Here is a 55,690-nt window from a genome sequence, read left to right on the forward strand (position 1 = left end):
GCAGCTGGAAGGCAGCCAGCGCCTCCTCGTCGGTCGCCGAGAGATACTTCACGCGGCCGGTCTCGTGCAGCCAGGCGTGCTCCGGGCCGATGCCGGGATAGTCGAGGCCGGCCGAGATCGAATGCGCTTCCTCGATCTGGCCGTCGGCGTCCATCAAGAGATAGGTGCGGTTGCCATGCAGCACGCCAGGACGCCCGCCGGCGAGCGAGGCGGCATGCAGCTGCGTCAGCCCGTGACCGGCGGCCTCGACGCCGAAGATCTCGATCAAGGGATCGTCGAGGAACGGATGGAACAGGCCCATCGCATTGGAGCCGCCGCCGATGCAGGCGATCAGCGAATCCGGCAGGCGGCCCTCGGCCTCCTGCATCTGCTTGCGGGTCTCGTGGCCGATGATCGACTGAAAGTCGCGCACCATCATCGGATAGGGGTGCGGTCCCGCCACCGTGCCGATGCAATAGAAGGTGTCGTGCACGTTGGTGACCCAATCGCGCAGCGCGTCGTTCATCGCATCCTTCAGCGTGCGCGCGCCCGACTGCACCGGGACGACCTTGGCGCCCAGCATCTCCATGCGGATCACGTTCGGCTGCTGCCGCTCGACGTCGACCGCGCCCATATAGACCACGCATTCGAGCCCGAACCGCGCGCACAGCGTTGCCGTCGCCACGCCATGCTGGCCGGCGCCGGTCTCGGCGATGATGCGCTTCTTGCCCATGCGGCGCGCGACCATGATCTGGCCGAGCACATTGTTGACCTTGTGCGAGCCGGTGTGGTTGAGCTCCTCGCGCTTCAGATAGATCTTGGCGCCGCCGAGATGCTCGGTGAGCCGCTCGGCGAAATAGAGCGGCGAGGGCCGGCCGACATAGTCCTTCAGATAGACGTTCATCTCGGCCTGGAACGCCGGATCGGCCTTGGCGTCGGCATAGGCTTTTTCGAGATCGAGGATCAGCGGCATCAGCGTTTCCGCGACGAAGCGTCCGCCGAAAATGCCGAAATGCCCGCGCTCGTCGGGGCCGCTGCGGAAGGAATTGGGCAGGTTTGGATTCATCGAACCATCAGTTCTTGGGTTGCGCGCGCGGCGCGGATGAAGGCGCGGATCAATTCGGGATCCTTGACGCCGGGCGTGCCCTCGACGCCCGACGAGACATCGACGCCGCCGGCGCGCGTGACGCGGACAGCTTCAGCGACGTTGTCGGCATTGAGCCCGCCGGAGACCATGTAGGGCAGCGCGAGATCGAGATTTTCCAGCACGTGCCAATCGAACGGCGCGCCGAGGCCACCCGGCCGCGTGGCATCCTTCGGCGCGCGGGCATCGAACAGGATACGATCGGCGACGCCGGCATAACCCGGCAGCGGGGCGAGATCGGCTGCGGTCTCGACCGGCAGCGCCTTCATCAGCGGCAGGCCGAACTTCGCCTTGATGTCGCGCAGCCGCGCCGTGGTCTCCTTGCCGTGCAATTGCAGGATATCCGGCCGCAGCGTCTCGACGATGTTCTCAAGCGTCGCATCGTCGGCATCGACGGTCAGCGCGACCTTGACGGCGCGGCCCTTGGCGCGGCTGCCGAGCTCGCGCGCGGTCTCAAGGCTGATGTGACGCGGCGACGGCGGAAAGAACACGAACCCCACCATGTCGGCGCCGCCCTCAAGCGCGACGTCGAGCGTCTCGCGCGTGGACAGGCCGCAGATTTTGACAAGCAGGGGCATGGTCTCGAAGCGGGTCTCAAAACGGGTTTTCGGGCGGCCGGAACCGGGGTGGATCCCGGTCCGACGGGGCGGGTTCTACAACGTCGCGCCCTGCTTGTCTCGCCCGGCGGCCCCGTAAAAACCTGATAGGGCTGGGGCCGGACGGCGCTGCGCGTCGTCCCGGGAGGCGGCGGCCCTGAGGTCGGCGAGCTCGGCGCGGACATGGCGGGCGTCAGCCTCGTGCTGCCGGGCCGCGCGGCGCCAGCGCCCTTGCTTGAACCAGGTTCCGATGCCGCCCGCGATCACGCCCAGGATCGCGGAGGCGATAATGACGACGAACAGCGGCAGTGTGACCGCAACCGTGGGGGTCACCGAATTGAAGGGATCGAACGACACCGTCACCCAGTGACGGTTGGCGACTGCAAAAATGATGAAGATCAGTCCGAGCGGAATGACGACCACTGCCGTGAAAAACTTTCGCATGACCATCTCTCGCAGCGATGGAGCAAATGCGGGCGCATCGCCCGCAACACGGCAACGCCTGACGTCGCGCCTTAGGCGTCGACCTTAAGCATCAGCCTTGGGCGCATCGACCTTGGCGGCGCCCGCCTCGGTTACGTCGCGGTTGAGGCGCTCGCGCATTTCCTTGCCGGTCTTGAAGAACGGCACGCTCTTCTGGTCGACCGGCACATGCTCGCCGGTGCGTGGATTGCGGCCGGCGCGCGCCGGACGGTGCTTCACCGAGAATGCGCCAAAACCGCGCAGCTCGACACGGTCGCCACGAGCCAGCGCCGCGACGATTTCATCGAGAATCGCATTCACAATGTTCTCGACATCCCGCTGGTAGAGGTGCGGGTTGTGCTCGGCGATACGCTGAACAAGTTCGGATTTGATCATCGAAAGTGGGATCCGGGCTCTTGCGGAAACCCATTTCCGTGAAAATGCCGTGCACTGTCAAGACGCTAAATCGATTTAGAGCGTCGTGAAATCACGTGACAAATAGCCCAATTGGGGCATGCGGCGATTCCCGCAAAGCGGGAATAGCCTGACGAGCACGCCTTTGGCAGCCGATCAGTTGGTTCCAGCCGGGCTCCACAGCGCCAGCATGCCGTCAAGCCCGAACCGGTCGACTGCCTCGGCCACGCCGCCCTGCTCGATCCGCCGCGCGATCGCGCCAAGACCGAACGCATCGAGCGTCACGGACGCCGCGGTGCGCAGGAAGGTCAGGTCGCCGAACCGCGGATTGAGCTTGTAATTGCGCACCGGCAGGTCGCTTTTGACCTTCTTCTCCGCAACCAGCCAGGCGATCGCGGTCTTCTCGTCTCCCAGCTGATCAACCAGCTTGAGATCGACTGCCTGCCGGCCGGTGAAAACGCGACCGTCGGCGACCTTCTCCAGCAGGGCGTCGTCCATGCCGCGCCGTTGCTTCACCAATCCACGGAACCATGCATAGGAGTCCTTGACGAGACCGTCGATCGCGGCGCGGGCCTCCGGGCTGGTCGGCTCGAAGCCGTTGGGTGCCGCCTTGAGCGGGGAAGATTTGATCTCCTCCATTTTCACGCCGACAGTCTTGAGCAATTCCGAAACGTTCGGATACTGGAACAGCACGCCGATCGAGCCGACCAGCGAGGTCTGCTGGGCGACGATATGATCGGAGGCGATCGCCGTGATGTAGCCGCCCGAGGCGGCCAATCCCTCGACCACGACGACAAGCGGCTTCTTCGCCTTCAGCTGCATCAGCGAGTCGTAAAGCTGCTCGGAGCCCGCCGTGGTGCCGCCGGGCGAATTGATGTGCACGACAACAGCCGCATAGCTCGACTTGCCGAGCCGCTCCAGCGCCTCGACGCGATCCTGGTCGCTGCGGATCAGTCCGTCGATATTGACCCGCGCGATGGTGTTCGATGTCGAAAAGGTGCCGCGCCCGCCGGCGGCGACCACGCCCACGCCGACGATGGCCGCGATCGCAATGACCGCGGCGGCGACGCGCCAGAACGTCAGTTTGCGCCTGATGCGGCGGCGATCGACGATCACGTCTGAATCCAGCGACATCCGATCTCTCCAGAAATGGTCAGCGCGCAATCTGCGCGTTTTGCAGTCGCAGCGTCACTATCAGCTTAGCCAAATACATCAATTGCGACGCAATATGAAGAAAACAAGGCCCGGTCTTTGGAGGTACCTGTAGCCCGGATGCACGTGCGCTTCGTCCCGGCTGCGCCCTAACCTCCCCTTGAAAAGGGGAGGTCGCTTTGCTCGCGAGAGCAAAGCGGGTGGGGATCTGCTCTCTCCATGAGCAGCATCGCCTGCGGCTGACCCCCATCCCGACCTTCCCCCTTTCAGGGGGAAGGAGAAGATAAATCCGTAGCCCGGATGGAGCGAAGCGTAATGCGGGAGGCTTCAGCAGCACGGATAGAAAGTCCCGGATTTCGCTTCGCTCCATCCGGGCTACGGATACCTCCAAACAAAAAGGGCCCCGGCTTGCGCCGGGGCCCCGATTGTTCGCTCAAATCGTGCGAACGCTTACTTGTCGGTGCCGCGGTTCTTCAGCGCGGTGCCGAGGATGTCGCCAAGCGTCGCACCCGAGTCGGAGGAGCCGTACTGCGCGATGGCTTCCTTCTCTTCGGCGACTTCGAGCGCCTTGATCGAGACCTGCACCTTGCGGGCCTTCTTGTCGAACTGGATGACGCGGGCATCGACCTTCTCGCCGACGGCGAAGCGCTCGGCGCGCTGGTCGTTGCGGTCGCGGGCCAGCTCGGACCGCTTGATGAAGGTGGTGAACTCGGTGCCCGAAATCCGGACCTCGATGCCGCTCTCCTTCACTTCGAGCACTTCGCAAGTCACGACCGCGCCCTTCTTGACGTCGCCCGGCTCGGCGAAGGGGTCGCCTTCGAGCTGCTTGACGCCGAGCGAGATCCGCTCCTTCTCGACATCGACATCGAGCACCACGGCCTTGACCATGTCGCCCTTCTTGAAGTTGTCGATGACCTGCTCGCCCGGAAGCTTCCAGTCGAGATCGGAGAGGTGGACCATGCCGTCGACATCGCCCTCGAGACCCAGGAACAGACCGAACTCGGTCTTGTTCTTGACCTCGCCCTCGACCACCGAACCGACCGGGAACTTCTCGACGAAGACTTCCCAGGGATTGCGCATGGTCTGCTTGAGGCCGAGCGAGATGCGGCGCTTGACCGAATCCACTTCCAGCACCTGCACTTCGACTTCCTGCGAGGTCGAAACGATCTTGCCGGGGTGCATGTTCTTCTTGGTCCACGACATCTCGGAGACGTGGATCAGGCCTTCGATGCCCGGCTCGAGCTCGACGAACGCGCCGTAGTCGGTGATGTTGGTGACGCGGCCGGTGAAGCGGGCACCCAGCGGGTACTTGGCTTCGATGCCCTGCCACGGATCATCCAACAGCTGCTTCATGCCGAGCGAGATGCGGTGCGTCTCGTGGTTGATCTTGATGATCTTGACCTTCACCGTCTGGCCGATGGTCAGCACCTCGGTCGGGTGGTTGACGCGGCGCCAGGCGATATCGGTCACGTGCAGCAGGCCGTCGATGCCGCCGAGATCAACGAACGCACCGTAATCGGTGATGTTCTTGACCACGCCGTCGATCACCTGACCCTCTTCGAGGTTCTGCACCAGCTCCTGGCGCTGCTCGGCGCGGGTCTCTTCGAGAACCGTGCGGCGCGACACCACGATGTTGCCGCGGCGGCGGTCCATCTTGAGGATCTGGAACGGCTGCGAGTTGTTCATCAGCGGCGCAACGTCGCGGATCGGACGAATGTCGACCTGCGAGCGCGGCAGGAAGGCCACCGCACCGTCGAGGTCGACCGTGAAGCCGCCCTTGACCTGGTTGAAGATGACGCCGTTGACCTTTTCGTTGTTCTGGAACGCCTTCTCGAGCTTGCCCCAGCTTTCCTCGCGGCGCGCCTTGTCGCGCGACAGCACGGCTTCGCCGAGCGCATTCTCGATACGGTCGAGGAACACCTCGACTTCGTCACCGACCTTCAGATCGCTTTCACGGCCGGGGCCGGCGAATTCGCGCAGCGCAACGCGACCTTCGGTCTTCAGGCCGACGTCGATGACGGCCATGTCCTTCTCAATTGCAACCACCTTGCCCTTGATGACCGAGCTTTCCTGCAAATTGCCGCCGGCAAAGGACTCATCAAGCATCGCCGCGAAGTCGTCGCGGGTGGGAGTATAGGAAGACGCAGAATTCGAAACCATTTGTTCTCCAGATGCGGGATCTCGCCGGCCGTTCGGGTTGATGGGCGCACCGCGCGTGAAGTGTCAGGGTTCCGCAAACCCTGACGACCGCTCATTGCAGGAAGTGCAACAGCGGGCCGGCAGCAAGACTGCACGTTCGGTACGTTTGATAGATCCGGAGCCTGAAACGAAAATATCGACTGCAAGACCTGGGAGCGGGCGTTCCTCCAGATGCGGCGTTGGTTTCGTTTGAGGAATAGCTCAAACCCATCGCCGGCCCGCTCGGACACGGCCTCGACATGGTCGACGGTGCTCCGAACGGCGCTGATATAGCCCCGCAGGCTGCTTTCGGCAAGCAGGAAATGCCCAATTTTGCTGGGTTTTCGGGCCAAAACCGCCCGCCATGCCTGCTGTTCTAGCGCCTGGCGCGCGCTGCCTCGACGATGGCGATGGCGGCGCGGACGCCGGCCTCGATGTCGAGATTGGAATTGTCCAGCGTGTGGGCGTCCGGAGCCGGCCGCAAGGGTGCAATCGCCCGGTTCTTGTCCCGCTCGTCGCGCTTGAGGATGTCGGCGAGCACCGCCTCTTCGTCGGCGTCCTCGCCGCGGGCGCGCGCCTCCAGCGTGCGCCGCCGCGCCCGCACGCGGGGGTCGGCGACCACGAAGATCTTCACGTCGGCATCGGGGCAGATCACAGTGCCGATGTCGCGTCCATCCAGCACCGCACCGGGCGGATCGGCGGCGAACTGGCGCTGAAAGTTCACCAGCACCTCGCGAACCTGCGGAATGGCCGACACCACCGAGGCGGCATCGCCGACCTTCTGGGTCTTCAGGATCGGATTGCCGAACTTTTCGGGGTCGAGCTCGAGCGCCGCGGCCACCGCCAGCACCTCGTTGTTGAGCTCGGCACCGGCTTGCATCATCGCATAGGCCACCGCGCGGTAGATCACGCCGGTGTCGAGATGGCGGTAGCCGTAGTGGTGGGCGAGCCGCTTGCCGAGCGTGCCCTTGCCTGAGGCGGCGGGTCCGTCGATGGCGATGATCATGCGAAATCAGCTCCGAGCGCGCGCATCATCGGGATGAAATCCGGAAAACTGGTGGCGATGAAGCCGGTGTCGTCGATCTTCACCGGCCGATCGGAGGCGCAGCCCATCACCAGCGCCGACATCGCGATGCGGTGATCCATATGGGTGGCAACAAGACCGCCGCCGGGAACATGGCCGCGGCCCTCGACGATCAGATCGTCGCCGGACACCTCCACCTTGACGCCGTTGACCCGCAGCATGTCGGCGGTGGCTTCAAGGCGGTCGGATTCCTTGACGCGCAGCTCCTGCAGGCCGCGCATGATCGTGGTGCCCTCGGCGAACGCGGCCGCGACCGCCAGCACCAGATATTCATCGATCATCGACGGCGCGCGCTCCGGCGGCACCTCGACGCCCTTCAGCTGCGAGGCGCGCACGCGCAATTGCGCCATCGGCTCGCCGGCATCGCCGCGCACGTTGCTCTCCTCGATCGAGGCGCCCATCTCGCGCAGCGTGGTGAACAGGCCGGTGCGCAGCGGATTGGTCATCACGTCGGAGAACACGACATCGGAACCTTCGACGATCAGTGCGGCCACGATCGGGAACGACGCGGAGGACGGATCGGCGGGCACCACGACGTTGGCGCCGTGCAGCTCGGGCTCGCCGTTCAGCGAGATTCGCCTGCCGTGGCTGCCTTCCTTCTCGGAGGAGATCTCGGCGCCGAAATGCTTCAGCATCAGCTCGGTGTGGTCGCGGCTCGCCTCCTGCTCGATCACTGTGGTGATGCCGGGCGCGGAGAGCCCCGCCAGCAGCACCGCGGACTTGATCTGGGCCGAGGCGACCGGCGTCTTGTAGACGATCGGCACCGGATAGCGGGCGCCGTGCAGGGTGAGCGGCAGCCGGCCGCCCTCCCTTATGTCGCTGGTTCGGGCGCCCATCAGCTCCAGCGGGTCGAGGATGCGGCGCATCGGCCGCGAGCGCAGCGAGGCGTCGCCATCGAAAATGGCGGCGATCGGGCAGCCGGCCACCGCGCCCATCACCAGCCGGCAGCCGGTGCCGGAATTGCCGAAATCGAGCGGCGCGGCAGGCTGGGCGAAGCCGCCGACGCCGACACCTGCGACCGACCAGGTAAACGGCGCTGTCCGCTCCACCCTGGCGCCCAAGGCACGCATGGATTTGGCGGTATTGAGGACGTCCTCGCCCTCCAGGAGGCCGGAAATGCGGGTCTCGCCGACCGAAAGCGCCCCCAGGATCAGGGCACGGTGGGAAATCGATTTGTCGCCGGGAACGCGGACGGTGCCGGCCAGGGGGCCGCACGTGCGCGATTCCAGCGGGGTCGGGGTGTCAGATTGGGCCAAGATTGTGTCCTCTCGCGCCGCGGCAGGTATCACATAGGCAACACCACGTCACGCGCCCGTCACTTGCGCGCAAACCGCTATTGACAGCAGCCTCTCAACTAGCCAAGTGAAGCTCCGTTTTTCAGGAAAATTCTGGGATTACCACGTGGCCAAGTCCGAGCTCGGAACCAAGCGCATTTGCCCGACTACGGGCAAGAAGTTCTACGACCTCAACAAGAATCCGGTGATCTCGCCCTATACCGGCGAAGTCGTGCCGATCGCGCCGGTCGCCCCGCCGCGGGGCCGTGGCGCCACCGTCACTTCGCCTGCGACCGCAGCCGACATGCCGGAGCCGGCCGAGGCCGAAGAGATGGTCTCGCTCGAGGAGGCCGATGCCGAGGAGAACACCGGGAAGGTCAAGGCCCAGGTTCCCGAATCCGAGGACGATATCGAGGTCGATGAGACCATCGACGACGATGACGACGACGATTCGACCTTCATCGCCGACGAGGAAGAGGGCGATGAGGACGTGACCGACATTATTGGTGACGTCGGCGGCGACGAAGAGACTTGAGATCGGCGCCGATCTATGATCAACGGTGCTGCCGCGCGAGTCGTGTAGGCCGCGCGGGCCGGGATCGATCCCCCAGGATCATCCCTACTGGATAAGGGGCCATAGCTCAGCTGGGAGAGCGCTTGCATGGCATGCAAGAGGTCGGCGGTTCGATCCCGCCTGGCTCCACCACGCTTCGCCCTTCGGGCTACGCGTGGCGCAGCCACGAGTTGCCCGAAGGGCGAAGCGTGGTGTCCGGCGTAGCCCAAAGGGCGAAGACGGACGGTCAGCTGCTCTGGCTATCCGTGGATGCGAATGTGGTAGGTCTACATCATCCGCAGCATCAACTTCCCTGATCAGGAATACGTTGACGCCACCGAGGATCTGAAACGACGGATTCCCGAGCACAACGCCGGCAAGTCCACGCACACCTCAAAATTCATGCCTTGGCAGCTCGTCTGGTACTGCGCATTTCCAGACAAATATAAAGCCCTCGCATTCGAGAAATATCTCAAATCCCATAGCGGCCGCGCCTTCGCCAAGAAGCGCCTCTAACCGCCCCCTACTCCCCCAGCACCGCATTCAGCCGGTCGCGCAGCGCGACGATCTCGTCTTTCATCGCCATCAGTTCGCCGACGGTGCAGTCCGAGGCCGCGAGGATCGACTGCGGCACGGCCTTGGCCTTTTCGCGCAGCGCGTGGCCCTGCGGCGTCAGCGCGATCAGCACCACCCGCTCGTCCGCGGTGCTGCGGGTCCGCTTGATCAACTCCGCCGCCTCCAGCCGCTTCAAAAGCGGCGTCAGCGTGCCGGAATCCAGGAACAGGCGCTCGCCGAGGTCCTTCACCGCCACGTCGTCGCGCTCCCACAGCGCCAGCATCACGAGATACTGCGGATAGGTCAGTCCGAGCCGGTCGAGCAGCGGCTTGTAGACGCGGTTGAAGGCGTGCGCGGTCGAATAGACCGCAAAGCAGATCTGGTTGTCGAGCCGCAGCGCCTGATCCGCCGCCGTCGGTTTCCTGGCCATGATTCCCATCGAATCCATCTCGTTTCCGGGTCATTCTGGGCTCTCGGGACCGCGGATTCAATTGCGAACAATTAAATGTGAGGCCGCATATTTTATATTGTGCACAATCTATTTGCGTGCAATACATACGTCGTCGAATTCAAGTCCACACCCACCAAGGGAGACCACGATGTCTGTGAACGTGCTCTACAAGACCAGCGCCAAGGCAACCGGCGGCCGCGACGGCCATGCGGCAACGCTCGACGGCGCGCTCGACGTCAAGCTTACGACCCCGAAGGAGCTCGGTGGCGGCGGCGGTGCCGGCAACAATCCGGAGCAGCTGTTCGCGGCCGGCTATGCCGCTTGCTTCATCGGCGCGATGAAGTTCGTGGCCTCGCAGGGTGGCCCCAAGGTTCCCGCCGACGCCTCGGTGACCTCGACGGTCGGTATCGGCCCGCGCTCGGAAGGCGGCTTCGGCCTCGCCGTCGAGCTCGCGGTGTCGCTACCTGGCCTCGCCCGCGCCGACGCGGAAGCGCTGGTCGAGAAGGCCCACCATGTGTGCCCCTATTCCAACGCGACCCGCGGCAATGTCGACGTCAAGCTGAGCGTCGTCTAATTCCACATCACGCAATGGTCCGCCGCGACACGTGGCGGACCATTGCATTTCAACTACTGCATTTCAGATGCCAGTTCGCTTGGCGAACGCATGCGCCGCCTGCTGCATGGGCCTGCGCCGACGGAAGCATTGCTGCCCCGGCTGAAGACCGTTAGCTCTGGGACCCTCGTTTAATCCCAACTGAGCGAAGGTTGTTTCCATGAATACCCCAGCGGCTACGGGCGCGATGACCGGCCTGCGCGTGATCGATCTGACGCGCGTGCTCGGCGGTCCGTATTGCACCCAGATTCTCGCCGACCACGGCGCCGACGTGATCAAGGTCGAGCCGCCCGCCGGCGACGAGGTGCGCGACTGGGGTCCTCCCTTCCACGAAGAAGACGCGGCCTATTTCGTCGGCATCAACCGCAACAAGCGCTCGATCGGCCTCGACCTCGCTTCCGAGGGCGGACGCGCGGTGCTGATGAAGATGCTCGAAACCGCCGACGTGCTGATCGAGAATTTCAAGCCGGGCACGCTCGACAAATGGGGCATCGGCAACGACGTGCTGCGCGCGAAATTTCCGCGCCTCGTGCATTGCCGGATCTCCGGCTTCGGCGCCGACGGCCCGCGCGGCGGCAATCCGGGCTATGACGCGATCATCCAGGCGATGACCGGCATGATCGCTGCGACCGGCTCGCCGGAGAGCGGTCCGATGCGGATCGGCGTGCCGCTGGTCGACATCACCACCGGACTCTACGCCACGATCGGCATCCTGATGGCGCTGTCGGAGCGGCAGCGCTCGGGGCTCGGCCAGTTCATCGAGACCACGCTGTACGAGACCGGGCTCGCGATCATGCACCCGCACACCGCGAACTATTTCATGCACGGCAAGCCGCCGTCGCTGACCGGCAACGAGCATCCCAACCTCGTTCCGTACGCGATCTTCCCGACCAAGACCGACAACATCTTCATCGGCGTCGGCAATGACGGCACCTTCCGCAAGCTCGCCAAGGAGATCGGCAAGCCCGAGCTCGGCACCGATCCGCGCTTTGCCCGCAACAAGGACCGCATCGCCAACCGCGATGCGCTCCGCGTCGAGCTGGCAGCGGTGTTCAGCCAGCACGAGGCCGAGCCGCTGTGCAACCGGCTGCTCGCCGCCGGCCTGCCGGCCGGCCCGGTGCAGAAGATCGACCAGGCCCTGACCAACCCGCACACCATTCATCGCGGCGACGTCATCGAGAAGGATTGGTACAAGGGCGTCGCCTCGCCGATCCGCCTCGAACGCACCAAGCCGAACCTGCGCCGCACGCCGCCGAAGTTCAGCCAGCACGCCGCCGAAGTGCTCGGCGAGTTCGGCTACTCCAGGGATGAGATCAGCAGCCTGGTCGACAAGGGCGTGGTCTGCGGTCCCCAGCGCAAGCGCTGAAGGCGTCATGAGAGCAGTCGAATAGCGACCACAACGGTGGTCAGCTCCCTCGCCCCGTTCTTACGGGGTCGAGACAAGCGAAGCTTGCTCTTAGAGGGTTGGGGTGAGGGGCCGTCTCCGCGGATACGGTGATAGCTGTGATCGCGGAGAGTCCCCCTCACCCGGAACGCATCTAACGATGCGTCATAGCCGAAGCTCTGCTTCGGCGTTCTTGAGAACGGCCGCCGAAGACGGCCTGCGCCTCTCCCCGCACGCGGGGCGAGGTGATGCGCAGTCCGTTGCGCCGAGAAACTATCAGACCCTGCGGTGCAACGTCGCGTTTGGCGCTGCACCGCACGGAGCCGGCTGCGGTCTTCGCCTTTTTTACCGCTTCCCTTCGCTTCGGCTTCCCCCCTACCATGACTTTCGTTTATACGGTCATTTGAACGTCATCCGGCGCTGATAACGCGCGCAACGAAAGACGACGTTCCAATTGGGAGGGGTTTTGATGTTCTTTCGACGACTAGGCGCTGCTGCGGCAGCCGCTGCCGCGCTTGCATTCGCGTCGCCCGCGTTTGCGGTGACCGAGATCCAGTGGTGGCACGCGATGACCGGCGCCAACAACGACGTCATCGTCAAGCTGGCCAACGACTTCAACGCCTCGCAATCCGACTACAAGGTGATCCCGACCTACAAGGGCGGCTACGCCGACACCATGAATGCCGGCATCGCCGCGTTCCGCGCCGGCAACGCGCCGCATATCATGCAAGTGTTCGAGGTCGGCACCGCGACGATGATGGCCGCCACCGGCGCCGTCAAACCGGTCTACAAGCTGATGGCCGACGCCGGCGAGAAGTTCGATCCGAGCGTCTATCTGCCCGCGATCACCGGCTACTACTCGACCTCCAAGGGCGAGATGCTGTCGTTCCCCTTCAACTCGTCGTCGACGGTGATGTGGATCAATCTCGATGCGCTGAAGAAGGCCAACATCGCAGAGATTCCGAAGACCTGGCCGCAAGTGTTCGACGACGCCAAGAAGCTGAAGGCGGCCGGCTACGCCACCTGCGGCTTCTCCGGCTCGTGGGTCACCTGGGTCAATCTCGAACAGCTCTCGGCGTGGCACAATGTGCCGCTCGCCAGCAAGGCCAACGGCCTCGACGGCTTCGACACCGTGCTCGAGTTCAACGGCCCGCTGCAGGTCAAGCATCTCGAGAACCTCGTCGAGCTGCAGAAGGACAAGACCTACGACTATGCCGGCCGCACCAATACCGGCGAAGGCCGCTTCACCTCGGGCGAATGCCCGATCTACCTGACCTCGTCGGCCTTCTTCGGCAACGTCAAGGCGCAGGCCAAGTTCAACTTCACCGCGGCGCCGATGCCGTATTATCCCGACGCCAAGGGCGCGCCGCAGAACTCGATCATCGGCGGCGCCTCGCTCTGGGTGATGGGCGGCAAGTCGGCCGAGGAATACAAGGGCGTGGCCAAGTTCCTGACCTTCCTCTCGGACACCGACCGCCAAATCTGGATCCACAAGGCCTCGGGCTATCTGCCGATCACCAAGGCCGCCTATGCCAAGGCAAAGGAGGAGGGCTTCTACAAGGACCAGCCCTATCTCGAGACCCCGCTGCTCGAGCTCACCAACAAGGAGCCGACCGCGAATTCACGCGGTCTGCGCCTCGGCAACATGGTGCAGCTGCGCGACATGTGGTCGGAGGAGATCGAGCAGGCGCTGGCCGGCAAGAAGACCGCCAAGCAGGCGCTGGACGCCGCCGTCGAGCGCGGCAACCAGATGCTGCGGCAGTTTGAAAAGACCGCCGTCCGCTGACATGATGCCTTCGGGCATGATCCGGAAAAGCGCGAAGCGGCTTTCCGAAAAGATCATGCCCAGACGACAAGCTAAAGCGCGATGACGACCCGACCTCATCTCGTCGCGCTTTAGGGCCATCAACCGGCAGGCCGCACCCGCGGCCTGCCCTTCTTCCGAGCCCATGCAAAAGCAAGCGATTTTCCAGTCAAAGCTGTTGCCTTACGCGCTGGTTGCCCCGCAACTGGCGATCGTCCTGATCTTTTTCTACTGGCCGGCCGTTCAGGCGGTGATCCAATCCTTTCTGCTGCAGGACGCTTTCGGTCTCTCCACCAGCTTCGTCTGGTTCGAGAACTATCTCGATCTGTTCAAGGAGCCGGCCTATTTCGCGGCGATCGTCCGAACCTTCGTGTTCTCGTTCGCGATCGCGGTCTCCTCGCTGTCCTTCGCGCTGCTGCTCGCGGTCATGGCCGACAGGCCGCTACGCGGCTCGACGCTGTATCGCACGCTGCTGATCTGGCCCTATGCGGTGGCCCCGCCGGTGGTCGGCGTGCTCTGGGTGTTCATGCTGCACCCCTCGCTCGGCGTGCTGTCGCGCTATCTGCGCGGCATGGGCATCGACTGGAATCCGCTGCTCGACGGCAACCAGGCGGCAGCCCTGATCATCCTCGCCGCGGCCTGGAAGCAGATCTCCTACAATTTCCTGTTCTTCCTCGCCGGGCTGCAGAGCATCCCGAAAAGCGTGATCGAGGCCGCCGCGATCGACGGCGCCCGTCCGATGCGGCGGTTCTGGACCGTGATCTTCCCGCTGCTGTCGCCGACCATCTTCTTCCTCTTGGTCATCAACATCGTCTACGCCTTCTTCGACACTTTCGGCATCATCGACACCATGACCCGCGGCGGTCCCGGCAAGGCGACCGAGACGCTGGTCTACAAGGTCTATACGGACGGTCTGCTCGGCGGCAATCTCGGCTCGTCGGCGGCGCAGTCGGTCATCCTGATGGTCATCGTCGTCATGCTGACGGCGATCCAGTTCCGCTTCGTCGAACGCAAGGTGACCTACTGATGGTCGAGGAGGAGGGCTTCCAGCGCTATCTGGCTCACGCCATCCTGTGGATCGGGATCGCGATCGTCGCCTTCCCGGTCTATCTCGCGCTGGTCGCCTCGACCCAGGACAACGCCGTCATCGCCAACGGCCAGATGTCGCTGCTGCCCGGCGGCCATTTCCTCGAGACCTACTACCAGACGCTGTTTGTCGGCACGAGCGGCTCGACCCGCGAGCCGGTGCTCAACATGATGCTGAACTCGCTGATCATGGCGCTGCTGATCGCGGTCGGCAAAATCGCGATCTCGATCATCTCGGCCTATGCGATCGTGTATTTCCGCTTTCCGTTCCGGATGGCGATCTTCTGGATCATCTTCATCACCTTGATGCTGCCGGTCGAGGTGCGCATCTATCCGACCTACAAGATCGTCGCCGATCTGCATCTGCTCGACAGCTATGCCGGCCTCTCGCTGCCGCTGATTGCGTCAGCCACCGCGACGCTGCTGTTCCGCCAGTTCTTCATGACAGTGCCGGATGAATTGCTGGAGGCTTCGCGGATCGATGGCGCGGGCCCGTTCCGCTTCTTCTGGGATACGCTGTTGCCGCTGTCGCGCACCAACATGGCCGCGCTGTTCGTGATCCTCTTCATCCTCGGCTGGAATCAGTATCTCTGGCCGCTTCTGATCACGACGCGCGACGACATGCAGACCATCCAGGTCGGCATCCGCAAGATGATCACCACGACGGATGCGCTGACCGAATGGCCGATCGTGATGGCGACCGCGTTGCTCGCGATGCTGCCGCCGGTGTTCGTCGTCGTCGTGATGCAGAAACTGTTCGTGCGCGGATTGGTGGAGACGGAAAAGTAATGGCTAACGTCACGCTGCGCAGCGTCCGCAAGACCTATCCCGGCGGCTTCGAGGCCATCAAGGGCGTCGATGTCGACGTCGGCGACGGCCAGTTCTGCGTGCTGGTCGGCCCATCCGGCTGCGGCAAGTCCACGCTGCTGCGCATGGTCGCGGGGCTCGAGACCATCACCGGCGGCGAGATCGACATCGGCGGCCGCGTCGTCAACCAGGTCGAGCCCGCCGATCGCGACATCGCGATGGTGTTCCAGAACTACGCGCTCTATCCGCATATGAGCGTCTACAACAACATGGCCTACGGCCTGCGCAACCGCGGCATGGCCGAGGCCGAGATCAAGACCCGCGTCGAGGAAGCCGCGCGCGTCCTCGAGCTCTCGCCGATGCTGGAGCGCAAGCCGCGCCAGCTTTCCGGCGGCCAGCGCCAGCGCGTCGCGATGGGCCGCGCCATCGTGCGCCAGCCGAAAGTGTTCCTGTTCGACGAGCCGCTGTCGAACCTCGACGCCAAGTTGCGCATCGCGATGCGGGTCGAGATCCGCAAGCTGCAGCGCCGGCTCAACACCACGTCGATCTACGTCACCCACGACCAGCTCGAGGCGATGACGCTCGCCGACATCCTCGTCGTCATGAACGGCGGCCAGGTCGAGCAGGTCGGTAATCCGCTGGACATCTACCAGAAGCCGGCGACCACCTTCGTCGCCTCCTTCATCGGCGCCCCGCCAATGAACCTGATGCCGCTGCGCGCGGACGAGCTGCAGTCCCAGATCACGGGCGCCGACGGCGCCGGCATTGTCGGGATCCGGCCGGAGGATTTCGTGATCTCGAGCGAGACCGGATCCGGCGGCGTCGCGCTTGGCCTCACGGTCGAGGCGATCGAGCATGTCGGCGCCGAGACCTTCGTCTACGGCAGCCGCCAGCGCGAGGAGCAGGGCGTTGCCGCCAATCCGGGCGACCTGCCGCCCGGCGAGGTGATCGTCCGGGTTCCCGGCGTCTCGGGTCCTGCCATCGGCGAGCGGATCCGGGCCGTCGCCCCCCGCGACAAGCTGCATCTTTTTACCGCCGACGGCCGCAAGCGCGTCGGGGAGTAACCGATCGGGAAGAATTTACCCCCATGTTGCGGGCGTTTAGGCTGGTTTCGGGGCTGCTTGAACGCTATCCAGATCGCCCCCATATCCCTCACTGACCGGAGGCCAGACGGCCCGCCGGTTGCATGGGGCGCCGCAAGGGCCCCTCAAAGTCGCTTCGAGAGGACTTTGTAATGTCTCGTGTTCCATCGTTGTCCAGTCCGTTCCTTCTGGGATTCGACGAGATCGAGCGTGCGCTCGACCGCGTCGTGAAGGGCGCCGACGGCTATCCTCCGTACAACATCGAGCGGTGCGACCGTACCAACGGGCAGCCTGAACGGCTGCGCATCACGCTAGCGGTGGCGGGCTTCACCCGTGACCAACTCGATGTAACTATTGAGGAAAATCAGCTCGTCATCCGCGGCCGCCAGCAGGACGACAAGGCTCGGCAATACATCCATCGCGGCATCGCCGCGCGCCACTTCCAGCGCACCTTCGTGCTGGCGGAGGGGATGCAGGTGCTGGGCGCGGATCTGAAGAACGGGTTGTTGTCGATTGACCTGGCCAGGCCGGAACCTGAACGGGTCATTAAGACAATCGCTATCAGTGAGCACGAATAATAGAAACAACGAGCGGACTCGACCGCTTATCTGACTGAGGAGTCGAGACCATGAGTGAACTGAGTACCACCACCATCGAATCCGAGAGCGTCACGCCGGAAGCGCTGGCCCATCTGGGTGAAGGTCATATCGCCTATGTGAAGCAGGTCCGCTCCGAGGACGTGCCAGATCTCTTTCCGCAGGCGCCGAAGATCGCGCCGGGCCTCAAACTGTTCGCACTGCACGCCGCCGACGGCACGCCGATCATGCTGACCGACAGCCGCGAAGCCGCAGTCGCGAACGCATGGAGCAACGAGCTGCAGGCCGTCAGCGTCCACTGACGCAAATCTACGGCTGAATTCAGCATCCGCGAATTCAATGCGCGGGCCTGCCTCGTCACCGAGGCGGCCCGCGCATTTTTTATGGCGATGTGGTCGACGTGGCGAGCAGCGGGCCCATGCTGAGCTGCACCTCGCCGGGCACGTTGTAGTCGCGCATCAGCATGCGGTTGTTGCGCAGCCCGCAGGCCTCCCGCTGCACCACGAACATCCAGTGCGCATGGCCGGCCTCCCGCACCAGGAGGCGCCGTGCCTGTTGTGTGGGCGCCGGTGCTTCAGCGCGCGGATGGGCGGCATCGAACTCGCGCAGCTTGGCGAGCGCCTGTTCCAGCGCGCGACCCATGCGGCCGAGCGCACTCGCCCTCTCTTCGGCGAGCTCGTAAGCGAGAACGTCGACGGGAACGCGATCAAGGCGAAAATCGCGGGACATCAGCCATCCCTGGTTCGCTCGCGCAATGTTGCGCGCGTCCGTCATCTGGCGTCACCGGCTGGTTGTCAATACACGTTCGGGACAAAGCACTTTCGAGCGAAGTGGATCAGAACCGTTGCACCAGCCGCGCGCGGATGTCCGGCTTCAGCACCTTGCCGACCTTGGAACGCGGAAGATCGTCCCAGACCTCGATCTGCTTCGGCGTCTTGATGCTGCCGATCTGCTGCTTGACGAAGGCGGCGAGCGCTGACGCATCGACGGTGTGGCCGGCGCGCGGCTGCACCACGGCGACGATCCGCTCGCCCCATTTGTCGTCGGGCAATCCGATGACGGCGCAATCCTGCACCGCCGCGTGGGCACGCAACGCGTTCTCGACCTCGATCGAGTACACGTTGAAGCCGCCGGTGATGATCATGTCCTTGGCGCGATCGACGATGTACAGGTAGCCGTCGCCGTCGACGTAGCCGATATCGCCGGTGTGGTGCCAACCATGCGCCGAAGCCTCGCGCGTGGCCTCGGGGTTCTTGTAGTAACCTTCCATGACCAGCGAGCCGCGCACCACGATCTCGCCGCGCGATCCCGCCGGCAACAGCTTGCCGTCGCCATCCATGATGCCGGCCTGCACCAGCGGGCCGATCCGCCCTGCGCTGGAGAGACGTTCCATTGCGATCGTGCCGTCCGGATTGTAGTGATCGGCGGGCGGCATCATCGAGATCATCATCGGCGCCTCGGTCTGGCCGAACAGCTGCGCCATCGGGCCGATCCGCCGCAGGGCTTCCGCCAGCCGCGTCGCCGAGATCGGTGCCGCGCCGTACCAGAAACATTGCAGCGAGCTGCGATCGGCCGCATCGAGCCCGGGATGATCGAGCAGCATGTAGATCACGGTCGGCGGCAGGAAGGTGTGGGTGACGCGATAACGTTCGATCAGCGCCAGGAACTCACCGATGTCAGGGTGGTGCATGATCACGACGCGACCACCCAGCGTCATGATCGGAAAACAAAGCACGCCGGCGGCATGCGTCAGCGGCGCCAGCGCGAGATAAATCGGACGGCCTTTGAACGGGTAACCCATCAGGGTCAGCGCGGTCATCGCCTCGATGTTGCGTCCGGACAGCATCACGCCCTTCGGCTTGCCGGTGGTGCCGCCGGTGCCCGGGATCATCGCGAGATCGTCGATCGTCTCACGCTGATAGACATCATCAGTAAGGTCGTCGAGCCAGCGCTCGAACGACGGCGCGAACGGCAGCTCGGTGTCGAGACAGACCAGTGCGCGCAGCTTGGGCAGGTCCTGCCGGACGGCGTCGACCATCGGCGCAAAGCTCGAATGGAACAGCAGCAGGTTGCAATCGAACTGGTCGAGAATGAACTTGTTCTCGGCCGCCTCGTTGCGCGGATTGATCGGGCACCACACGGCGGCCGCGCGCGAGATGCCGAACACGCAGGCGAAAGCGAGCGGATCGTTGCCGGACAGGATCGCGACCTTCTCGCCGGGAGCGATGCCTGACCGCTCGAGGCCGCGTGCGATGCGATAGCTCAGCCGCTGCACCTCGCCGTAACTGAGGTCGCGCCCGTCCATGGTGAGACACGGCGCGTCGGCGCCGAGCGAGGCACCCTTGTCGAGATAATCGATGAAGCGCATGGCAGGTCTCGCGCAAGAGGCGGGTGACGCGCAACGCGTCACCCGCGGGAGGAGCGTTTTCGAGCAAAGCGAAAACGCTTCAGGGAGCGGAGTGTTGAGCCCCGATCCGAGCGGGGCTCAGGCTCAATCATGCACGGTCAGGACCGGCTTGCCGACCAGCCCAAAACTGCGCAATTGCCCGAGCAGCTCGCGATGGCCGAACGCCTGACAGCCGGAGGCGAAGCCTACGCGCTTGGGCGGCTGCTGCAGCAGGTGCGCGGCAGCATAGGCCTGCAGCATGCCGGTCTGCTTGTAGTTGCTGTTGCCGTAGATGACGCAGTGCGCGCGCCCCAGCGGGCCGGAGGCATACACCGAATCCAGCGACTTGTTGACGCGCGGATTCTCGCGCGGCGGCATGGTGTTCATCACGCCGGCAGCGGTCTGCGCCAGCGCGGCGTAGCGCTCGTCGGGCTTCATGTCCTTGGTCGCCTCCAGCGCGGCGGCGACGATCTGCGGCACGCCCAGCATGAGCGCACGATTGAACACGCCGCCCAGCACCTTCACGTTGGCGACGCGCGGATCTTGCTTGAACCACACCGGGTGCGAGGTGCCGCCCCACGGCAGCGCCAGCGCCAGCTCGTGCTGGCCGGGGATGGCGAGGTTGTAGAGGCCGGCATCGGGCTGATGCTCGACGTACTTGTTCTGCTCCAGGTAGTACGCCTTGGCCATCGCGGCGTTGACCAGAATGGTCTGCGTCGAGGCGATGGTCGGGCTCCCGCCCCAGAACACGGCGATATCGAGCGTGTCGAGGCCGGGCGTCTCAAGGCACAGCTGCGCGGCAATCTCGCCGGTGGTGTACATCTGCGCGATGCCCGGCGCCAGCAACAGGCCGGCATTGGCGAACCTCGTACCAAACTCCTGCTCGAGCGTGATCAGCCAGTCCTGCTCGCCGGTCGTGTCGGTGTAGTGACACCTGGAAGCCAGGCAGGCCTGCACCACCTCGCCGCCGAACTTGGCGAAGGGGCCCACGGTGTTGAGCACCACCGAGGCGCCCTTGAACAATTCAGTCAGCGCGGCAACGGTGTGCGGCACCGGCACCACCTCGTAGTCGGCGGTCTCGATGCCGGCCACGTTCGACTTCATCGCGGCGTTGAGCTTCTCGGCGCTGCGGCCGGCGGCGATGAAGGGAATGTTGTACTCGCGCAGATATTCGCAGACCAGCCGGCCGGTATAGCCGGACGCGCCATAGACGATGACGGGCTTCTTCTCGCTCATTGCGATCCTCCGAAATGCTTGTTGTCGGCGTTGTTGCTACATGCCCATGCCGCCATCGACCGGCAGGCCGATGCCGGTGATGAAGCGCGCATCGTTCGAGCACAGGAACACAGCGGCGTCGGCGATGTCGGAGACCTCCGCGAGCTTGCCGAGCGGCGTCTGCTCCACCACCGAACCGACCGCGGCGTTGACGTCGGGCGCGAGACCGATCTTCACGATGTCATTGGCGAGCTGCAGGCCCATGTCGGTCGGGATCAGGCCGGGATAGATGCAGTTGACGCGCACGCCGTAGCCGAGCTTGCCGGCTTCCATCGCGCCGACGCGCGTCATGCGGTCGACCGCGGATTTGGTGCCGGAATAGACCGCGATGCTCGGAAACGCGATCGTCGCCGCCACCGAAGCGATGTTGACGACCGCGCCGCCCTTGCCCGCGGCGCCGCCCGGCCGCATCGCGCAGAAGGCGTGCTTCATGCCGAGCACGGTGCCGACGATGTTGACGTCGCACATGCGGCGCGCGTCCTCGGCCTTGATGTCGGCAACCAGCGAGGTGATCTCGATGCCGGCATTGTTGATCAGGATGTCGAAGCCGCCGAGGGTTTCGACCGTCGCTGCGGCGGCCCGTTCCCATTGCCCATCGTCAGTGACGTCGAGCTTGACGAAGCCGGTCTTCACCCCGGCCTTGGCGATCTCGGCGGCGCTGGCCTTGCCGGTGTCGTCGAGAATATCGCCGATCATGACCGCGGCGCCGGACCGCGCCAATGCCTGCGCGATCGCCGCGCCAATCCCCCGGGCGCCGCCGGTGACCAGGGCTTTCCTGCCTTCAAGGCTCTTCCCACTCATCACTTAGTCCTCCCTTTGCTTGGTGATTTGATCGGCGTGCCGTTGGCCGCGGCAGCATGGGCCGGCGGTCTGCGCATTCTGGGTGCACTGGTGGTGGCGGCCGGCGTCAGCGGGGCGCAGCGTTGGCGCGCCCGGCGGTGCATCTCCTCCTGGTTTGGCGATTGGTCAGCCGTCTTGACGGTTGTCCAAATTATTGCGCCAACCCTCGTCCAGAAACTTGACACTTGTCAAGTCTGAATTTGACAAGTGTCAAAGAGGATGATTGTGAAGAGATGGAGCGCGCCGCGGTCGCCGCGGTATAGTTGCTCGAGGGAAGAAGTAGAGGGAAGGCACGGAATGGCGCGGCAAGCGACAGGGGCGGCCCAACGGGTGGCTGTAGCGGCCGAGGCGCTGCGCGACGAGAAGTTCAACGCGCGGCGCGTCGAGCTCGCGGAGGCCGCGCTGGAAACGCTTGGCGAGCTCGGCTTCGCGCGCACCAGCCTGCGCGAGATCGCGCAGAACTCCGCATTCACGCACGGCGTGTTTCACTACTACTTCAGCGACAAGCTCGACCTGATCTGCTGCTGCGTCCGTCACTACAAGGCGAAATGCGTGACGCGCTATGACGAGGTGGTGACGACAGCGCGCAGCCGCGACGAATTGACCGAAGGCTTCCTCGCCAAGCTCGCGGCCACGCTCGAGAACGAAGCGCGCATGCATCGGCTCTGGTACGATCTGCGCTCGCAGGCGATGTTCGAGCCTGCGTTTCGCAAGGACGTGCTCGAGATCGACAAGAGCCTGGAAGCGATGATCTGGCGCATCGCCACACGCTACGCCGAGCTCGGCAACAAGCGCCCGGCATCGTCGCCGGCAGCGCTTTACGCGCTGTTCGACGGCCTGTTCCAGAGCGCGCTGCTCCGGCATCTCGCCAATGACGAGAAGGCCGTGCCCGATCTGCTCGGCGAAGTCCGCCGTCTGCTGCCGACGATCTGTTGAGAGAATTGCGGGATACGCAGCTTCGTAGCCCGGATGAAGCGCAGCGAAATCCGGGATTCGCGCCAGTTGCGAGATTTCCCCGGATTGCGCTTCGCTCCATCCGGGCTACGGAGATTGAAACGATCGCGCATTGATATGCGTCACCGCGTGGCGCGCAGTCTATGTCTTGGTGACAGTTGCGCGAACGAATTCGCGAATGCGGATGACTACGCCGCGCTCGCCGGCGGCAGTGCGAGCACCGAGTAGATCGCCTGGGCGTCGCGCGAGGCTCGCAGCTTCTTGGCGACGTCCTGGTCGCGCAGCAGGCGGGCGATCCGCGCCAGCGCCTTGAGATGGTCGGCGCCGGCGCCTTCCGGTGCCAGCAGCAGGAAGATCAGGTCGACCGGCTGTCCGTCCATCGCCTCGAAATCGATCGGGCGCTCGAGGCGGGCGAAGAAGCCGAACAGCTTCTCCAGCTTGGGCAGCTTGCCGTGCGGAATGGCGACGCCATAGCCGACCGCCGTGGTGCCGAGCTTCTCGCGCTGCAGCAGCACCTCGAAGATGGCGCGCTCATTCTGCCCGGTCAGAGCGGAGGCACGCGCAGCGAGTTCCTGCAGCGCCTGCTTCTTGCTGATGACTTTCAAAGCCGGGAGAATCGCCTCGGGTGCGACCAGATCGGTAATCGGCATTGGGACGTTCCGAGGTGAATGACCGTCAGGTTGCGAAATAGGCTTTACAGCGGCGGCGTCAAGAAGATGAGGTGGGATGCAGGCTTAGCCCGGGTCCGGTTGGCAGGGCTTCTACTCCAACGTATCGGCGGTGCCAACACCTGCGAACCCTGTTCCGCCCCCCTTGTTCCTGGAGGCGGCGGACCATAAGCAGGGCTGGCTTCGGACGTCAATGCCATCTGCCAACTATCCTCAAGGGCTCACCGCCGGCGGATCGACCCAGCCGACATTGCCATCCGTACGGCGGTAAATGATGTTCAACCGGCCGCTGCCGCCATGCTGGAACACCAGGCAGGAGGCGCCGGTCAGATCGAGCTCCATCACGGCTTCGCTGACCGACAGCCGCTTCAGCGCGGTGGTTGCCTCGGCAATGATCACCGGGCTGTATTCGGTGACCTCGTCCTCGTTCTCGGGCGCCTCGATGACGTAGCTCGGCGCGTCGAGTCCGACGCCATTCAATTCGGCAAGCGCGGCAGTCGCGGCATAGGTCTTGCGGGCGGAACGATCCTTAAGCCTGCTCTTGTAGCGGCGCAGACGCTTCTCGATCATCAAGAGCGCGGCGTCGGCGCTGGCATAGGCATCGGTGGCGTTGGATTCGGCTTCCAGCGTGATGCCGGAATCCAGATGCAGCGCGCAATCGGTTCGGAAGCCGAAGCCATCCTTGCTCAGCGTGATGTGACCCGAATAGTTGCCATCAAAATACTTTCGCAGGACCTCGTCGGTGCGCTCGCTGACGCGCGCGCGAAGCGCCTCGCCGATGCTGATGCTCTTTCCCGAGATTCGAAGGGTCATTTGATGCCTCAATTGCTGGATGCCTCGATCACTCTTGCAGGAGCATGATGCTTGCTGGGCTTCCGGTTACCTCCCTTTCTGAACGACGCTCGACCTGGAAAGATTGAGACTATCCCGATTTGGCGCGAACGCAACGAGCGCATGGCCCGCTCCGTACCCGGATGGGGTCACGCTCAAGAAGTAACCTAAACGGGGGCTGTATCGCGCGACCGGTCGGACGAGGAGGCAGGGGCCGAAAGGGCATTACCGAGCATGCTCTGTTTGTCACGGCGGCGCTGCACCGAGGATGGTATCCGCATCGCCTCGCGATATTTCGCGACGGTGCGGCGGGCGATATCAATGCCCGAGGCGCGCAAACGTTCCACGATCGTGTCGTCGGACAGGATTGCCGACGGCGCCTCGCCGTCGATCAATTGCTTGATGTGGTGACGCACCGCCTCGGCCGAATGCGCCTCGCCGCCGTCGGCCGACGCGATCGAGGCGGTGAAAAAATACTTCAATTCAAAACTGCCGCGATTGGTCGCCATGTATTTGTTGGCGGTGACGCGCGACACCGTCGATTCGTGCATCTGGATCGCGTCCGCGACCGCCTTCAGATTGAGCGGCCGCAAATGCGCGACGCCATAAGTGAAGAAGCCATCCTGCTGGCGGACGATTTCGGTCGCGACCTTCAGGATGGTGCGGGCGCGCTGATCGAGCGCGCGGACCAGCCAGGTCGCGTTCTGCAGGCAGTCGGTGAAGTACGACTTGTCACCGTCCTTGCGGATCGTCTTCGACAGCTCAGCGTAATAGGTCTGGTTGACCAGAACGCGCGGCAGAGTGTCGCTGTTGAGTTCGACATGCCAGCCGCCGTCGGGACCCGGACGCACATAGACGTCGGGCACCATCGTTTGCGTCCGCGCAGTGCCGAACTTCAGCCCGGGCTTCGGATCGAGCCGGCGGATCTCGGCGATCATGTCGGTGATGTCTTCGTCGTCGACGCCGCAGAGCTTTCGCAAGGCCGCGATGTCGCGCTTGGCGAGCAGGTCGAGATGCTCGACCAGCGCCTGCATCGCCGGATCGTAGCGATCGAGCTCGCGCAGCTGGATCGCGAGGCATTCGCTCAGGTTTCGCGCGCACACGCCCGGCGGATCGAATTTCTGCAACACCGCGACGACCTCGTCGACCGCTTGCTGCGACGCACCGAGCCGCTCGGCGGCCTGGCCGAGATCGGCCGGCAGGTAGCCGGCGTCGTCGACCAGGTCGATCAGATACTGCCCGATCATGCGCTGCGCCGGCGCCGAGAACGCCACCGCGAGTTGTTCGGCGAGGTGGTCGGCAAGTGTCAGCTCGGCGGCCACGAAAGCTTCGAGATTGTACTCGTCGTCGCTGGAGGCGCCGCCGCCCCATTCGGTGTAGACCGATGGCGGTGCATCCTGTGCGGCGCGCGCCGCCGCTTCCGCCGGCTCCTCGGAAAACACGTTGTCGAGGCGGGTATCGAGCGTCTGCTCGATCTCGGCGCGGCTGCCGAGGTCGCGGTTCAGCCATTCCTCCTGGCCGGGCTCGAAGGCGGCCTCGCCGCCTGGGCCGGCGGCCATGTCGGAAACGTCGCCATCGTCCCCATAGCTGCTGGAACCGTCGGAATCGCCGTAGTCCGGCCGCTCCATGGCCGGCTCGCCCGCCACCGGCGGCTCCGGCCCGTCGGCGGCCCGCTCCAGCAGCGGATTGCGCTCCAGCTCTTCCTCGACAAAGGCCGACAGGTCCAGGTTCGACAGTTGCAGCAGCTTGATCGCCTGCATCAGCTGCGGCGTCATCACCAGCGACTGCGACTGGCGGAACTCTAGTCTTTGGGTCAGCGCCATGGAGGCAAGAACGATCCTAAAGTTGGCTCGATTCTTGCTTATATTAGTCCGAAGCCCTTGTACACGGCTTGACGGATCGGAAAATAGCGCTAGAGGCGGAATTCCTCGCCAAGGTAAAGCCGACGTACATCGGGATCATTAACGATCTCCTCCGGGCTTCCCTCAGTCAAGATTTCACCAGCATAGACGATGTAGGCGCGGTCGGTCAGGCCGAGCGTCTCGCGGACATTGTGGTCGGTGATGAGCACGCCGATGCCGCGGTTGGTGAGATGGCGGACGAGGTCCTGGATGTCGCCGACCGCGATCGGGTCGATGCCGGCGAACGGCTCGTCGAGCAGCATGTAATTGGGGCGCGTCGCCAGCGCGCGCGCAATCTCGACGCGGCGGCGCTCGCCGCCGGACAGCGCGATCGACGGGCTCTTGCGCAACCGCGTGATGTTGAACTCGTCGAGCAGCGAATCCAGCTCGTGCTCGCGCTTCTTCTTCGAGGGCTCGACGACCTCGAGCACCGCGCGGATGTTCTGCTCGACCGACAGGCCGCGGAAGATCGAGGCTTCCTGCGGCAGATAGCCGATGCCGAGGCGAGCGCGCTGATACATCGGCAGCTTGGTGACGTCGTGGCCATCGAGCTCGATGGCGCCGCGATCGGCCTTGATCAGCCCGGTGATCATGTAGAACACGGTGGTCTTGCCGGCGCCGTTGGGCCCGAGCAGGCCGACCGCTTCGCCTCGCCGCACATAGATGCTGACGCCGCGCACGACCTGGCGGCTGCCAAAACTCTTTTCCACGCTATGCACAGCCAGATAGCCCGGCCGCTTGATCAGCTGCGGCGCGGCGGGCGCGCTGTTCCTGGCCGGCCTCGCACGTGCCGGTGCTGCTGCCGGTTGGGATCGCGGCAGCTCGACGCCGGGAGCCGACGCGGCGCGCGCCATCGGCGGCGCATCACGCACCGGAGACGTCAGCATCTCGCCGAACTGGTCGTCGAGCGCCGTGATGTCGTCATGCGAGCGCGCAAATCCGGTACTGCGTTTCGCAGAGCGCCGCCGGAACATGCCGAGAAAATCCACCATCCCCGCTTCGCTTCAGCCTTTCACGGTGATCCCGCGACCCTGCCTGCGCATCGATCGATTCGCATGCGACGCCGCAAGCATGAGCCGGAAATCTGAATACCGGCCTTCCCGCGCGACAAAAGCGGACGCATTTGCGCGGAGATCATGCTCGAACAACACGGCAAAGCGCGATCACCCGCGCCTTGAATGAATGGATGCCCCTGTCCCGGCCAACATAATCCCCTCGAGGCGGCATTGTTCGGCCGAGCCGCTGCAGTAGATACAGTCTCGCCCCGCCGGCTTCAACCTCGCGGCCGCAGAATATTATCTAACCAATTGATTCTGCTTGACCTTACGTGAGGCTTACTTGGACTTGCCGCCCGGAATCAGCTGCAGCGGCGACGGGGCCGGGGCGGAGCCCGGGGCGGCCGGCGCGCCGCACTTGCCGCTCTGTCCGCCCGGCGACTGGATGAACAGGCCCTGCACCTTGCCATTGTCGGCTTCGACGCGCGAGACGCCGGTGGTCATGTCGACCAAAAGGCGGTCGCCGCGCAGCACATTTTGGCACTGGGTCAGCACCACCTGGCTGCCGCCGCCGCCGAGCATCGTGATCAAATTGGTCTTGGTGTCGAAGATCGCGGTCTCGCCGGTGACGACCTGGTCCTTCTGGGTCACGACAACATTGCCCTTGGCCTCCAGCCGCTTGATCGAGGAGGCGCCGCCGGGGCCCGGGGTTGCCGATTGCATCGGCGCGGCGCCCTTGGCGGCTGCACCCTTGGTGCCGGTCGGGGCGGGCGCCGGCGCCTGGGTCGATTTATCCTCGTAGAACACGACCAGCGTCTTCGACGTCATGGTGGTGTCGCCCTGCACGACCTTCACATTGCCGGCGAAGGTCGCCTCCTTTTTCTTGTCGCGCATTTCCAGCGAGGCGGCCTCGATCTGGATCGGCTGGTCGCGGTTCTGCGAGAAGCCCTGCATGGCGTTGGGCACGCCGCTCATCGAGCCCTGCGCGAACGCAGCACTCGCGGCGAAAAGCGCGAACAGGAACGCCGCAATTGCCATGCCGTGCGGAAAACGTCTCATCATCAAAATCATTTCGTGTTGGCGGATTTGCGTGGCTTCGGTGACGGCGGCGGCGGTGGAGCGGGCTCGGCCGGCGGGGCGGCATTGTTGTCGCCGAGCTTGTCGAGATTCATCACGACATTGCCTTCGAACCGCACCAGCTCGCCGCTGTTGTAGATCCGAAGCCTGTCGGCGGTCAGCGTGCCGTCGAGCAGCTTGACGTCGACATGCTCGTCCGACGATACGTTGCCCTTGTTGATGTCGACGAAGGCCTGCGTCAGCCTGGCCTCATAGCCGGTGGACGACTGCAGGAAGATGTCCTGGCGCAAGTCGAGCAGCTGCTTCTTGTTGTCGAAGAAGCCGGTGCGCGCATCCATCGTCACCGTCGACTGATCCTGTTGCGCCACCTTCGCGCGGATCGTCTTCAGCTCGACATGGTCAGGATCGGTGACGTCCTGGATCGCCGCCTTGGCCCACATTTCGTAAGGCCGTCCGTCGTTGGAGAAGCCGGCGATATGCGGCGCTTCCATCGTGATCTTGGTGCCGGACACGACGAGGTTATCCATCTCGAGCGGCAGCTTGGGGATCAGGTCGTGGAACGGATTGAACAGCGCGATGTAGATGACCACGGCCATCGCCAGCCCGACCATCGCGGGCACCGCGACGCGCAGGATCCGCACCATGCGGCTGTGCCGCGCGGCGGCGGCAAAGCGCGCCTCGAGGCCCGTGACATAGGCTGGATTCTGAACCGAATTCACCTGAGCTCCAGAGGCGCGAAACTGCCCCTATTCTAGCCGGAGCCGCCCAAATATGCAGCCCGGACCTCGCCTCGCGCCCCCGCACCGGACCACGCGTGAACAGTTTGGCCGAAACGGGGCGGAACTGCCCCGGCCGCGACGAATTCGGCGCGCATCATGAATGGGCGAAAATGTCCTCGGCCTCCCAGCCGTCGAGATCGAGCCTGGCGCGGGCGGGGAGGAAGTCGAAGCAGGCCTGGGCGAGATCTGTCCGTCCCTCGCGCGCGAGCATGACATTCAGCTTGTCGCGCAGCGCATGCAGGTGCAGCACGTCGGAGGCGGCGTAGGCGAGCTGGGCCTCGCTGAGGCTTTGCGCGCCCCAGTCGCTCGACTGCTGCTGCTTCGACAATTCGACGTTCAGCACCTCGCGCACCAGATCCTTCAGGCCGTGGCGATCGGTGTAGGTGCGCGACAGCCGCGAAGCGATCTTGGTGCAATAGACCGGCGTCGGCATCACGCCGAACGTGTTGTAGAGCACCGCGACGTCGAACCGTGCGAAATGGAAGATCTTGGTGATGCCGGGATTGGCGAGCAGCGCCTTCAGGTTCGGCGAATCGGTGTGGCCCTTCGGAATCTGGATCACGTCGGCGGTGCCGTCGCCGTTCGACATCTGCACCACGCAGAGCCGGTCACGGTGCGGATGCAGCCCCATGGTCTCGGTGTCGATCGCCACCGAGTCGGTGTAGCGGGACAGATCGGGCAGGTCGCCGCGATGCAGGCGGATGGTCATGCTGTCAAAAACCTCGTCGAATCGCCGTCGGAATAAACTACCGTCCAATCCGCCGACAGGCGAGCATGCGCCAGTCTTCGGATCGCACCGGCATCGGGGCCGGTCAGGACCGGACACGAGCAGCGGGAATCCTTAATTGTTCCGGCACAGATAGTTCAGGGTGTACCGCCATTGTGCAGCGGAGACAATGGGTTGCTATCCCGCCGCGCGCGCCCCACGAGGGCGTGCCATCACTGCCAGCTGACGCGCAGGCCGAAGCGGCCGGTGATATCCTCGCGATGGAGGCTGTCCACCGAGGTCGTGTAGCCGGCGCTCGCATAGGCGCTGATCGTGCGATTGAGCTGCGCGGAGACGCCGGCACCGATCTCGACGGCGGTGCCGCGGCTTTGCACGCCGATCAGGTCCGTCGTCGCGAACGCGATGCTGCGGTCATTCGCGGCCGTGTGCCAGAGATTGGCCTCGAGATAGGGACGCAATTCGGCCATGCCGACGACGAACGTTGCCGGAATGTGCACGCCAAGCCGCCCGGTCAGCGTATCGGCACTGCCGAGCGCGACGCTCGAGAACATGTCGTTGAAGCTGTCGAACGACTGCCGCTGCCAGATCAGCTGCGCCTGCGGCTCGATCGCGAGAAAGCTGTTCAGTGGGATCGGCGCGCCGGCTTCCAGCGATGCAGCGACGCCGGTGCCGGACACCCGCGCGCCGACCTGACGATCCGACTGCGGGCTTGCGCCGTAGAAGCTGCCCATCAGCACGGCGTCGACATACCAGCCCGACGGGCCGACATGGGTCCAGTAGCCGCCGATATTCTGGCTGTCGATCGAGAGCGTGCCGGTGCGGACGTCGTTCAGGCCGAGCGCGAAGCCGTTGATGGTGCCGCTGGCCCAGCCATACGCGTAGAAGAATCCGGCGCGATCATGATGCTCGGGCGCGGACTGGAAGCGCAGGATGTCGACGCCGACCTGCACGCCGGCCATGGTGCCGTCGAAGGCGTGGCTGACCGTGCCGGCCCAGCTCTGCGAGCTGTGCGAGCCGTAGGCACGCGCCCACGCCGCCGGCTGTTCGCCGCCGCTGGTCAGCAAGGCTTGACCGCCCTGGCGCTGATGGAAGGTGCCGAGCGTCGCCAGCCCGAGCTTTTGCGCCACCTGCGGCAGCGCCGAATAGACCGACACCTCTTCACGGTAGAGCTGGACCGGCGCGGCGCCTGCCGGCGGCGGCGTCAGCGACGACAGATCCTCGGCAGGCAGCCCCGGAGGCGGCGGCACCACGTTGGGCGATGAAGGCGGCGCCGGTGCAGGCGCAGCCGGGGGCGCAGGCGAGGCCGTGCCGGGCAACAATGTCGAGCGCAGATACCAGTTGTTGGCGCTGCCGGCGGAGACGCCGCCGCGGAACAGCAGATATTCGTGAGCGCCGGCCACGACGGCGTTGGAGAGGCCGAATGCGCCCGCGGCCGTGGTGCCGCCGTTGACGGCCTGCACCACCATGATGCCGTCGGCGGTGGTCAGTGCGCCGGCGCCGCCGGCATTGGTGACGGTCACCGCGGTCGAGCCCGACGCATTGCCGCCGGAGATGACGAGCCGATCCGACGGCGACCCATCGCCACCGAGCACGGTGCGCAGATAGAGCCCGCCGCCATTGCCGACATAGTTGCCCGCGATCGTCAGGCTGTTCGCCGCGATGGCGCCGCCATTGGTCAGGTTGATGACACCGGCATTGGTGACGGTGATCGGCGGGCCACCCGGAAACGGCGTGATCGACGGATTGGCGCCATTGCCCGCCAGCAGGCTGGTGCCGGCCGCGATCGTCACATTGCCGGTCAGCGACGTCTGCAGCGTCAGCGAACCGCTGTTGATGAAGGTGTTGGCGAAGGTGCCGGTACCGGCCCAGGTCCAGTCATTGCCTTCCATCGTCAGCGTCTGGAATCGCGCAAACGCATTGTCGACCGTGCCGCTGCCTTGCAGCCGCACCTGGTTGTTGCCGCCGCCGCCATCGGCAAGCCCAACGATCTGCGAGCCGGTTTGCAGGATCATGGTCACCGCGCCGCCGCCGCCCGCGAGCGCCGTGCCGCCGTTGCCGGCGATCAGGCCGGCATTGACGATGGTGGTGGCGCCGTTGAGCGTGCGGATCGCGGGTCCCGCCTGGCTGATGATCTTGCCGCCGGCGAGGTTCTCGATGCGGGCGGTGAACGACGATCCGGCGGTGTTGGAGAACACGCCGTCGGCATTGACGCCGCGTGCCTCGATCGTGCCGCTGTTGCGCAACACGCCCGCATTGCCTTGCATGAACACGGTGTTGTTGGCGGTGCCGCCCGCGTCACCACCGGTCGTCAGTAGCGTGCCGGTATTGGTGATGGTCGCAAACTGGCCGGCGGAGAAGATCGCACGGGCGCCTGCGCCGGCCGTGGTGATGGTGCCGCTATTGGTGAAGGTGTTGCTGTCGCCGGTCTGCACAAAAAGGCCGTGCGATTGCGGGCCCTGGGTGGTGATCGTCCCGGTATTGATCAGCGTGTTGTTGTTGTGCTGCGTGAGACCAGTGATGGCAAGGCCGCGCGAGGTGCCGTTCTGCGTCGTGATCGCGCCGTTGTTGATCAGCGTGTTGCCGTTGCTGCTGGCGGCGATCGCATTGCTGCCGGCGCCCGAGGTCGTGATCACGCCCGACGCGCCGTTGGTGAAGACATTGCCGTCGCCACTGCCGAAGATGCCGGTGCCACCGCCGCTGATGGTCAGCGTGCCGTTGTTGGTGGCGGCGCTGCTGGAGACAAGGCCGATCGCGGTCGCTCCGGCGCCCGGCGTGATGCCGGCGCCCTGCAGCACGTTCACGGTGACGTTCGAGCTGCCGGCAACGGCCTGCACGCCGGTCGGCGAGGGATTCGGCGCTGTGGTCGAGCAGGTTACCGTCTGCCCGCTCGCCGGCGCGAGACTGTCGCAGGCCGCAAACGCCGGCGACGTGGACAACAGACAACCGCCACCCAAGGCCGTGCACGACAGGATCGCCGCGAGCCGCGAGGAAACCATGCCCCTACTCCACCGTCGGCGCGAAGCCGAGCCCCCGGCCTCGCCGCCATCTGCTACCCCCGCCCCGCTCTCAGCTCCGCTGATCCGCTCCGTTCAAGCTTGAAGCGATTTGCAGCGACCTGTTGCGCAGCCGCCACAGACGGAACCATTAGATGCATCGGTCTGATTCACACGCTTGACGTGCGTACTCTTCCAAGGTTGTGAAGTACAGCATTCACCCGTTGCAGTTATCGACCGACACAACCGGAAACAATCGCCATGGCGTCTCGGGCGCGCCGCTGCCCCCATTTTCTCGCCAAGTTCGATGTGGGCACGCGGCCAGGTCGGGGCCAAGTCATTGCCGCTACGCGTTCGATTTCGAGGGAACTGTTGCCCGCGTGCCCCATGAAATCCGACCGCGCCCTCCCTATCTGTTGCCGGCCAGCACCGGCCTCCCCAATGAAATGAGCCTTATGTCCGACCAGACCATCGCTGCGCCGATCGACGACGACCAGCAGGAGCGTGGCTTCTCGCGTTACCAATCGTTCCTGATCGCGCTGCTCGCCTTCACGCAATTCACGCTGATCCTCGATTTCATCATCATGTCGCCGCTCGGCGCCATCCTGATGCCGTCGCTGAACATCACGGCCGGGCAATTCGGCGTCGCGGTCTCGGCCTACGCGTTCGCGGCCGGTATTTCCGGCGTCCTCGCCGCCGGCTTTGCCGATCGCTTCGACCGCAAGCGGCTGCTGCTGTTCTTCTATGTCGGCTTCATGCTCGGCACCGTTCTCTGCGCGCTGGCGCAGAATTTTCACGTGCTGCTGCTCGGCCGCATCGTCACCGGCATTTTCGGCGGGGTGATCGGCTCGGTGGTGCTCGCCATCGTCACCGACCTGTTCCCGCTGCAACAGCGCGGCCGCGCGATGGGGGTGCTGCAGACGGCGTTCGCCGCGAGCCAGGTGCTCGGCGTGCCGGCCGGCCTGTTCCTGGCCAATCACTGGAACTGGCACATCTGCTTCGTGGCCATCGTCGGGCTGTCGATTGCCGCGATCGCGGCGATTGCGATCGCGATGCAGCCGGTCGATGCCCATCTCAAATTGCAGCACGACAGCAATCCGTTCCGCCATCTGATCGCAACCGTGGGCCAGCCGCGCTATACGCTGGCCTTCCTGGTGACGACGCTGCTCGCGACCGGCGGCTTCATGCTGATGCCGTTCGGCAGCGCCTTCACCGTGCATAATCTCGGCATCGACATCGTCCACCTGCCGACGATCTATCTCGTCTCAGGCCTGTTCAGCATCATCATCGGGCCGCTGGTCGGCCGCGCCAGCGATGCGTTCGGCAAATATCCGACCTTCGCATTCGGCTGCGTGGTGACGGTGATCATGGTGCTGATCTACACCAATCTCGGCCACGTCTCGCTGCTGACCGCGATCGTGGTCAATGTGCTGATGTTCATCGGCATCTTCTCGCGCATGATCCCGTCCCAGGCGCTGATGTCGGCGATTCCCGACGCCAGCCAGCGCGGATCGTTCAGCGCGATCTCGGCCTCGGTGCAGCAGCTGTCGGGCGGGCTGGGTTCGGTCTTTGCGGCGGCGATCATCGCGGAAAATCCCGACGGTTCGCTGCTGCATTTCGACCGGCTGGGCTACATCGTCGTCGCAACCACCATTATTTCGATGATCGCGATGTATTTCGTGCAGCGGCCGATCGCGCGACGCGCGGGCCGGCGGATCGTGTGACGGCAGGCGCCGCTCGTTCCGGCTACACGGGCTGGGACGCAGGCTCGGGCCTGCGCGCGTCCCGGCTAGCCGCCGCGGATGCTTGACCTCCGCGGTTGACGAAGCTCGGCAGCTACATTTGAAGCAAGGAAACGAGAGGAATTGTGCAGAATGCTTTGTCGAGCAAGACCTTGCGAAGGCGCTGCGCAACGCCGCGGAGCTTCGGGTGGTGTTCCACCAACCGCTTGGTGCGGTCCACCGCGGACATCACTCCGGCGGCCTGTCGGCCGAGCCTGGTGAGCGGAATGAAACTGTCGAACAATGGCTCGTCGTCCTTGCAGAATAGCCGCTTGTAGTCATGCGAGCCGAGGCCGAAGTCGAAGGCGCGATAGTGCCGGCCGGCAAAATGATGGATGATTTCCTGCATCAAGAGCAGGCCGGGACTGAATTTCGCGCTGCCTGACAAAGTGTAGGTGTTGAACATCGTCGAGAAGCGGTGGCCATCGGCAGCCAAGGCGAAGATCGCGATCACTTCCTCGTCGCATTCGAGCGCATGGATTTCGATGACACGGCCGCCGTGGGACAGCCTTGTCATGCAGGCGGCGCGGATGAATTTCTCCACGGCGCGTTCGGCGAACACATTGGACTGCTTCCGCTCGGCCAACCGCTCCGACTTCACGCGGAAGAACCAGTCGAGCAGGCGGTCGATGTCGGCATCAGCGGAGGCGACGTGATAGCGGTAGCCGGTCAGCTCCAGCAGTTTGCGCTGCTTGAGCTTCATGCGGCGGGAGAGATTGCCGACCAGGTTCAAGGCCGTTGCGCCCGGCTCGATTGTGCGCATCGGGCAGTTCAAGACCAGGGGCTCGTGAGGCAGCAGCGCCAGCGGGTTCTGCACGCCGCGCCACTGCGCCGGCTGCTGGCGCAACGCCAGCACGTCGACTTTGTCACGCTTGGCGAGCATCGCCATGAATGCGTGGAGATCGGCCTTCGTGGCACCGGAAGCGAACCCGCGCTCCCACAGGCCCATATTGAAGGTTGCGTGCTCGCCCCCCATGAAGCTCGCGCGGCGCACGCCGAAGGCCGTTTGCAGAGCAAGCGGCAGCAAGCCCCGTGCTTGGCCATCGCCGTCACGCGCGATAACGATGAAAGGCGACAGTCCCGCGCGCTCACCGACCTCACGCTGCCACGGGGCGAGGAAGTCGAACCGCTGAAAGGGCGTGATGGAATGACTCGAGTTCTCAAGACTCCGCCAGATCGTCTCGGCGGCGTCGAGATCGTGGACGACGTCGACGGCGGCGATGCGCGTTGCTCGCGCCGTCCGGCTTTCGATCGCGATCATCGCCAAGCTCTGTCGTGGTGTATAGTCGCAGCGGGCTGAGGCCGTCCAGTCGGCGCCGATCTGAGCGTAATTCGATGTCGGGACAAAATTGGCAAAAATGCCGCAGGACCAGAGAACTGGGATTACCTCCATCGTTTATTCGTTGGTCATGAAGCTGTCGTTTCCGTTTCGGATACACCTGCCTTCAGGCTCCATGTTGACAACGGAAGCACGTATTCGGCGGCCACGTGGTCAACACACCGCCACGGCTCATCTCGTGATATCAAGCTGCGATGGCGGATCACTTGGTACAGCCCGGCATGATCGAAATTGCGATCGAGCCTAGGCCGAAGGCCGACCATCAGCGGCTCGAGGCTGCGCTTGCCGACGCCATTCAGCGCGATCTCGGCCTCGGTGCAGCAGCTGTCGGGCGGGCTGGGCTCAGTCTCTGCGGCGGCGGCGATCGCCGGCGTTCTCAAATTCCGAGCATCGGCCGACGTGTTCAGCCAATCGCAAACATGTCGGCACGCTCAATGATCAGATCGCGGAATAGTCTCGCGCGGTGCGACATCCAATGCGGGTCAGGATAGACGAGATGCATCGGGAGCGATGGTACCGCATAATCCGGCAGCAGATGAACAAGCCGGCCTGCGGCGATGTGTTCGACGGCGCACCAGCTTGGCAGCACCGCGACGCCGAGGCCCTCAACCGTCGCGAGCGTCATCACGTCGGCGTCGTCGCAGGTCATGGACGGCGCGATCTCGACCACATGGCGGCCGGTCTCGGCTTCGAACGTCCACTGGTTCCGCGGCGACAAGCGCGAATACGTTACGCTCGGCATGCGGCGCAGATGGTCGGGGAGGAGCGGGGCTTGATGCCGTGCGAGCAGTGAAGGGGCCGCCACCAGGAGGCGCTTGATGGTGCCGACGCGCCGCGCCACCAGCGAGCTGGAGTTCAGCATTCCGATCCGAATTGCCAGTTCCGTCCCGGTCTCCACCAGGTCTACGAACTGCTCGGTGAAGCTCACATCGAGCCGCACGTCGGGATAGCGGCGAAGATACTCCGCGAAAATGCCGCGGAAAAAATACCGACCGAACGAGGTCGGCACAGTGATCCGCAAGGTCCCCGACGGACCGCGAACCCGGCTCTGCGCCGGCGTGCTGGCACTTTCCAACAGCGCGACGATGTCCTTGGCGAGCTTGAGCACGCGATCGGCCTCCGGCGTCGGACGAACCTTGCGCGTAGTGCGGACGAACAGCCGGCAGCCGAACTCCGCCTCCAACAGCGCCACGCGCTTGCTGATGGCCGGCTGTCCGAGGCCCAGATCGCTCGCGGCCTGGCTGAAGCTGCCGGCCTCCATCACGCGAATGAAGGTTTGCAGCGCATCGATCCGATCCATGCATTCCTCCCAGGAATTTGTAATATTCTTATCATTCCCTACATGAGCACAGTCGATCCGGTCTAGCCTCTCGGTAACCAGGGAGGATCAACAATGAACAAATCGATCGGGATCGTCGGCGCCGGAATCGGCGGCCTGCATCTGGCTCTTTATCTGCAACAGCACGGGATCCAGGCGACGGTGCTGACCGACCGCACTCCGGAGCAGTACGCCTCGGCACGGCTGATGAACACGGTCGCCCATCACAGCGTCACCATCGCGCGTGAGAACGAGCTAGGCGTGAACCATTGGGATGACGCGGCCACGATCTACCACCACCACGACCATTTCTTTAATTTCCCAGGCAACGGGCTGCTGTTTCGCGGCGCGTTCAAGAAGCCGAGCCGGGCAGTGGATTACCGCATGTACCTGCCCGCGCTGATGAAGGATTTCGAGCATCGCGGCGGCAGCATCGAATATGCCAGCATCCAGGACGACGACATCCCGGCTCTGGTTTCACGCTTTGACCTTCTCGTCGTGTCGACCGGCAAGGGTGCGCTCGGGCGAATGTTCGCCCATCGGCCGGAGTTGTCCCCCTACAGCCAGCCACAGCGCCTGCTCTGCGTGGGCATCTATGACGGCGTCGATCACGGCAGCCCGAACGGTGACGACCCGCGCGGTGTCACGCTCTCGGTGTCGCCCGGACATGGCGAGATGATCGTCATTCCGACGCTGTCATTCAACGGCATGAAGACAGCGCTCCTGATGGAGAACATTCCCGGCGGCGACATGGCCGATCTGGTCTCGCTGAACTACGACGCGGACCCTGCAGCCTTCCGCCAGACAATTCTCGACAAGCTGGAAAAGCATCATCCGCACACCTACAACCGGATCGATACCCATCGCTTCGGGCTTGCCCAGCCGCTCGACCTGCTGCAAGGCGCGGTGGTGCCGACCGTGCGGCAGTCATCGGTCGCCGTCGATGGCGAGAAATTCGCCGTCGCGCTGGGCGACGTCCATTCAGTGGTCGACCCGTTGATGGGCCAAGGCGCCAACATCGCCTCCTACGCCGCCTTCGAACTCGGCAAGGCGATCGTGGAAACGGTGGCCTTCGACGCTCGCTTCGTTGAAGAGGTGGATCGCGCCCGCGAAAATCGCGTGTTCGCGGCTGCGCGCTGGACGAATCTGATGCTGCGGCCGCCGTCCGAGGCGATGGGTCGGCTGATCCTCACCATGGCGCAGGACCGAGAACTCTGCGACGAGTTCACCGATAATTTCAACTACCCGGAGCGCCAGTGGGATCGCGTCGCGACCGACAAGCGCATCCACGCTTGGATCGACAGGCGCGCGCCGCTCGCCGCCTGACGCAACAATGATCGCGAGCCGGCCGTACGGTCCACTTGCACCAGGCAGCTGCCTGCCGAAAAACCATCGCTCGAGCCACACGCCGAAAGGCGCGACCTCTTGCCGTTTCGCCATGGAGCGCTATCGATGAACCCGCATCCCGATCCGGCGAGCTTCCGGGAGGCCGCTGCGCGCTTCCCCACAGGCGTGACAGTCGTGGCGAGCATCGACCGCGACGGCACTCCGGTCGGCATGACGGCCAACACCTTCACAACCGTCTCCACCAAACCGCCGACCGTGCTGGTGTCGGTGATGCGAGGGCGGACCTGGCAGGCGATCATGGATTCGAAGCGTTACGCCGTGAATGTCCTTCACGCGGAAGATCTCGCACTCTGCGCGCACTTCTCCGGCAGACCGCGGGCCGAAGGCTCGCAATCGCTGGTCGAACGGGAAGAGTTTCCCGTCCTGCTGCAAGCGATCGCCCAGTTCGCTTGCGACGTGGTCCGGTCAATTGACGTCGCCGACCACACGCTATTCATTGGCGAGGTCCGCTGGTGCCGGCAGCGAGACGGTTCCCCGCTCGCCTTTTATTCCAGCCGATTCTACAACGGGCTCGGTGCGGCGATCATGCCCGCGGAGACGATCGCCTATCCCGCCGACGGATGGGCGATCTAGGCGAAGCGCGAAGCCTTCGCGCGACGAACCCTGTAGAACCCGAAATTTGCGGCGCACTGGAGCGGTGGCCACCCGGGAGAACGGTCGCAAGCGCCAGCTGAGCAGGATGCCTACTAAGCTCGTCTCAAAAGGCCGTCCTGAGGTGCTGGAATGAAGATCGGGGACAGAGTCGAAGTCATGGCGATTCCGGATGCGCTACCGGAGCACATGGGAACGCAGGCGCTCTTCATGAAGTGCCTCGGCCGCCATTTTCCGATCGTCGATCTCAAAGAAGATCTGGTCGAGCTCGAAGTCGGCGAGGTCCTCGGGGGAGCCAAGCTACATGCACTCCATTTGGATCGAACGAGAATACGTCCGTCTCGCCTGACGGAGGAAATGCGCAAACGGTCGCGTACCGGAAACCGAGGCCGATGTAGCTAGGTTGGGCGGCGGTATCATCGCCATCTCACCTGCTCTCGCTGGGTTACGGCTTCGCCGCACCCCCTCCGGATACTGAGCGATTTCAATCGCTTAAAAAGGGGGTGGTGCCCAGGAAAGGACTCGAACCTTCACGGCCGTTAAGCCACTGGCACCTGAAGCCAGCGCGTCTACCAATTCCGCCACCTGGGCATGTGGAGCGGCTTAGTAAGGATCGGTTGCGCGCTTGTCAAATTCGCGATTGGAAATTCAAATACCCTGTACAGGATAAGGCCGATGGCGTATCGCCAGACGGTTAACCCACGTCAATCGCTCTCGAATCCCACAGGAATCACCCCATGGCATCGAACCTGGACACGCTGGTCACGGTCTTCGGCGGATCGGGTTTTCTGGGGCGGAACGTGGTCCGGGCGCTCTGCAAGCGCGATTACCGCGTCCGAGTCGCGGTGCGGCGGCCTGAACTGGCCGGCCACCTGCAGCCGCTCGGCCGTGTCGGGCAGATTCATGCCGTCCAGGCCAATGTGCGTTACCCGGCCTCGGTCGAGGCGGCGATGCGCGATTCGCATATCGCCATCAACCTGGTCGGCATCCTGGCCGAGGGCGGCGGGCAGAGCTTCAATGCCGTGCAGGTGAAGGGCGCCGAGAGCATCGCCAAGGCGGCGGCCGCTGCCGGCGGACGGATGGTCCACGTCTCGGCGATCGGGGCCGACGCGGATTCGCCCTCGAGCTATTTCCGCGCCAAGGCGGAGGGCGAGGCGGCGGTGCTGGCGGCCTTGCCACAGGCCACCATCATGCGGCCGTCGCTGCTGTTCGGACCCGAGGATCAGTTCACCAACCGCTTTGCGGCGCTGGCACGGATGTCACCGGTGCTGCCGCTGGTCGGCGGCGGGGTCAACACGGTGCAGCCGGCCTATGTCGGCGACGTCGCGGTCGCCGTGGCCAATGCCGTGGACGGCAAGGCGAAGCAGGGCGCAGCTTACGAGCTCGGCGGGCCGGAAGTGCTGACCATGCGCGAGGTGATGCAGATCATCCTCAAGATCACCCAGCGCGATCGCATGCTGGCGCCGCTGCCGTTCGGCCTCGCCAAGTTCCAGTCGTATTTCCTGCAGTTCGCGCCGGGGCCGTTCACGCTGACGCCGGACCAGGTCGAGATGCTGCGTTCGGACAATGTGGTGTCCGACGCCGCCAAGGCCGCCGGCCTGACCTTCACAGGCCTCGGCATCTCGCCGGATTCGATGGAAGCGATCGCCCCGCAATATCTCTGGCGCTTCCGCGCGACGGGCCAGTTCCAGAAGAAGAGCGCGTAGGCAGCTCTCTCCACTTGTCGTCCCGGCGAAGCCACGCGAGAGCCGGGACGGGCACTGCCCCACTACGCTTGCCCACGCACGCAGCGTTTTTCCCGTCATCCTGAGGTGCGAGCGAAGCGAGCCTCGAAGGATGCACGGCCACAGTCGGGCCGTCGCCCTTCGAGACGGCCGCTTTGCGGCCTCCTCAGGGTAACGGTGATGGGATGGAGTCCGTCGCGCCTTACCGTCCCATCGCCAGCGCGATCAGGCCGAGCGTGCCGACGATCACACGCCACCAGGCGAAGAAGGTGAAGCCGCGGCGGGTGACGAAGTTGAGGAACGCCCGCACCACGATCATCGCCGTGATGAACGACACCACGAAGCCGACCGCGATGACGCTGAGATTGTCGGAGGTGAAGTCGGCGCGGTTCTTGTAGAAATCATAGGCGAACGCGCCGACCATGGTCGGGATCGCGAGGAAGAACGAGAACTCCGCCGCCGAGCGCTTGTCGGCGCCGAGCAGCATCGCCGCCACGATGCTGGCGCCCGAGCGCGACACGCCGGGAATCATCGCCAGGCACTGCGCGACGCCGATCCAGAAATACATCAGCAGCGGGAATCGGGTCGCATCGTCCTCGTACACTTTGAGATCGAGCTGATCGACCCACAGCAGCACGGCGCCGCCGACGATCAGCGTGAAGCAGACCACCCACGGATTGAACAGGAACTCCTTGATGTATTTGCCGGCGATCAGGCCGATCACGACGGCAGGCAGGAACGCCACCAGCACGCCGATCACGAAGCGGCGGTCGTCGGGATTGGTGAACATGCCGAGCGCGACGCGCCACAATTTGACGAAGTAGAGCGCGAGGATCGCGAGGATCGCGCCGAGCTGAATCAGGATCGCAAAGCTCTTCCAGAAATTGCCTTCGCCCAGATTGAAGAAGCGCTCCGCAAGCAGCAGGTGGCCTGTCGAGGAGACCGGCAGGAACTCCGTGACGCCCTCGATGATGCCGAGAATCACCGCCCGCAGCATATCCGTCATCATGTTGTGGCCTGCCCTGTGTGGAAAACGGGATTCTTCTCGCTTATTCGCACATTGGCCGCAATCGCAAAAAATCGTCAAACAATGGGTTACCCGGCCGATTTGCTGAGCTATAGCGTTTTTGTGACCCGCACCATCTGCGGGGATGGCTACCGGTTTGCGTGCTGACGCGACATAGAGACGACCGGAACTGGTCTGGCCAAAGCACAGGTCCAGGCCGCACAGGTTGATGATTTCTTAAGCGCCGCGAAACTACCAAGGGCTTCATGTATACGCTGTATCACCATCCCTTCTGTCCGCATTCGCGCTTCATTCGGCTCGTGCTCGGCGAGTATGGGCTCGATTTGCGCCTTGTGGAGGAACGGGTGTGGGAACGGCGCGAGGCGTTCCTGGCGCTCAATCCGGCGGCCACCACGCCGGTGCTGATCGCCGAGGGTTTTCCGCCGATCCCGGGTGCGCCTGTGATCGCCGAATATGTCGACGAGGCGCATGGCCTCGATGCCGGCGATCGGCGGCTGTTGCCGACCTCGACGGCCGAGCGCGTCGAGGTGCGCCGGCTGATGGCGTGGTTCAACGAAAAATTCTTCGAGGAAGCCTCCAACCCGCTGGTGACCGAGCGGATCTACAAGCGCTTCATGAGCGAGGACAATGGCGGCGGTCCGCCGGCCCCCGACGTCATGCGCGCCGCCAAGGTCAATGTGCGCTATCATCTGAGCTATATCGGCTGGCTGGCGAAGACGCGGAACTACCTCGCCGGCGACCGCCTCACCTACGCGGATCTCGCCGCCGCGGCGCATCTCTCGGCGATCGACTATCTGGGCGACGTGCCATGGAGCGAGGACGACGCGGCAAAGTCGTGGTACGCGCGGGTGAAGTCCCGCCCGTCGTTCCGCCCGCTGCTCAGCGAATGGCTGGCGGGGGTGCCGGCGTCGCGCACCTATGTGGACCTCGACTTCTGAACCCGGCGGTCAGGCTCTCCCCTTCCGATCTCAAGGCGGCGCTTCAGCGCGAGGCACGCGCGCTCGGCTTCGATGCCATCGGCTTCACCGCGCCTGACGCGACCAGCGAAGCCGGAAAATATTTCCTCGAATTCCTCGGCTCCGGCGGCCATGGCGACATGGACTGGCTCGCCGCCAATCCGGAGCGGCGCGCCGATCCGCGCGTGCTGTGGGGCGGCGTGCGCTCGATCATCATGCTCGGCGTCAATTACGGGCCGGACGACGACCCGCTCGACATCCTCGCGCGCCGGTCGCGTGGCGCGATCTCGGTCTATGCGCAGGGCGACGACTATCACGACGTGATCAAGAAGCGGCTGAAGATCCTGGCGCGCTGGCTCGCCACGATCACCGGCGACGAGGTGAAGGTGTTCGTCGACACCGCCGCGGTCATGGAGAAGCCGCTCGCCCAGGCGGCCGGCATCGGCTGGCAGGGCAAGCACACCAATCTCGTGTCGCGCGAATTCGGCTCGTGGCTGTTTCTCGGGGCGATCTATTCGGCGACCGAGCTGCCGCGCGATGATGCCGAGGCCGATCATTGCGGCAGCTGCCGCGCCTGCCAGGACATCTGCCCGACCGCAGCGTTCCCCGCGCCCTACAAGCTCGATGCGCGGCGCTGCATCTCGTATCTGACGATCGAGAACAAGGGTCCGATTCCGCACGAATTCCGCAAGAGCATCGGCAACCGCATCTATGGCTGCGACGATTGCCTCGCGGTGTGTCCGTGGAACAAGTTCGCGCAAGCGGGGCGCGAGCAGAAGCTCGCCGCGCGCGATACGTTGCGGGCGCCGGCGCTCGCCGATCTCGCACGGCTGGATGATGCCGCCTTCCGCGCTCTGTTCACGAAGTCGCCGGTCAAGCGCATCGGCCGCGACCGCTTCATCCGCAATGTGCTGATCGCGATCGGCAACTCCGGCGATGCAAGTCTTGCCGGCGAAGCGCGGCGTTTGCTCGACGATGCGAGCCCGCTGGTGCGCGGCGCCGCGGTGTGGGCGCTGTCGCAGCTGATCACGCGCGATGCGTTCGCCGCGCTGGCGTCGCGGGCCGGCGGCGAGCCCGACGTCACGGTGCAGCAGGAGTGGCGCGCGGCTCTGTCCCCTCATCCTGAGGAGCGCGCAGCGCGTCTCGAAGGATGAGGCCACAGACCGGGCCTCATGGTTCGAGACGCCGCTACGCGGCTCCTCACCATGAGGGTGAAGAGTCTTGATTTCATCGCGCTGTTCCCGTCATGGTCGCGCGCCATGACAAACCAGCCCTTCTTCACCAGGCACGGCGACGGCTTCATGCCGACACCAGTTGCGAACGGACCGTGGAGTCCGGAATCCCTGCACGGCCGCGTCGTGATCGGCCTGCTCGCCTTCGTCATCGAGGAGCGCCACGGCTCCGACGATTTCGTCCCCGCCCGGCTGACCGTCGACATGTTCCGGCTGCCCAACATCACGACGCCGATCGAGGTGACGACCAAGCTCGTGCGCGACGGCATGCGCATCAAGATGATCGAGGCCGAGTTTGTCTCCGGCGGCACCAGCATGGCGCGCGCCTCCTGCCAATTGTTGCGCAAGACGGAAAATGCCCCCGGCAATGTGTGGTCGCCGCGGAACTGGCAGGTGCCGGCGCCGGCGGAGATTCCGAAGCCGACCGATCCGAGGCTCGGCATGAACGGCAAATGGGAGACGCGGCCGATCGTCGGCCACATGGGCTCGCTCGGCGAGCGACGGCTCTGGATGAGCGAGGTGCGCGAGCTCGTCGCGGGCGTGAAGATGACGCCATTCGTCCATGTCGCGACCGGCGCGGATTTCGCCAGCCCCTTCGCCAATGCCGGCGACCAGGGCCTCGGCTACATCAACAGCGACGTCACGATCTATCTGCATCGTTTGCCGGTGACCAACTGGATCGGCTTCGAGGTCGTCAACCACCACGCCACGGACGGCATCGCGATCGGCGAATGCTGGCTCTATGACGAGAAGGGCCCGATCGGCACCTCCACCGTGGCGGCGCTCGCCCAGCGCAAGCCGATGACCAATCCGCCACCGCCGTAATTCTCCGCCGTCATTCCGGGGCATCGCGCAGCGATGAACCCGGAATCTCGCGCCAACACTTCTGGATTCCGGGTTCGCGCTTCGCGCGCCCCGGAATGACGTCAAACCAGATGCCGCTGCATCTCCGGCCGCGCTTTCAGCTCCGCGCCCTGCTTGCCGACGATCTTGGCGATGCGCTCCGGCGCGAAGTTCAAATCGACGAACGCCGGCGCGGTGTTGGCGACCTCGTGGTACTCCGTGATCTTGCCGTCGCGCAGCCGCATAATCGCGACGCCCTCGAACATCGCGCGGGCCCCCTTGGCTTCCGGCAAGGTCGAGCGGTAGCTGAACGTGTAGCGCGCATAGAGCGTTGCGCCGTCACTGACGGGATCGTGCATCACCCAGCGGAAATCGGTCGCAGTGCGGTAGAACCAGTCGTCGATCATCTCGGCGATTTTGCCGTGGCCCTTGAAGGCACCGTAGAACACATCGTGATAGACGCCGTCCTCGGTGAAGAGATTCGCAAAGGCCTTGCCGTTGCGTTGCTCGACCGCGTCGCAGAACGCGCGCAGCATTGTCGTGGTGTCCATTGGCGTCTCCCTCGCGTGCGGCCATCCTTCGAGGCTCGCTTCGCTCGCACCTCCAGCGACAAAGGCAAAGCCTTTGCGCAGGATGACGTCTTTCTCCGTAGCCGTCACCCCCGCGCAACGGCGAAGCCGTTGTCGCTGGAGGAGGCCGCGAAGCGGCCGTCTCGAAGGGCGGGGCGTGGCTAGATCTCCGCCACCGCGGCGATGATCCGGGCGATGTCCTGCGGCCGCGAGAGGCGGTGGTCGCCGTCCTGGATCATGGTGAGCACGACGTCCTCGGCCGGCAGGCGGTGCACCAGCGCGAAGGCGTGCTTCCACGGCACGTCGGGATCCTGCGCGCCCTGCAGGATGCGCACCGGGCAACCGACGTCGATCTTGCTGCCGAGCAGCAGGTGGTTGCGGCCCTCCTCGATCAGGTTGCGGGTGATCGGATAGGGCGTGCCGTCGCCATATTCGGACGGACGCAGCCACATGCCATTGGCCTCGATCTCGGCGCGGACCTCCGGCGAGAACGCCTTCCACATCAGCTCCTCGGTGAAGTCGGGCGCCGGCGCGATCAGCACGAGGCCGGCGAGCTGTGCTTTCCCGTTCCCGCGCCTGGCGATCTCACGCGCAAGCAGCAGCGCCATCCAGCCGCCCATCGAGGACCCGATCACGACCTGCGGCCCGTTGCAGAACTGCGAGAACACGGCCACGCTCTCCTCGAGCCAGCGGCCGATGGTGCCGTCGGCGAACTCGCCGCCGGATTCGCCATGCCCGGAATAGTCGAACCTGACCGAACTGCGGCCGTGCTCGGCCGCCCACGCATCGAGCGCCAGCGCCTTGGTGCCGGCCATGTCGGACTTGAAGCCGCCGAGCCAGAAAAGGCCGGGATTGCTGCCGGCACGGGCCCGCACAGCGATCCGGCGCGCCTCGCTGCCCTCGCCGACCTCGATGAAGGCAGGTTCCTGTTCCGATGCGGCGGTTTGGCTCATGGTTCGGTCACTCGCGTGTCAGACATCCGCTTTTCAATTGTCGCGCAGCACCGGTCAACGGCTGCAAGCCCCGTCTTGCGGAGCAGACGCGCCCGCTATATGTGCCGGGCGTGGCCAAAATGCCTCGCAATTGGCGGTTTTGCCGCTTAAAGAAGCGAGTTCGCTTGCCCGTCGCAGCATCTTGCTTCAAAATATCCGCCTTCCCTTTCACAACTTTGGAGAGTTACCCATTCGCCGTCCCAATAGAGCCCCGCCCACAGTCGCCAAAGAAGGGCCGCGCACCAATGACGAGATTCGCAACGCACAGATCCAGCTGATCGATGCGGAGGGTGTCAATCAGGGCACCGTAGAAACCATGGTGGCCATCAAGATGGCCATGGAAGCCGGCATGGATCTCGTCGAGATTTCGCCGAATACCAGCCCTCCCGTCTGCAAGATCATGGACTACGGGAAGTACAAGTATTCCGCGCAGAAGAAGGCTGCCGAAGCTCGCAAGAAGCAGAAGGTCGTCGAGATCAAGGAGATCAAGCTCCGCCCGATGATCGACGATCACGACTATGACGTGAAGATGCGCGCGATGCAGCGCTTCTTCGAGGAAGGCGACAAGGTCAAGATCACCTTGCGCTACCGCGGTCGTGAGATGGCGCACCAGGAGATCGGCACCAAGCTGTTGGACAAGGTGAAGGCCGACGTCGCCGAATTCGCCAAGGTCGAGCAGGACGCGAAGTTCGAGGGCCGCCAGGTCGTGATGGTGCTGGCGCCGCGCTAGTTCGAATTTGTCGCTTTGTTGAAATGAAATGGCCCGTCAGGCGATCTGGCGGGCTGTTTCGTATCTCGGGCGCCCCTTATGGCGCGGTGGTGCCAACCTCCCCTTGAAAAGGGGAGGTCGATTTGCTCGCCAGAGCAAAGCGGGTGGGGATCTGCTCTCTCCACGAGCAGCGACGCCGCGGCCGACCCCCACCCCGGCCTTCCCCCTTTCAGGGGGAAGGGGAAGACCGATCCGCCCCGATTCCCCGCTGCAAACGTTGCAAAACCGCCGATCCTCTGTCATAAGCCGGGCCTTCGCCGCCCGGCTGATCAAGGGCTGCCGTGGCGACGGTTCGTGCAGGTTCTTTCAATTCGGAAAAAACCTTAGCACTTTCAACGCTCTAACGAGCATTTTAGCCGGCCGGACGCCTCTCGGGGCGATTTTCGTGCTGTGCGACAGGAGAGCCAAATGCCCAAGTTGAAGACCAAGTCGGGCGCTAAAAAGCGCTTCAAGGTGACTGCCACTGGCAAAGTCATGCACGCCCAGCGCGGCAAGCGCCACGGCATGATCAAGCGGACGAAGAAGCAGATCCGTCAGCTCCGCGGCACCCGTGTGCTGTTCAAGACCGACGGCGACAACGTCAAGAAGTACTTCTTGCCGAACGCCTGATCGCACCGATCGCTTGAACCCTCGCCGCGACTGCGCGGCGCCCCGTCACCTCTTCCAGATCAAGGATTTCCGTCATGTCTCGCGTCAAACGCGGTGTGACCGCTCACGCCAAGCACAAGAAAGTCTACAAGGCCGCCAAGGGCTATTACGGCCGCCGCAAGAACACCATCCGCGTTGCCAAGCAGGCCGTCGAAAAGGCCGGCCAGTACGCCTTCCGCGACCGCAAGCGCAAGAAGCGCACCTTCCGCGCGCTCTGGATCCAGCGCATCAACGCCGCGGTCCGTCCGTTCGGCATGACCTACAGCGTGTTTATCAACGGCCTCTCCAAGTCGGGCGTCGTCGTCGACCGCAAGGTGCTGTCGGACCTCGCGATCCACGAGCCGGTTGCGTTCCAGGCGATCGCCGAAAAGGCCAAGGCCGCGCTGGCCGCCTGATCCTGGCGGGCGGCCCTAACGCGATTTGGGGCCCGCCTTCAGCGCCTTCTGCGAATAGCGCTGGGCGACGATCGCCCGGCAGAACGCCGTGAACGAGCGGTACATGGTGCCGCTTTCGTTGTCGTATTTGTGGTCGCAGCGCTTGAGCTGGCCGGCATAGGCCTTCTTCTGCGACGCTCCGAGGCCGGCCAGGAAGTCCCCCTCGCACCTCTTCTCGACCACGGCGCCGAATTGGACGTCTCCGCTGGCGCCGTATTCGCACGCCTCGAAGATCTTCATCGCGCGGTTGCAGCTCGGCGCCTTCTCCAGCTCCGCGATGATGTCGTCCATCTGGGTCGATTTGGCGGGGCATTCCTCGGTCGCGGCATGCACGGTGGTGAGCATCAACAGCACCGCCGGCACGGCCAGGCAAGATCGCAGCAACATCGCGTGGGCCTCCTTGAACTCCCCCTTGGGTAGCCCGGCCTCCGCGCGGGGTTCAATGCTGCCGGCCATCGGCCCGAAATGACCGGCTTTTTGCTTGACGTTACCGCCTTCGGGCGGCGACAACCCAGCCGAATTTTGGCGCATGGCACCGGTTCGGGTAGCGGTACTTCCCACCAGATCATGCTCCGCTCAAGCGCAGGAATTGACCGTGTCCGACCTCGCAACGCTCGAACAATCCATCCTCGACCAGATCGCCTCAGCCGCTGACGAGGCCGCGCTCGAGGCGGTCCGCGTCTCGGCGCTCGGCAAGAAGGGCTCGATCTCGGCACTCCTTGCGACCCTTGGAAAAATGTCGCCGGAGGAGCGCAAGACCGAGGGCGCGAAGATCAACCTCGCCAAGGATGCGGTGACGCAGGCGCTCGCGGCCAAGCGCGACGTGCTGAAAGCGGCCGCGCTCGATGCGCGCCTCGCCGCCGAGACCATCGACGTCACGCTGCCGCTGCGCGAGGCGCCGGCGGAGACCGGCCGCATCCATCCGCTGAGCCAGGTCTGGGACGAGCTCACCACGATCTTCGCCGACATGGGCTTTGCGGTCGCCGAGGGACCCGACATCGAGACCGACGACTACAACTTCACCAAGCTGAACTTCCCGATCGGCCATCCGGCGCGCGAGATGCACGACACCTTCTTCTTCAACCCGAAGGAGGACGGCTCGCGCATGCTGCTGCGGACCCACACCTCGCCGGTGCAGGTGCGCACCATGCTGACCCAGCAGCCGCCGATCCGCGTGATCTGCCCGGGCCGCACCTATCGCATCGATTCCGACGCGACGCACACGCCGCAATTCCATCAGGTCGAGGGCCTCGTGATCGACAAGGGCTCGCATCTCGGCCACCTCAAATGGATCCTGCACGAATTCTGCAAGGCGTTCTTCGAGGTCGACCACATCAACATGCGGTTCCGGCCGTCGTTCTTCCCGTTCACCGAGCCGTCGCTCGAGGTCGACATCCAGTGCCGCCGCGACAAGGGCGAGATCCGCTTCGGCGAGGGCGAGGACTGGCTGGAGATTCTCGGCTGCGGCATGGTGCACCCCAACGTGCTGCGCGCCTGCGGCCTCGATCCCGACGTTTACCAGGGTTTTGCCTGGGGCATGGGCATCGACCGCATCGCGATGCTGAAATACGGCATCGCCGACCTGCGCCAATTGTTCGACAGCGACGTGCGCTGGCTCAGCCACTACGGCTTCAAGCCGCTCGACATCCCGTCGATCGCGGGAGGGCTGAGTACGTGAGCGATAAGGCTCCTCAAAATCCTTGGACTGCGGAAAAGTTGGCCGCTCTTGATCTCGCCAAGCTAAAGGTGATCCGAGAGAACGCTGAACGCAAACATGCGGTCGATCTCGTCGCAATGTGTGACGCCGAAATTGCGGCGCGTCGACCAGCGTCGACCCCACGCGCTAACAATCCGATCCGCCGCGAATCAGGCGACGTGGTCACCGAATATCACTTCGTTTGCCGGAGCGATCGGGGCGTAACGTTTAATCCAGACGGCACTTTCTGGAGCACGTCGTGGGTTGTTGCGGAAGACGTCATCAAGAAAAGCCAGCGATATGGAGCGAAGCTTGCGCTCCATAATTCGAAATCTGAGCAATCTTATCGTCAAGGCACCATCAAGGAATATCGCCGCATCGGCGATTTCGCGGACGGTGAAGTAGAGACAAGAATCGATTTCCTTGTTGCACCCGATGACACACCACTCGATTGGGCAGGATCTGGCACAGGCGAGAAAGGTTACAAACGGATCAAGTCGACAGGAAATGCTTCGACCAGCAATTTGATTGATAGCGAGCCGTCATGAAGTTCACCCTCTCCTGGCTGAAGGAACATCTCGAGACCGACGAGCCGCTCGACAAGCTCGCCGACAAGCTCACCATGATCGGGCTCGAGGTCGAGAGCATCGAGGACAAGGCGAAGGCGCTCGCGCCGTTCACCATCGCGCGCGTGATCTCGGCCGAGCAGCATCCGAATGCGGACCGGCTGCGCGTCTGCATGGTCGACACCGGCGACGGGGCTGAGCCGGTGCAGGTGGTGTGTGGCGCGCCGAATGCGCGAGCCGGGCTGATCAGCGTGTTCTCGCCGCCCGGCACCTATATCCCCGGTAAGAACATCACGCTCGGCGTCGGCACCATCCGCGGCGTCGAGAGCCGCGGCATGCTGTGCTCTGCAGCCGAGCTGCAGATCTCCGAGGACCACGACGGCATCATGGAGCTGCCCGCGGACGCGCCGCTCGGCAAGGGCTATGCCGACTGGGCCGGACTCGGCGATCCCACCATCGAGATCAATCTGACGCCGAACCGGCAGGACTGCACCGGCGTGCACGGCATCGCGCGCGATCTGTCCGCCGCCGACATGGGCAAGTTCAAAGACCCCGGCATCAGGCCGATCAAGGGCGAATTCCCCTGCCCGGTCCAGGTCAAGGTGGAAGACGCCACGCTGTGTCCGGGCTTCGCGCTGCGGCTGGTGCGCGGCGTGAAGAACGGCCCGTCGCCGGAATGGCTGCAGAAGCGGCTGACCTCGATCGGGCTACGCCCGATCAACGCGCTGGTCGACATCACCAACTTCATGACCTACGACCGCGCCCGCCCGCTGCACGTGTTCGACGCCAAGAAGGTGCAGGGCAACCTCACCGTCCGGCGCGCGAAAGACGGCGAGACCCTGCTCGCGCTCGACGGCCGCACCTACACGCTCGACAGCAACATCTGCGTGATTGCCGATGAGCACGGCGTCGAATCGCTTGCCGGCATCATGGGCGGCGAGGCCTCGGGCTGCGACGACAACACCACCGACGTGCTGATCGAATCGGCGCTCTGGAACGAGATCAACATCGCGCAGACCGGCCGCAAGCTCGGCATCAATTCGGACGCGCGCTATCGCTTCGAGCGCGGCGTCGATCCGGCCTTCATGGTGCCCGGGCTCGAGCTCGCGACCAAACTGGTGCTGGAGCTGTGCGGCGGCACGCCGTCCGACAACGTCGTGGTCGGCAAGCAGTTCGGCGAGGATCGCGTCATCGATTTCCCGCTCAGTGAAGTGAAGCGCCTTGCCGGCATCGAGGTGCCGCTGGTCGAGGTCAAGCTGATCCTCACCCGGCTCGGCTTCATGCTGGCCGGCAACGGCCCCGTGGTGAAGATCGCGATCCCGTCCTGGCGCACCGACGTGCACGGCAAAGCCGACATCGTCGAGGAGATCGTGCGCATCGTCGGCGTCGACAAGGTGCCGATGACGCCGTTCGAGCGCGGCGAGGAGCCGCGCAAGCCGGTGCTGACGCCGATGCAGCTGCGCACCCGCCGCGCCAAGCGCGCGCTCGGCGTGCGCGGCATGGTGGAAGCCGTGACCTGGTCGTTCATCACCAATGACGCGGCAAAACTGTTCGGCGGCGGCCAGAGCGAGCTCGTGCTCGCCAACCCGATCGCGGCCGATCTCTCCGACATGCGGCCGAGCCTGCTGCCCGGCCTCGTCGCGGCGGCTCAGGCCAACATCAACCGCGGCTATCCTGACGTGGCGCTGTTCGAGGTCGGCCAGGTGTTCCGCGGCGACCGCCCGGAGGACCAGCTGGTGGCCGCCTCCGGCGTGCGCCATGGCTTCGCCTCGTCGAAGGGGATCGGACGGCACTGGACCGGCTCGGCTGTGGCGGATGCGATGGATGCCAAGGCCGACGCCTTCGCCGTGCTGGCGGCCGCCGGCGCGCCGATGCAGGCACTGCAGATCGTCCCCGGCGGCCCGGCCTGGCTGCATCCGGGGCGCTCCGGCACCATCCAGATCGGTCCGCAGAATGTGCTCGGCACTTTCGGCGAGCTGCATCCGCGCGCGGCGGAGGCGCTCGGCGCCGACGGCCCGATGATCGTGTTCGAGGTGATCCTCGAGCGCATCCCGCAAGGCAAGCAGCGGGCGACGCGCGCCAAGCCGGTGCTGGAGCTCTCGGCATTCCAGCCGGTGTCGCGCGACTTCGCCTTCATCGTCGACCGCGGCGTCAAGGCGGGCGACATCGTCCGCGCGGCGCAGAATGTCGACAAGAAGCTGATCACTGATGTGACCGTGTTCGACGTCTACGAAGGCAAGGGCATCGACCCCGACAAGAAGTCGATCGCGATCGCGGTGACGATCCAGCCGCGCGAGAAGACGATGACCGACCAGGAGATCGACGCCGTCGCCGCCAAGGTCGTCACTGAGGTGACCAAGAAGACCGGCGGCACGCTGCGTGGGTGATGTGAACCAGAGGCGGTCTATTGCACCGTCACCCTGAGGAGGCCGCGTAGCGGCCGTCTCGAGGGGTCGACGGCATCGCCTGTGGCCGTGCATCCTTCGAGGCTCGCTCTGCTCGCACCTCCAGCGACAAAGGCGAAGCCTTTGCGCGGGGATGACGGGTCTGAGTGGGGGCGCTTTGAGTTTGCCAGCCAGCTAGCTGAATCTCGTTATCCTTTCATGACCTCCTTCAGCCTGATCCCCTCCGACATCTCGACCAGCATCGCGCTCGCGATCTGTGCGATCGCCTTCGTGTCGGGGACGGCGCGCGGCTTCTCCGGCTTCGGCTCGGCGCTGATCTTCATGCCGCTCGCGAGCAGCGTCGCGGCGCCGCGGCTGGTGGCGGCGCTGCTGCTGATCATCGACTTCATCGCCGCCACGCCGCTGCTGCCGAACGCCTGGACCCATGCCGACCGCAAGGCGACCGCGGTCATGGTCGCCGGCGCGCTGGTCGGCGTTCCCATCGGCACCTATTTTTTGACCGTGCTCGAACCCGTGACGACGCGCTGGATCATCTCCTGCTTTGTCGCGGCGCTGCTCGCGCTGCTGCTGTCGGGCTGGCGCTACCACGGCAAGGAGCACGTCGCCCTCTCCGTCGGCGTCGGCGGTCTCTCCGGCTTCTGCAGCGGCCTCGCGCAGACCGGCGGCCCGCCGATCGTCGCCTACTGGCTGGGCCGCCCGATCTCGTCGGTGATCTCGCGCGCCAATATCGTGCTGTTCTTTGGCGCCTCGGATTTCTTCTCGCTGGTCAGCTACTGGTTCACCGGCCTGATCACGATCGAATCGGTCAAGTTCTCGCTGATCGTCGGCCCGATCTACGGTATCGGCGTCTGGTTCGGCGCCGCGCTGTTCGGCAAGGCGAGCGAAAAGGTGTTTCGCGCGATCTGCTACGCGCTGATCGCCGCGGCCGTCATCGTCGGCCTGCCGGCGCTTGATGGCATCTTGCGCGGCGGCTAGGGTCGCAGCACTCAAAAGAGACCAGGGAGACACCGATGATCGATCGGCGCAATGCATTGAAACTGGCGCTCGGAAGCGCCGCCGTGCTCGCAGCGCCTCACGTGCGCGCGCAAACCGACAAGGCGCGGACCCGCATCGTGTTCCTCGGCACCAAGGGCGGACCGCGCGTCGGCATCGGCGCTTCGAACCCCGCCAATCTCGTCGTCGTCAATGATACCCCGTTCGTGATCGATTGCGGCATGGGAGTCAGCCGCCAGCTTGTGCGCGCGGGCGTGCCGATCCCGCAGGTCAAGTACATCTTCATCAGCCACCATCATTCCGATCACAATCTGGAATACGGCAATCTGTTCTACAACGCTTGGGCAGCCGGCCTCTCGACGCCGATCCATTCGTTCGGCCCCAAGGGTATCGAGGCGATGACCAAGGAATATTGGGAGCTGAACAAGTTCGACGTCGAGACCCGGATCGAGGACGAAGGCCGGCCCGATCCCCGAAAGCTGCTGATCGCGAAAGACATCAGCGACGACGGCGTGGTGCTGAAGACATCGGATGTCACCGTGACCGCGTTCCGCACGCCGCATCCGCCGATCACGGATAACTTCGCCTACAAGTTCGAGACCCCGGACGGCACCATCGTGTTCTCCAGCGACACGGCCTACAACCCGAAGCTCGCCGAGTTTGCCAAGGGCGCCGACGTGCTGGTGCACGAATGTCTCTACGTCCCCGCGGTCGATCGCCTGGTCGCCACGACCAAGAACGGCGCCACGCTGAAGAAGCATCTGCTCGACAGCCACACCTCGACCGAGGACGTCGGCCGCATCGCCGCCGCTGCCGGCGTGAAGACGCTGGTGCTCAGCCACTTCGTCCCCGGCGACGATCGGCAGGTCACCGATGATGACTGGACCCGGGACGTGAAGAAGAACTATTCCGGCCGCATCGTGGTGGCCAAGGATCTGATGGAGCTAAGGCTGCCGGTGTGAGGGGACACGCTCTCCCTGGTCGTTATTCCGGGGCGTGCGAAGCGAGAGCCCGGAATCCATCGGGCCATGTCGCGAGAGTGCGGATGTATGCCTCAAGTGGCGCCAAAAATTCGCTGTCGTCCCGGGCAAGCGAAGCGCGACCCGGGACCCATAACCACGGGCCGTCATTGTTTGCACGATGCTGGGGCCGCAGCTCAGTCCTACAACACAACCCTGTGGTTATGGGTCCCTGCTTTCGCAGGGACGACATCTGTTATGCGGCACTCTTCTGCCCGCACATCCAGTAGCGGTGCCTGATCTTCCTCAGCGATCAATTCATCGCACCGGAGCGAGGCGACGTGCGGCGCTTGTGTTTTGCGGCGGGCGCTGCGGGCGCCGGTGTCGCTTCCTTCACCCCGCCGATCCTGCGCAGCGCGGCGTCGGCGGCGCGTTCGCCGCTGTCCCAGGCGCCATCGATCGTGCCCCACAGCGTTTCATGGGTGGCCTCGCCGGCAAGATACATCGCGCCGATCGGCTCGGTCAGGATCCTGCGGGAGAACTGCGCGCCGGGCATTGCGGCCGACATCGCGCCGAGGATGAAGGGCTGTGCATTCCAGCGCGTCGCGCTGGTCTTCTTCACGGCGGCGCCGACCCCGCTGCCATAGAGCTTGGTCAGCCATTCCACCGCGAAAGCCGCCATCGCCTTCTCGCCCTGCGCGGACAGGTCGCGGCCGAACGAACCCGCAACGTCGATTGTGCACAGCGAGGAGCCCGCGATATTGCCGTAGAGCAGCGCCGTCTTGGTCGAATTGCTCTGCT

The 55,690-nt window shown here is 64.5% G+C and carries 56 protein-coding genes and 2 tRNA genes (1 of these 58 cut by a window edge); 28 read left to right on the plus strand and 30 right to left on the minus strand.

From position 1 onward, the window contains the following. The 8 genes from trpB to aroA all read right to left on the minus strand — a co-directional run. Positions 1-1,045 (minus strand): tryptophan synthase subunit beta (gene trpB, locus PMN64_RS04010; protein WP_411779805.1); only part of this gene is annotated, 1,045 nt, incomplete at its 3' end. Beyond that, the gene (locus tag PMN64_RS04015; RefSeq protein ID WP_028341703.1) at positions 1,042-1,701 is read right to left on the minus strand and encodes a phosphoribosylanthranilate isomerase; all 660 of its coding nucleotides are present in this window, start codon (positions 1,699-1,701) and stop codon (positions 1,042-1,044) included. The genes trpB and PMN64_RS04015, both read right to left, overlap by 4 nt. A 75-nt stretch (positions 1,702-1,776) precedes the next feature. Next, positions 1,777-2,163, minus strand: a complete 387-nt coding sequence (locus tag PMN64_RS04020) for a lipopolysaccharide assembly LapA domain-containing protein (protein ID WP_028341704.1) — start codon at positions 2,161-2,163, stop codon at positions 1,777-1,779. 84 nt (positions 2,164-2,247) lie between these two features. Beyond that, the gene (locus PMN64_RS04025; RefSeq protein WP_016847379.1) at positions 2,248-2,577 is read right to left on the minus strand and encodes an integration host factor subunit beta; all 330 of its coding nucleotides are present in this window, start codon (positions 2,575-2,577) and stop codon (positions 2,248-2,250) included. Between the two features lie 174 nt (positions 2,578-2,751). Then, positions 2,752-3,729 (minus strand): signal peptide peptidase SppA, encoded by a 978-nt coding sequence (gene sppA / locus PMN64_RS04030; RefSeq protein WP_028341705.1) that lies wholly within the window; start codon positions 3,727-3,729, stop codon positions 2,752-2,754. A gap of 468 nt (positions 3,730-4,197) precedes the next feature. Next, entirely contained in the window at positions 4,198-5,907 is a 1,710-nt protein-coding gene (gene rpsA / locus PMN64_RS04035; RefSeq protein WP_018269280.1) for a 30S ribosomal protein S1, read from the minus strand. Positions 5,908-6,301: 394 nt separating this feature from the next. Further along, the gene (cmk, locus tag PMN64_RS04040) at positions 6,302-6,931 is read right to left on the minus strand and encodes a (d)CMP kinase (RefSeq protein ID WP_028341706.1); all 630 of its coding nucleotides are present in this window, start codon (positions 6,929-6,931) and stop codon (positions 6,302-6,304) included. Then, entirely contained in the window at positions 6,928-8,265 is a 1,338-nt protein-coding gene (gene aroA, locus PMN64_RS04045) for a 3-phosphoshikimate 1-carboxyvinyltransferase (protein WP_411779806.1), read from the minus strand. The genes cmk and aroA overlap by 4 nt, the downstream gene beginning before the upstream one ends. 145 nt (positions 8,266-8,410) lie before the next feature. On the opposite strand from aroA, the gene PMN64_RS04050 reads away from it, so the two are divergent. From PMN64_RS04050 to PMN64_RS04060, 3 genes are all read left to right on the plus strand, one after another. Continuing rightward, the gene (locus tag PMN64_RS04050) at positions 8,411-8,818 is read left to right on the plus strand and encodes a TIGR02300 family protein (RefSeq protein ID WP_028341708.1); all 408 of its coding nucleotides are present in this window, start codon (positions 8,411-8,413) and stop codon (positions 8,816-8,818) included. A 95-nt stretch (positions 8,819-8,913) separates the two neighbouring features. Further along, positions 8,914-8,989 (plus strand) — tRNA-Ala (locus tag PMN64_RS04055). 138 nt (positions 8,990-9,127) lie between these two features. Further along, on the plus strand, positions 9,128-9,352 hold the full coding sequence (locus PMN64_RS04060; protein WP_411779856.1) for a GIY-YIG nuclease family protein: 225 nt from the start codon (positions 9,128-9,130) through the stop codon (positions 9,350-9,352). A 7-nt stretch (positions 9,353-9,359) separates the two neighbouring features. On the opposite strand, the gene PMN64_RS04065 is transcribed toward PMN64_RS04060, so the two are convergent. Then, a complete protein-coding gene (locus PMN64_RS04065) occupies positions 9,360-9,821 on the minus strand; it encodes a MarR family winged helix-turn-helix transcriptional regulator (RefSeq protein WP_057020441.1) in 462 nt (153 codons plus the stop codon). Between the two features lie 169 nt (positions 9,822-9,990). Here PMN64_RS04065 and PMN64_RS04070 point away from each other — a divergent pair, with 169 nt between their 5' ends. From PMN64_RS04070 to PMN64_RS04105, 8 genes are all read left to right on the plus strand, one after another. Then, positions 9,991-10,416: an organic hydroperoxide resistance protein gene (locus PMN64_RS04070; protein WP_411779807.1), complete on the plus strand. Its 426-nt coding sequence runs from the start codon at positions 9,991-9,993 to the stop codon at positions 10,414-10,416. A 199-nt stretch (positions 10,417-10,615) separates the two neighbouring features. After that, positions 10,616-11,821, plus strand: a complete 1,206-nt coding sequence (locus PMN64_RS04075) for a CaiB/BaiF CoA transferase family protein (RefSeq protein WP_411779808.1) — start codon at positions 10,616-10,618, stop codon at positions 11,819-11,821. A 487-nt stretch (positions 11,822-12,308) separates the two neighbouring features. Next, a complete protein-coding gene (gene ugpB / locus PMN64_RS04080; protein WP_028341713.1) occupies positions 12,309-13,625 on the plus strand; it encodes a sn-glycerol-3-phosphate ABC transporter substrate-binding protein UgpB in 1,317 nt (438 codons plus the stop codon). Between the two features lie 163 nt (positions 13,626-13,788). Further along, complete coding sequence (gene ugpA, locus PMN64_RS04085) at positions 13,789-14,670, plus strand: sn-glycerol-3-phosphate ABC transporter permease UgpA (protein WP_411779809.1); 882 nt, start codon at positions 13,789-13,791, stop codon at positions 14,668-14,670. Then, on the plus strand, positions 14,670-15,518 hold the full coding sequence (gene ugpE, locus PMN64_RS04090) for a sn-glycerol-3-phosphate ABC transporter permease UgpE (RefSeq protein ID WP_028341715.1): 849 nt from the start codon (positions 14,670-14,672) through the stop codon (positions 15,516-15,518). Before ugpA ends, ugpE begins: the two co-directional genes overlap by 1 nt. Further along, complete coding sequence (locus PMN64_RS04095) at positions 15,518-16,600, plus strand: sn-glycerol-3-phosphate import ATP-binding protein UgpC (protein WP_411779810.1); 1,083 nt, start codon at positions 15,518-15,520, stop codon at positions 16,598-16,600. The genes ugpE and PMN64_RS04095 overlap by 1 nt, the downstream gene beginning before the upstream one ends. 170 nt (positions 16,601-16,770) lie before the next feature. Further along, positions 16,771-17,196, plus strand: a complete 426-nt coding sequence (locus PMN64_RS04100) for an Hsp20 family protein (RefSeq protein ID WP_028341717.1) — start codon at positions 16,771-16,773, stop codon at positions 17,194-17,196. Positions 17,197-17,246: 50 nt separating this feature from the next. Further along, on the plus strand, positions 17,247-17,516 hold the full coding sequence (locus PMN64_RS04105) for a DUF1150 family protein (RefSeq protein WP_016843536.1): 270 nt from the start codon (positions 17,247-17,249) through the stop codon (positions 17,514-17,516). 79 nt (positions 17,517-17,595) lie between these two features. On the opposite strand, the gene PMN64_RS04110 is transcribed toward PMN64_RS04105, so the two are convergent. The 4 genes from PMN64_RS04110 to PMN64_RS04125 all read right to left on the minus strand — a co-directional run bounded on the left by PMN64_RS04110 (position 17,596) and on the right by PMN64_RS04125 (position 21,676). Then, positions 17,596-17,943 (minus strand): DUF6665 family protein, encoded by a 348-nt coding sequence (locus PMN64_RS04110; RefSeq protein WP_411779857.1) that lies wholly within the window; start codon positions 17,941-17,943, stop codon positions 17,596-17,598. 106 nt (positions 17,944-18,049) lie between these two features. Further along, entirely contained in the window at positions 18,050-19,582 is a 1,533-nt protein-coding gene (locus tag PMN64_RS04115) for an AMP-binding protein (RefSeq protein ID WP_411779811.1), read from the minus strand. 123 nt (positions 19,583-19,705) lie between these two features. Then, on the minus strand, positions 19,706-20,836 hold the full coding sequence (locus tag PMN64_RS04120) for a DUF5938 domain-containing protein (RefSeq protein ID WP_411779812.1): 1,131 nt from the start codon (positions 20,834-20,836) through the stop codon (positions 19,706-19,708). Between the two features lie 36 nt (positions 20,837-20,872). Further along, positions 20,873-21,676 carry an SDR family NAD(P)-dependent oxidoreductase gene (locus PMN64_RS04125; protein ID WP_411779813.1) on the minus strand — a complete coding sequence of 268 codons (804 nt, stop codon included), beginning with the start codon at positions 21,674-21,676 and terminating at the stop codon, positions 20,873-20,875. 336 nt (positions 21,677-22,012) lie between these two features. Here PMN64_RS04125 and PMN64_RS04130 point away from each other — a divergent pair, with 336 nt between their 5' ends. Then, on the plus strand, positions 22,013-22,651 hold the full coding sequence (locus PMN64_RS04130; RefSeq protein WP_411779814.1) for a TetR/AcrR family transcriptional regulator: 639 nt from the start codon (positions 22,013-22,015) through the stop codon (positions 22,649-22,651). Positions 22,652-22,857: 206 nt separating this feature from the next. Here PMN64_RS04130 and ptsN read toward each other — a convergent pair whose 3' ends face one another. The 8 genes from ptsN to PMN64_RS04170 form a co-directional block, all read right to left on the minus strand. Continuing rightward, positions 22,858-23,319, minus strand: a complete 462-nt coding sequence (ptsN, locus tag PMN64_RS04135; RefSeq protein WP_016843543.1) for a PTS IIA-like nitrogen regulatory protein PtsN — start codon at positions 23,317-23,319, stop codon at positions 22,858-22,860. Positions 23,320-23,550: 231 nt separating this feature from the next. Beyond that, positions 23,551-24,150 (minus strand): ribosome hibernation-promoting factor, HPF/YfiA family, encoded by a 600-nt coding sequence (gene hpf, locus PMN64_RS04140; RefSeq protein ID WP_028337939.1) that lies wholly within the window; start codon positions 24,148-24,150, stop codon positions 23,551-23,553. Between the two features lie 185 nt (positions 24,151-24,335). After that, positions 24,336-25,991: an RNA polymerase factor sigma-54 gene (gene rpoN / locus PMN64_RS04145; RefSeq protein WP_038382655.1), complete on the minus strand. Its 1,656-nt coding sequence runs from the start codon at positions 25,989-25,991 to the stop codon at positions 24,336-24,338. 89 nt (positions 25,992-26,080) lie between these two features. After that, positions 26,081-27,061 (minus strand): LPS export ABC transporter ATP-binding protein, encoded by a 981-nt coding sequence (gene lptB / locus PMN64_RS04150; protein ID WP_028341724.1) that lies wholly within the window; start codon positions 27,059-27,061, stop codon positions 26,081-26,083. A gap of 342 nt (positions 27,062-27,403) precedes the next feature. Beyond that, on the minus strand, positions 27,404-28,126 hold the full coding sequence (locus PMN64_RS04155; RefSeq protein ID WP_051002757.1) for an LptA/OstA family protein: 723 nt from the start codon (positions 28,124-28,126) through the stop codon (positions 27,404-27,406). A gap of 5 nt (positions 28,127-28,131) precedes the next feature. Beyond that, positions 28,132-28,860, minus strand: coding sequence for an LPS export ABC transporter periplasmic protein LptC (lptC, locus tag PMN64_RS04160; protein WP_411779815.1), 729 nt, complete (start codon positions 28,858-28,860; stop codon positions 28,132-28,134). 154 nt (positions 28,861-29,014) lie between these two features. Further along, positions 29,015-29,629 (minus strand): ribonuclease D, encoded by a 615-nt coding sequence (locus PMN64_RS04165; protein ID WP_304497924.1) that lies wholly within the window; start codon positions 29,627-29,629, stop codon positions 29,015-29,017. A gap of 230 nt (positions 29,630-29,859) precedes the next feature. Next, entirely contained in the window at positions 29,860-32,643 is a 2,784-nt protein-coding gene (locus tag PMN64_RS04170) for an autotransporter outer membrane beta-barrel domain-containing protein (RefSeq protein ID WP_411779816.1), read from the minus strand. A gap of 452 nt (positions 32,644-33,095) precedes the next feature. Between PMN64_RS04170 and PMN64_RS04175 the strand changes: the two genes are divergently transcribed. Then, a complete protein-coding gene (locus PMN64_RS04175) occupies positions 33,096-34,364 on the plus strand; it encodes an MFS transporter (RefSeq protein WP_411779817.1) in 1,269 nt (422 codons plus the stop codon). A 112-nt stretch (positions 34,365-34,476) separates the two neighbouring features. On the opposite strand, the gene PMN64_RS04180 is transcribed toward PMN64_RS04175, so the two are convergent. The 3 genes from PMN64_RS04180 to PMN64_RS04190 all read right to left on the minus strand — a co-directional run bounded on the left by PMN64_RS04180 (position 34,477) and on the right by PMN64_RS04190 (position 37,060). Beyond that, a complete protein-coding gene (locus PMN64_RS04180) occupies positions 34,477-35,682 on the minus strand; it encodes a GNAT family N-acetyltransferase (RefSeq protein WP_411779818.1) in 1,206 nt (401 codons plus the stop codon). Between the two features lie 146 nt (positions 35,683-35,828). Further along, complete coding sequence (locus PMN64_RS04185; protein ID WP_411779819.1) at positions 35,829-36,140, minus strand: hypothetical protein; 312 nt, start codon at positions 36,138-36,140, stop codon at positions 35,829-35,831. A gap of 23 nt (positions 36,141-36,163) precedes the next feature. Next, positions 36,164-37,060, minus strand: a complete 897-nt coding sequence (locus PMN64_RS04190) for a LysR family transcriptional regulator (RefSeq protein WP_411779820.1) — start codon at positions 37,058-37,060, stop codon at positions 36,164-36,166. Positions 37,061-37,153: 93 nt separating this feature from the next. On the opposite strand from PMN64_RS04190, the gene styA reads away from it, so the two are divergent. The 3 genes from styA to PMN64_RS04205 all read left to right on the plus strand — a co-directional run bounded on the left by styA (position 37,154) and on the right by PMN64_RS04205 (position 39,478). Then, entirely contained in the window at positions 37,154-38,404 is a 1,251-nt protein-coding gene (gene styA / locus PMN64_RS04195) for a styrene monooxygenase subunit StyA (protein WP_411779821.1), read from the plus strand. Between the two features lie 126 nt (positions 38,405-38,530). Further along, complete coding sequence (locus PMN64_RS04200) at positions 38,531-39,058, plus strand: flavin reductase family protein (RefSeq protein WP_411779822.1); 528 nt, start codon at positions 38,531-38,533, stop codon at positions 39,056-39,058. Positions 39,059-39,208: 150 nt separating this feature from the next. Continuing rightward, entirely contained in the window at positions 39,209-39,478 is a 270-nt protein-coding gene (locus PMN64_RS04205; RefSeq protein ID WP_411779823.1) for a hypothetical protein, read from the plus strand. Positions 39,479-39,580: 102 nt separating this feature from the next. On the opposite strand, the gene PMN64_RS04210 is transcribed toward PMN64_RS04205, so the two are convergent. After that, positions 39,581-39,667: transfer RNA gene (locus tag PMN64_RS04210), tRNA-Leu, on the minus strand. A 146-nt stretch (positions 39,668-39,813) separates the two neighbouring features. Here PMN64_RS04210 and PMN64_RS04215 point away from each other — a divergent pair. Then, on the plus strand, positions 39,814-40,782 hold the full coding sequence (locus tag PMN64_RS04215; RefSeq protein WP_411779824.1) for a complex I NDUFA9 subunit family protein: 969 nt from the start codon (positions 39,814-39,816) through the stop codon (positions 40,780-40,782). Between the two features lie 220 nt (positions 40,783-41,002). On the opposite strand, the gene PMN64_RS04220 is transcribed toward PMN64_RS04215, so the two are convergent. Beyond that, positions 41,003-41,809, minus strand: coding sequence for an undecaprenyl-diphosphate phosphatase (locus tag PMN64_RS04220; RefSeq protein ID WP_028341730.1), 807 nt, complete (start codon positions 41,807-41,809; stop codon positions 41,003-41,005). Positions 41,810-42,072: 263 nt separating this feature from the next. Here PMN64_RS04220 and PMN64_RS04225 point away from each other — a divergent pair, with 263 nt between their 5' ends. From PMN64_RS04225 to PMN64_RS04235, 3 genes are all read left to right on the plus strand, one after another. Beyond that, positions 42,073-42,765 carry a glutathione S-transferase family protein gene (locus PMN64_RS04225; RefSeq protein WP_028341731.1) on the plus strand — a complete coding sequence of 231 codons (693 nt, stop codon included), beginning with the start codon at positions 42,073-42,075 and terminating at the stop codon, positions 42,763-42,765. After that, the gene (gene queG, locus PMN64_RS04230) at positions 42,714-43,937 is read left to right on the plus strand and encodes a tRNA epoxyqueuosine(34) reductase QueG (RefSeq protein WP_411779825.1); all 1,224 of its coding nucleotides are present in this window, start codon (positions 42,714-42,716) and stop codon (positions 43,935-43,937) included. The genes PMN64_RS04225 and queG overlap by 52 nt, the downstream gene beginning before the upstream one ends. A gap of 105 nt (positions 43,938-44,042) precedes the next feature. Continuing rightward, positions 44,043-44,840 carry an acyl-CoA thioesterase domain-containing protein gene (locus PMN64_RS04235; protein WP_411779858.1) on the plus strand — a complete coding sequence of 266 codons (798 nt, stop codon included), beginning with the start codon at positions 44,043-44,045 and terminating at the stop codon, positions 44,838-44,840. Between the two features lie 101 nt (positions 44,841-44,941). Here PMN64_RS04235 and PMN64_RS04240 read toward each other — a convergent pair whose 3' ends face one another. Next, on the minus strand, positions 44,942-45,409 hold the full coding sequence (locus tag PMN64_RS04240; RefSeq protein WP_411779826.1) for a nuclear transport factor 2 family protein: 468 nt from the start codon (positions 45,407-45,409) through the stop codon (positions 44,942-44,944). Positions 45,410-45,588: 179 nt separating this feature from the next. Further along, a complete protein-coding gene (locus PMN64_RS04245) occupies positions 45,589-46,380 on the minus strand; it encodes an alpha/beta hydrolase (RefSeq protein ID WP_411779827.1) in 792 nt (263 codons plus the stop codon). 229 nt (positions 46,381-46,609) lie between these two features. On the opposite strand from PMN64_RS04245, the gene infC reads away from it, so the two are divergent. The 3 genes from infC to rplT all read left to right on the plus strand — a co-directional run bounded on the left by infC (position 46,610) and on the right by rplT (position 48,231). Continuing rightward, a complete protein-coding gene (infC, locus tag PMN64_RS04250) occupies positions 46,610-47,149 on the plus strand; it encodes a translation initiation factor IF-3 (protein ID WP_026192043.1) in 540 nt (179 codons plus the stop codon). Between the two features lie 447 nt (positions 47,150-47,596). Further along, the gene (rpmI, locus tag PMN64_RS04255; protein WP_008539890.1) at positions 47,597-47,797 is read left to right on the plus strand and encodes a 50S ribosomal protein L35; all 201 of its coding nucleotides are present in this window, start codon (positions 47,597-47,599) and stop codon (positions 47,795-47,797) included. Positions 47,798-47,871: 74 nt separating this feature from the next. Beyond that, positions 47,872-48,231: a 50S ribosomal protein L20 gene (rplT, locus tag PMN64_RS04260; protein WP_018269297.1), complete on the plus strand. Its 360-nt coding sequence runs from the start codon at positions 47,872-47,874 to the stop codon at positions 48,229-48,231. A 15-nt stretch (positions 48,232-48,246) separates the two neighbouring features. Here rplT and PMN64_RS04265 read toward each other — a convergent pair whose 3' ends face one another. Beyond that, positions 48,247-48,657 carry a hypothetical protein gene (locus tag PMN64_RS04265; RefSeq protein ID WP_411779828.1) on the minus strand — a complete coding sequence of 137 codons (411 nt, stop codon included), beginning with the start codon at positions 48,655-48,657 and terminating at the stop codon, positions 48,247-48,249. 208 nt (positions 48,658-48,865) lie between these two features. Here PMN64_RS04265 and pheS point away from each other — a divergent pair, with 208 nt between their 5' ends. The 5 genes from pheS to PMN64_RS04290 all read left to right on the plus strand — a co-directional run bounded on the left by pheS (position 48,866) and on the right by PMN64_RS04290 (position 54,892). Beyond that, entirely contained in the window at positions 48,866-49,948 is a 1,083-nt protein-coding gene (gene pheS / locus PMN64_RS04270) for a phenylalanine--tRNA ligase subunit alpha (protein ID WP_411779829.1), read from the plus strand. After that, positions 49,945-50,514, plus strand: a complete 570-nt coding sequence (locus PMN64_RS04275; RefSeq protein ID WP_411779830.1) for a hypothetical protein — start codon at positions 49,945-49,947, stop codon at positions 50,512-50,514. The genes pheS and PMN64_RS04275 overlap by 4 nt, the downstream gene beginning before the upstream one ends. Next, positions 50,511-52,919 carry a phenylalanine--tRNA ligase subunit beta gene (gene pheT, locus PMN64_RS04280; protein WP_411779831.1) on the plus strand — a complete coding sequence of 803 codons (2,409 nt, stop codon included), beginning with the start codon at positions 50,511-50,513 and terminating at the stop codon, positions 52,917-52,919. The genes PMN64_RS04275 and pheT overlap by 4 nt, the downstream gene beginning before the upstream one ends. 216 nt (positions 52,920-53,135) lie before the next feature. Continuing rightward, positions 53,136-53,912, plus strand: coding sequence for a sulfite exporter TauE/SafE family protein (locus PMN64_RS04285; protein WP_028341738.1), 777 nt, complete (start codon positions 53,136-53,138; stop codon positions 53,910-53,912). Positions 53,913-53,947: 35 nt separating this feature from the next. Further along, entirely contained in the window at positions 53,948-54,892 is a 945-nt protein-coding gene (locus tag PMN64_RS04290; RefSeq protein WP_411779832.1) for an MBL fold metallo-hydrolase, read from the plus strand. Between the two features lie 310 nt (positions 54,893-55,202). On the opposite strand, the gene PMN64_RS04295 is transcribed toward PMN64_RS04290, so the two are convergent. After that, positions 55,203-55,690, minus strand: the final stretch of a protein-coding gene (locus PMN64_RS04295; RefSeq protein ID WP_411779833.1) for a flavin monoamine oxidase family protein. 925 nt of this gene lie beyond the right edge of the window; only the last 488 of its 1,413 coding nucleotides appear in the window; its start codon lies beyond the right edge, outside the window; it ends in the stop codon at positions 55,203-55,205.

It is taken from the genome of Bradyrhizobium sp. UFLA01-814, from assembly GCF_046718885.1.
Lineage (GTDB): Bacteria > Pseudomonadota > Alphaproteobacteria > Rhizobiales > Xanthobacteraceae > Bradyrhizobium > Bradyrhizobium elkanii.

Excerpts from the sequence above, each read along its gene's own strand:
- PMN64_RS04220 (WP_028341730.1), bottom strand. The coding sequence starts at position 41,809 with ATGATGACGGATATGCTGCGGGCGGTGATTCTCGGCATCATCGAGGGC.
- PMN64_RS04245 (WP_411779827.1), bottom strand. The coding sequence starts at position 46,380 with ATGAGCCAAACCGCCGCATCGGAACAGGAACCTGCCTTCATCGAGGTC.
- PMN64_RS04180 (WP_411779818.1), bottom strand. The coding sequence starts at position 35,682 with ATGATCGCGATCGAAAGCCGGACGGCGCGAGCAACGCGCATCGCCGCC.
- PMN64_RS04240 (WP_411779826.1), bottom strand. The coding sequence starts at position 45,409 with ATGGACACCACGACAATGCTGCGCGCGTTCTGCGACGCGGTCGAGCAA.
- PMN64_RS04095 (WP_411779810.1), top strand. The coding sequence starts at position 15,518 with ATGGCTAACGTCACGCTGCGCAGCGTCCGCAAGACCTATCCCGGCGGC.
- ugpE (WP_028341715.1), top strand. The coding sequence starts at position 14,670 with ATGGTCGAGGAGGAGGGCTTCCAGCGCTATCTGGCTCACGCCATCCTG.
- PMN64_RS04170 (WP_411779816.1), bottom strand. The coding sequence starts at position 32,643 with ATGGTTTCCTCGCGGCTCGCGGCGATCCTGTCGTGCACGGCCTTGGGT.
- PMN64_RS04265 (WP_411779828.1), bottom strand. The coding sequence starts at position 48,657 with ATGTTGCTGCGATCTTGCCTGGCCGTGCCGGCGGTGCTGTTGATGCTC.
- ptsN (WP_016843543.1), bottom strand. The coding sequence starts at position 23,319 with ATGCCGATTACCGATCTGGTCGCACCCGAGGCGATTCTCCCGGCTTTG.
- styA (WP_411779821.1), top strand. The coding sequence starts at position 37,154 with ATGAACAAATCGATCGGGATCGTCGGCGCCGGAATCGGCGGCCTGCAT.
- rpoN (WP_038382655.1), bottom strand. The coding sequence starts at position 25,991 with ATGGCGCTGACCCAAAGACTAGAGTTCCGCCAGTCGCAGTCGCTGGTG.
- rplT (WP_018269297.1), top strand. The coding sequence starts at position 47,872 with ATGTCTCGCGTCAAACGCGGTGTGACCGCTCACGCCAAGCACAAGAAA.
- PMN64_RS04190 (WP_411779820.1), bottom strand. The coding sequence starts at position 37,060 with ATGGATCGGATCGATGCGCTGCAAACCTTCATTCGCGTGATGGAGGCC.
- PMN64_RS04175 (WP_411779817.1), top strand. The coding sequence starts at position 33,096 with ATGTCCGACCAGACCATCGCTGCGCCGATCGACGACGACCAGCAGGAG.
- lptB (WP_028341724.1), bottom strand. The coding sequence starts at position 27,061 with ATGGTGGATTTTCTCGGCATGTTCCGGCGGCGCTCTGCGAAACGCAGT.
- PMN64_RS04120 (WP_411779812.1), bottom strand. The coding sequence starts at position 20,836 with ATGAGCGAGAAGAAGCCCGTCATCGTCTATGGCGCGTCCGGCTATACC.
- PMN64_RS04015 (WP_028341703.1), bottom strand. The coding sequence starts at position 1,701 with ATGCCCCTGCTTGTCAAAATCTGCGGCCTGTCCACGCGCGAGACGCTC.
- cmk (WP_028341706.1), bottom strand. The coding sequence starts at position 6,931 with ATGATCATCGCCATCGACGGACCCGCCGCCTCAGGCAAGGGCACGCTC.
- ugpA (WP_411779809.1), top strand. The coding sequence starts at position 13,789 with ATGCAAAAGCAAGCGATTTTCCAGTCAAAGCTGTTGCCTTACGCGCTG.
- ugpB (WP_028341713.1), top strand. The coding sequence starts at position 12,309 with ATGTTCTTTCGACGACTAGGCGCTGCTGCGGCAGCCGCTGCCGCGCTT.
- sppA (WP_028341705.1), bottom strand. The coding sequence starts at position 3,729 with ATGTCGCTGGATTCAGACGTGATCGTCGATCGCCGCCGCATCAGGCGC.
- PMN64_RS04065 (WP_057020441.1), bottom strand. The coding sequence starts at position 9,821 with ATGGCCAGGAAACCGACGGCGGCGGATCAGGCGCTGCGGCTCGACAAC.
- PMN64_RS04155 (WP_051002757.1), bottom strand. The coding sequence starts at position 28,126 with ATGATGAGACGTTTTCCGCACGGCATGGCAATTGCGGCGTTCCTGTTC.
- PMN64_RS04110 (WP_411779857.1), bottom strand. The coding sequence starts at position 17,943 with ATGTCCCGCGATTTTCGCCTTGATCGCGTTCCCGTCGACGTTCTCGCT.
- queG (WP_411779825.1), top strand. The coding sequence starts at position 42,714 with ATGGCTGGCGGGGGTGCCGGCGTCGCGCACCTATGTGGACCTCGACTT.
- PMN64_RS04125 (WP_411779813.1), bottom strand. The coding sequence starts at position 21,676 with ATGAGTGGGAAGAGCCTTGAAGGCAGGAAAGCCCTGGTCACCGGCGGC.
- PMN64_RS04215 (WP_411779824.1), top strand. The coding sequence starts at position 39,814 with ATGGCATCGAACCTGGACACGCTGGTCACGGTCTTCGGCGGATCGGGT.
- PMN64_RS04130 (WP_411779814.1), top strand. The coding sequence starts at position 22,013 with ATGGCGCGGCAAGCGACAGGGGCGGCCCAACGGGTGGCTGTAGCGGCC.
- PMN64_RS04165 (WP_304497924.1), bottom strand. The coding sequence starts at position 29,629 with ATGACCATCCGCCTGCATCGCGGCGACCTGCCCGATCTGTCCCGCTAC.
- hpf (WP_028337939.1), bottom strand. The coding sequence starts at position 24,150 with ATGACCCTTCGAATCTCGGGAAAGAGCATCAGCATCGGCGAGGCGCTT.
- rpsA (WP_018269280.1), bottom strand. The coding sequence starts at position 5,907 with ATGGTTTCGAATTCTGCGTCTTCCTATACTCCCACCCGCGACGACTTC.
- rpmI (WP_008539890.1), top strand. The coding sequence starts at position 47,597 with ATGCCCAAGTTGAAGACCAAGTCGGGCGCTAAAAAGCGCTTCAAGGTG.
- PMN64_RS04115 (WP_411779811.1), bottom strand. The coding sequence starts at position 19,582 with ATGCGCTTCATCGATTATCTCGACAAGGGTGCCTCGCTCGGCGCCGAC.
- PMN64_RS04070 (WP_411779807.1), top strand. The coding sequence starts at position 9,991 with ATGTCTGTGAACGTGCTCTACAAGACCAGCGCCAAGGCAACCGGCGGC.
- PMN64_RS04075 (WP_411779808.1), top strand. The coding sequence starts at position 10,616 with ATGAATACCCCAGCGGCTACGGGCGCGATGACCGGCCTGCGCGTGATC.
- PMN64_RS04285 (WP_028341738.1), top strand. The coding sequence starts at position 53,136 with ATGACCTCCTTCAGCCTGATCCCCTCCGACATCTCGACCAGCATCGCG.
- pheT (WP_411779831.1), top strand. The coding sequence starts at position 50,511 with ATGAAGTTCACCCTCTCCTGGCTGAAGGAACATCTCGAGACCGACGAG.
- PMN64_RS04105 (WP_016843536.1), top strand. The coding sequence starts at position 17,247 with ATGAGTGAACTGAGTACCACCACCATCGAATCCGAGAGCGTCACGCCG.
- PMN64_RS04200 (WP_411779822.1), top strand. The coding sequence starts at position 38,531 with ATGAACCCGCATCCCGATCCGGCGAGCTTCCGGGAGGCCGCTGCGCGC.
- PMN64_RS04235 (WP_411779858.1), top strand. The coding sequence starts at position 44,043 with ATGACAAACCAGCCCTTCTTCACCAGGCACGGCGACGGCTTCATGCCG.
- PMN64_RS04225 (WP_028341731.1), top strand. The coding sequence starts at position 42,073 with ATGTATACGCTGTATCACCATCCCTTCTGTCCGCATTCGCGCTTCATT.
- PMN64_RS04100 (WP_028341717.1), top strand. The coding sequence starts at position 16,771 with ATGTCTCGTGTTCCATCGTTGTCCAGTCCGTTCCTTCTGGGATTCGAC.
- PMN64_RS04025 (WP_016847379.1), bottom strand. The coding sequence starts at position 2,577 with ATGATCAAATCCGAACTTGTTCAGCGTATCGCCGAGCACAACCCGCAC.
- PMN64_RS04020 (WP_028341704.1), bottom strand. The coding sequence starts at position 2,163 with ATGCGAAAGTTTTTCACGGCAGTGGTCGTCATTCCGCTCGGACTGATC.
- PMN64_RS04290 (WP_411779832.1), top strand. The coding sequence starts at position 53,948 with ATGATCGATCGGCGCAATGCATTGAAACTGGCGCTCGGAAGCGCCGCC.
- PMN64_RS04205 (WP_411779823.1), top strand. The coding sequence starts at position 39,209 with ATGAAGATCGGGGACAGAGTCGAAGTCATGGCGATTCCGGATGCGCTA.